Origin of the sequence: Mesorhizobium sp. M0166, from assembly GCF_040322255.1 — a bacterium.
Taxonomy (GTDB): domain Bacteria; phylum Pseudomonadota; class Alphaproteobacteria; order Rhizobiales; family Rhizobiaceae; genus Mesorhizobium.
In genome coordinates this window covers 1-54908 of record NZ_JAMYTD010000036.1, presented here as the reverse complement: position 1 = coordinate 54908, position 54908 = coordinate 1, and the positions used below count along the sequence as shown (strand labels likewise).

The 54908-nt window shown below is 63.1% G+C and carries 58 protein-coding genes, 1 tRNA gene and 2 pseudogenes; 32 read left to right on the top strand and 29 right to left on the bottom strand.

Annotated elements, in window-relative coordinates:
• Window positions 1-415: 415 nt before the first annotated feature.
• Window positions 416-2635 (top strand): mechanosensitive ion channel family protein, encoded by a 2220-nt coding sequence (locus NKJ46_RS27455; protein ID WP_352669114.1) that lies wholly within the window; start codon window positions 416-418, stop codon window positions 2633-2635.
• Between the two features lie 79 nt (window positions 2636-2714).
• Here the strand turns inward: NKJ46_RS27455 and NKJ46_RS27450 are convergent, their stop codons facing one another.
• Window positions 2715-3641 (bottom strand): LysR family transcriptional regulator, encoded by a 927-nt coding sequence (locus NKJ46_RS27450; RefSeq protein WP_352669112.1) that lies wholly within the window; start codon window positions 3639-3641, stop codon window positions 2715-2717.
• A gap of 258 nt (window positions 3642-3899) precedes the next feature.
• On the opposite strand from NKJ46_RS27450, the gene NKJ46_RS27445 reads away from it, so the two are divergent.
• The 4 genes from NKJ46_RS27445 to NKJ46_RS27430 all read left to right on the top strand — a co-directional run bounded on the left by NKJ46_RS27445 (window position 3900) and on the right by NKJ46_RS27430 (window position 6806).
• Window positions 3900-4634: an SDR family NAD(P)-dependent oxidoreductase gene (locus NKJ46_RS27445; RefSeq protein WP_352669110.1), complete on the top strand. Its 735-nt coding sequence runs from the start codon at window positions 3900-3902 to the stop codon at window positions 4632-4634.
• Between the two features lie 154 nt (window positions 4635-4788).
• On the top strand, window positions 4789-5388 hold the full coding sequence (locus NKJ46_RS27440) for an NADPH-dependent F420 reductase (protein WP_352669108.1): 600 nt from the start codon (window positions 4789-4791) through the stop codon (window positions 5386-5388).
• 3 nt (window positions 5389-5391) lie between these two features.
• On the top strand, window positions 5392-5895 hold the full coding sequence (locus tag NKJ46_RS27435) for an SRPBCC domain-containing protein (RefSeq protein ID WP_352669106.1): 504 nt from the start codon (window positions 5392-5394) through the stop codon (window positions 5893-5895).
• A 98-nt stretch (window positions 5896-5993) separates the two neighbouring features.
• The gene (locus tag NKJ46_RS27430) at window positions 5994-6806 is read left to right on the top strand and encodes an SDR family NAD(P)-dependent oxidoreductase (RefSeq protein WP_352669103.1); all 813 of its coding nucleotides are present in this window, start codon (window positions 5994-5996) and stop codon (window positions 6804-6806) included.
• A gap of 117 nt (window positions 6807-6923) precedes the next feature.
• Here the strand turns inward: NKJ46_RS27430 and NKJ46_RS27425 are convergent.
• A pseudogene (locus NKJ46_RS27425) lies at window positions 6924-7088 on the bottom strand (LysR substrate-binding domain-containing protein); the annotation flags it as partial.
• Between the two features lie 240 nt (window positions 7089-7328).
• Between NKJ46_RS27425 and NKJ46_RS27420 the strand changes: the two are divergent.
• From NKJ46_RS27420 to NKJ46_RS27410, 3 genes are read left to right on the top strand one after another with little or no spacing between them, the layout of a single operon-like run.
• On the top strand, window positions 7329-7676 hold the full coding sequence (locus NKJ46_RS27420) for an ArsR/SmtB family transcription factor (protein WP_352669099.1): 348 nt from the start codon (window positions 7329-7331) through the stop codon (window positions 7674-7676).
• A gap of 1 nt (window position 7677) precedes the next feature.
• On the top strand, window positions 7678-8184 hold the full coding sequence (locus NKJ46_RS27415) for an SRPBCC family protein (protein WP_352669097.1): 507 nt from the start codon (window positions 7678-7680) through the stop codon (window positions 8182-8184).
• 7 nt (window positions 8185-8191) lie between these two features.
• Window positions 8192-8644 (top strand): MAPEG family protein, encoded by a 453-nt coding sequence (locus NKJ46_RS27410; RefSeq protein WP_352669094.1) that lies wholly within the window; start codon window positions 8192-8194, stop codon window positions 8642-8644.
• A gap of 365 nt (window positions 8645-9009) precedes the next feature.
• Here the strand turns inward: NKJ46_RS27410 and NKJ46_RS27405 are convergent, their stop codons facing one another.
• The 3 genes from NKJ46_RS27405 to NKJ46_RS27395 are packed head-to-tail and all read right to left on the bottom strand — an operon-like array spanning window position 9010 to window position 11688.
• Entirely contained in the window at window positions 9010-9747 is a 738-nt protein-coding gene (locus NKJ46_RS27405; RefSeq protein WP_352669092.1) for an SGNH/GDSL hydrolase family protein, read from the bottom strand.
• A gap of 36 nt (window positions 9748-9783) precedes the next feature.
• Window positions 9784-10713 carry an RNA polymerase sigma factor gene (locus tag NKJ46_RS27400; RefSeq protein WP_352669090.1) on the bottom strand — a complete coding sequence of 310 codons (930 nt, stop codon included), beginning with the start codon at window positions 10711-10713 and terminating at the stop codon, window positions 9784-9786.
• Between the two features lie 42 nt (window positions 10714-10755).
• Window positions 10756-11688 (bottom strand): alpha/beta hydrolase, encoded by a 933-nt coding sequence (locus NKJ46_RS27395; RefSeq protein ID WP_352669088.1) that lies wholly within the window; start codon window positions 11686-11688, stop codon window positions 10756-10758.
• Window positions 11689-11985: 297 nt separating this feature from the next.
• Between NKJ46_RS27395 and NKJ46_RS27390 the strand changes: the two genes are divergently transcribed.
• Together NKJ46_RS27390 and NKJ46_RS34865 are read left to right on the top strand one after the other, a co-directional pair.
• Window positions 11986-12639: an NAD(P)H-dependent oxidoreductase gene (locus NKJ46_RS27390; RefSeq protein ID WP_352669086.1), complete on the top strand. Its 654-nt coding sequence runs from the start codon at window positions 11986-11988 to the stop codon at window positions 12637-12639.
• Between the two features lie 297 nt (window positions 12640-12936).
• On the top strand, window positions 12937-13446 hold the full coding sequence (locus NKJ46_RS34865) for a GFA family protein (RefSeq protein WP_502903460.1): 510 nt from the start codon (window positions 12937-12939) through the stop codon (window positions 13444-13446).
• Window positions 13447-13592: 146 nt separating this feature from the next.
• Here NKJ46_RS34865 and NKJ46_RS34860 read toward each other — a convergent pair.
• A pseudogene (locus NKJ46_RS34860) lies at window positions 13593-13748 on the bottom strand (GMP synthase (glutamine-hydrolyzing)); the annotation flags it as partial.
• Window positions 13749-13961: 213 nt separating this feature from the next.
• Window positions 13962-14036, bottom strand: a tRNA-Gly gene (locus NKJ46_RS27380).
• Window positions 14037-14268: 232 nt separating this feature from the next.
• Here NKJ46_RS27380 and NKJ46_RS27375 point away from each other — a divergent pair.
• The 4 genes from NKJ46_RS27375 (at window position 14269) to NKJ46_RS27360 (ending at window position 17123) form a co-directional block, all read left to right on the top strand.
• Window positions 14269-14766, top strand: a complete 498-nt coding sequence (locus NKJ46_RS27375) for a prolyl-tRNA synthetase associated domain-containing protein (protein WP_352669083.1) — start codon at window positions 14269-14271, stop codon at window positions 14764-14766.
• A gap of 85 nt (window positions 14767-14851) precedes the next feature.
• A complete protein-coding gene (trxA, locus tag NKJ46_RS27370) occupies window positions 14852-15844 on the top strand; it encodes a thioredoxin (RefSeq protein ID WP_352669081.1) in 993 nt (330 codons plus the stop codon).
• A gap of 163 nt (window positions 15845-16007) precedes the next feature.
• Complete coding sequence (locus NKJ46_RS27365; protein ID WP_352669079.1) at window positions 16008-16679, top strand: LON peptidase substrate-binding domain-containing protein; 672 nt, start codon at window positions 16008-16010, stop codon at window positions 16677-16679.
• A 204-nt stretch (window positions 16680-16883) separates the two neighbouring features.
• Complete coding sequence (locus NKJ46_RS27360; RefSeq protein ID WP_023675986.1) at window positions 16884-17123, top strand: Trm112 family protein; 240 nt, start codon at window positions 16884-16886, stop codon at window positions 17121-17123.
• A 42-nt stretch (window positions 17124-17165) separates the two neighbouring features.
• On the opposite strand, the gene NKJ46_RS27355 is transcribed toward NKJ46_RS27360, so the two are convergent.
• Genes NKJ46_RS27355 through NKJ46_RS27345 form a run of 3 tightly spaced genes read right to left on the bottom strand, consistent with a single transcriptional unit; the run spans window position 17166 to window position 22964 of the window.
• Window positions 17166-20474 carry an error-prone DNA polymerase gene (locus NKJ46_RS27355; protein ID WP_352669077.1) on the bottom strand — a complete coding sequence of 1103 codons (3309 nt, stop codon included), beginning with the start codon at window positions 20472-20474 and terminating at the stop codon, window positions 17166-17168.
• On the bottom strand, window positions 20471-21949 hold the full coding sequence (locus NKJ46_RS27350; RefSeq protein ID WP_352669074.1) for a DUF6504 family protein: 1479 nt from the start codon (window positions 21947-21949) through the stop codon (window positions 20471-20473). The genes NKJ46_RS27355 and NKJ46_RS27350 overlap by 4 nt, the downstream gene beginning before the upstream one ends.
• A complete protein-coding gene (locus tag NKJ46_RS27345; RefSeq protein WP_352669072.1) occupies window positions 21882-22964 on the bottom strand; it encodes an ImuA family protein in 1083 nt (360 codons plus the stop codon). The genes NKJ46_RS27350 and NKJ46_RS27345 overlap by 68 nt, the downstream gene beginning before the upstream one ends.
• Before the next feature lie 182 nt (window positions 22965-23146).
• Between NKJ46_RS27345 and NKJ46_RS27340 the strand changes: the two genes are divergently transcribed.
• Window positions 23147-23569 carry a metallopeptidase family protein gene (locus tag NKJ46_RS27340; protein ID WP_023721935.1) on the top strand — a complete coding sequence of 141 codons (423 nt, stop codon included), beginning with the start codon at window positions 23147-23149 and terminating at the stop codon, window positions 23567-23569.
• Window positions 23570-23666: 97 nt separating this feature from the next.
• Here NKJ46_RS27340 and NKJ46_RS27335 read toward each other — a convergent pair whose 3' ends face one another.
• Window positions 23667-23873 (bottom strand): DUF1737 domain-containing protein, encoded by a 207-nt coding sequence (locus NKJ46_RS27335; protein ID WP_352458330.1) that lies wholly within the window; start codon window positions 23871-23873, stop codon window positions 23667-23669.
• 29 nt (window positions 23874-23902) lie between these two features.
• The gene (locus NKJ46_RS27330; RefSeq protein ID WP_352669069.1) at window positions 23903-24784 is read right to left on the bottom strand and encodes an HpcH/HpaI aldolase/citrate lyase family protein; all 882 of its coding nucleotides are present in this window, start codon (window positions 24782-24784) and stop codon (window positions 23903-23905) included.
• 278 nt (window positions 24785-25062) lie between these two features.
• On the opposite strand from NKJ46_RS27330, the gene NKJ46_RS27325 reads away from it, so the two are divergent.
• Genes NKJ46_RS27325 through NKJ46_RS27310 form a run of 4 tightly spaced genes read left to right on the top strand, consistent with a single transcriptional unit; the run spans window position 25063 to window position 30075 of the window.
• Complete coding sequence (locus tag NKJ46_RS27325; RefSeq protein ID WP_352669067.1) at window positions 25063-26607, top strand: DUF4153 domain-containing protein; 1545 nt, start codon at window positions 25063-25065, stop codon at window positions 26605-26607.
• Between the two features lie 4 nt (window positions 26608-26611).
• Window positions 26612-27304, top strand: a complete 693-nt coding sequence (locus NKJ46_RS27320) for a response regulator transcription factor (protein ID WP_352669064.1) — start codon at window positions 26612-26614, stop codon at window positions 27302-27304.
• Entirely contained in the window at window positions 27292-28878 is a 1587-nt protein-coding gene (locus NKJ46_RS27315; protein WP_352669062.1) for an ATP-binding protein, read from the top strand. The genes NKJ46_RS27320 and NKJ46_RS27315 overlap by 13 nt, the downstream gene beginning before the upstream one ends.
• A gap of 30 nt (window positions 28879-28908) precedes the next feature.
• Window positions 28909-30075: an NAD(P)/FAD-dependent oxidoreductase gene (locus tag NKJ46_RS27310; RefSeq protein ID WP_352669060.1), complete on the top strand. Its 1167-nt coding sequence runs from the start codon at window positions 28909-28911 to the stop codon at window positions 30073-30075.
• On the opposite strand, the gene NKJ46_RS27305 is transcribed toward NKJ46_RS27310, so the two are convergent.
• The 4 genes from NKJ46_RS27305 to NKJ46_RS27290 form a co-directional block, all read right to left on the bottom strand.
• The gene (locus NKJ46_RS27305) at window positions 30072-30560 is read right to left on the bottom strand and encodes an SRPBCC family protein (RefSeq protein ID WP_352669058.1); all 489 of its coding nucleotides are present in this window, start codon (window positions 30558-30560) and stop codon (window positions 30072-30074) included. The two genes, NKJ46_RS27310 and NKJ46_RS27305, sit on opposite strands and share 4 nt — an antisense overlap.
• Before the next feature lie 38 nt (window positions 30561-30598).
• A complete protein-coding gene (locus tag NKJ46_RS27300; RefSeq protein ID WP_352669055.1) occupies window positions 30599-31045 on the bottom strand; it encodes an SRPBCC family protein in 447 nt (148 codons plus the stop codon).
• Window positions 31045-31356, bottom strand: coding sequence for an ArsR/SmtB family transcription factor (locus NKJ46_RS27295; protein WP_031213186.1), 312 nt, complete (start codon window positions 31354-31356; stop codon window positions 31045-31047). Before NKJ46_RS27295 ends, NKJ46_RS27300 begins: the two co-directional genes overlap by 1 nt.
• An 89-nt stretch (window positions 31357-31445) precedes the next feature.
• On the bottom strand, window positions 31446-31871 hold the full coding sequence (locus NKJ46_RS27290; protein ID WP_352669053.1) for a GNAT family N-acetyltransferase: 426 nt from the start codon (window positions 31869-31871) through the stop codon (window positions 31446-31448).
• A 168-nt stretch (window positions 31872-32039) separates the two neighbouring features.
• Between NKJ46_RS27290 and leuD the strand changes: the two genes are divergently transcribed.
• The 6 genes from leuD to NKJ46_RS27260 all read left to right on the top strand — a co-directional run bounded on the left by leuD (window position 32040) and on the right by NKJ46_RS27260 (window position 36303).
• Window positions 32040-32645 carry a 3-isopropylmalate dehydratase small subunit gene (gene leuD, locus NKJ46_RS27285; protein WP_352669051.1) on the top strand — a complete coding sequence of 202 codons (606 nt, stop codon included), beginning with the start codon at window positions 32040-32042 and terminating at the stop codon, window positions 32643-32645.
• Window positions 32646-32705: 60 nt separating this feature from the next.
• Entirely contained in the window at window positions 32706-33635 is a 930-nt protein-coding gene (locus NKJ46_RS27280; protein ID WP_352669048.1) for an Ivy family c-type lysozyme inhibitor, read from the top strand.
• Between the two features lie 124 nt (window positions 33636-33759).
• Entirely contained in the window at window positions 33760-34143 is a 384-nt protein-coding gene (locus NKJ46_RS27275; protein ID WP_352669047.1) for a RidA family protein, read from the top strand.
• A 51-nt stretch (window positions 34144-34194) separates the two neighbouring features.
• Window positions 34195-34545: a VOC family protein gene (locus NKJ46_RS27270; protein WP_352669121.1), complete on the top strand. Its 351-nt coding sequence runs from the start codon at window positions 34195-34197 to the stop codon at window positions 34543-34545.
• Between the two features lie 140 nt (window positions 34546-34685).
• Window positions 34686-35789 carry a 3-isopropylmalate dehydrogenase gene (gene leuB, locus NKJ46_RS27265; protein WP_352669045.1) on the top strand — a complete coding sequence of 368 codons (1104 nt, stop codon included), beginning with the start codon at window positions 34686-34688 and terminating at the stop codon, window positions 35787-35789.
• Window positions 35790-35793: 4 nt separating this feature from the next.
• On the top strand, window positions 35794-36303 hold the full coding sequence (locus NKJ46_RS27260; protein ID WP_352669042.1) for a GNAT family N-acetyltransferase: 510 nt from the start codon (window positions 35794-35796) through the stop codon (window positions 36301-36303).
• A 279-nt stretch (window positions 36304-36582) separates the two neighbouring features.
• On the opposite strand, the gene NKJ46_RS27255 is transcribed toward NKJ46_RS27260, so the two are convergent.
• Both NKJ46_RS27255 and NKJ46_RS27250 read right to left on the bottom strand, forming a co-directional pair.
• Window positions 36583-37290: a DUF805 domain-containing protein gene (locus tag NKJ46_RS27255; RefSeq protein ID WP_352669040.1), complete on the bottom strand. Its 708-nt coding sequence runs from the start codon at window positions 37288-37290 to the stop codon at window positions 36583-36585.
• 87 nt (window positions 37291-37377) lie between these two features.
• A complete protein-coding gene (locus tag NKJ46_RS27250) occupies window positions 37378-39210 on the bottom strand; it encodes a DEAD/DEAH box helicase (RefSeq protein ID WP_352669038.1) in 1833 nt (610 codons plus the stop codon).
• A 201-nt stretch (window positions 39211-39411) separates the two neighbouring features.
• Between NKJ46_RS27250 and NKJ46_RS27245 the strand changes: the two genes are divergently transcribed.
• Entirely contained in the window at window positions 39412-39561 is a 150-nt protein-coding gene (locus NKJ46_RS27245) for a hypothetical protein (protein ID WP_352669036.1), read from the top strand.
• 106 nt (window positions 39562-39667) lie between these two features.
• Complete coding sequence (locus NKJ46_RS27240; RefSeq protein ID WP_023680535.1) at window positions 39668-40702, top strand: aspartate-semialdehyde dehydrogenase; 1035 nt, start codon at window positions 39668-39670, stop codon at window positions 40700-40702.
• A gap of 188 nt (window positions 40703-40890) precedes the next feature.
• On the opposite strand, the gene NKJ46_RS27235 is transcribed toward NKJ46_RS27240, so the two are convergent.
• Window positions 40891-41298, bottom strand: coding sequence for an ACT domain-containing protein (locus NKJ46_RS27235; protein ID WP_352669119.1), 408 nt, complete (start codon window positions 41296-41298; stop codon window positions 40891-40893).
• A gap of 260 nt (window positions 41299-41558) precedes the next feature.
• Here NKJ46_RS27235 and NKJ46_RS27230 point away from each other — a divergent pair, with 260 nt between their 5' ends.
• Entirely contained in the window at window positions 41559-41969 is a 411-nt protein-coding gene (locus tag NKJ46_RS27230; protein WP_352669033.1) for a DoxX family protein, read from the top strand.
• 145 nt (window positions 41970-42114) lie between these two features.
• A complete protein-coding gene (locus NKJ46_RS27225; protein WP_352669031.1) occupies window positions 42115-42378 on the top strand; it encodes a YMGG-like glycine zipper-containing protein in 264 nt (87 codons plus the stop codon).
• 71 nt (window positions 42379-42449) lie between these two features.
• Here NKJ46_RS27225 and rpsP read toward each other — a convergent pair whose 3' ends face one another.
• The 7 genes from rpsP to NKJ46_RS27190 all read right to left on the bottom strand — a co-directional run bounded on the left by rpsP (window position 42450) and on the right by NKJ46_RS27190 (window position 49473).
• Window positions 42450-42851, bottom strand: coding sequence for a 30S ribosomal protein S16 (rpsP, locus tag NKJ46_RS27220; protein WP_352669029.1), 402 nt, complete (start codon window positions 42849-42851; stop codon window positions 42450-42452).
• A gap of 50 nt (window positions 42852-42901) precedes the next feature.
• Window positions 42902-43228 carry a chorismate mutase gene (locus NKJ46_RS27215; protein WP_352491671.1) on the bottom strand — a complete coding sequence of 109 codons (327 nt, stop codon included), beginning with the start codon at window positions 43226-43228 and terminating at the stop codon, window positions 42902-42904.
• 7 nt (window positions 43229-43235) lie between these two features.
• Window positions 43236-44849: a signal recognition particle protein gene (gene ffh, locus NKJ46_RS27210; protein ID WP_352669027.1), complete on the bottom strand. Its 1614-nt coding sequence runs from the start codon at window positions 44847-44849 to the stop codon at window positions 43236-43238.
• Window positions 44850-45258: 409 nt separating this feature from the next.
• The gene (locus tag NKJ46_RS27205) at window positions 45259-46227 is read right to left on the bottom strand and encodes a CPBP family intramembrane glutamic endopeptidase (RefSeq protein WP_352669025.1); all 969 of its coding nucleotides are present in this window, start codon (window positions 46225-46227) and stop codon (window positions 45259-45261) included.
• Between the two features lie 147 nt (window positions 46228-46374).
• Window positions 46375-46977, bottom strand: coding sequence for a DUF1236 domain-containing protein (locus tag NKJ46_RS27200; RefSeq protein ID WP_352669022.1), 603 nt, complete (start codon window positions 46975-46977; stop codon window positions 46375-46377).
• A 63-nt stretch (window positions 46978-47040) separates the two neighbouring features.
• Window positions 47041-48135, bottom strand: coding sequence for a zinc-binding metallopeptidase family protein (locus tag NKJ46_RS27195; RefSeq protein ID WP_352669020.1), 1095 nt, complete (start codon window positions 48133-48135; stop codon window positions 47041-47043).
• Window positions 48136-48225: 90 nt separating this feature from the next.
• On the bottom strand, window positions 48226-49473 hold the full coding sequence (locus tag NKJ46_RS27190) for a flavin monoamine oxidase family protein (protein WP_352669018.1): 1248 nt from the start codon (window positions 49471-49473) through the stop codon (window positions 48226-48228).
• Between the two features lie 185 nt (window positions 49474-49658).
• Between NKJ46_RS27190 and NKJ46_RS27185 the strand changes: the two genes are divergently transcribed.
• Window positions 49659-50459 (top strand): lytic murein transglycosylase, encoded by an 801-nt coding sequence (locus NKJ46_RS27185; RefSeq protein WP_352669117.1) that lies wholly within the window; start codon window positions 49659-49661, stop codon window positions 50457-50459.
• 323 nt (window positions 50460-50782) lie between these two features.
• Here NKJ46_RS27185 and NKJ46_RS27180 read toward each other — a convergent pair whose 3' ends face one another.
• A complete protein-coding gene (locus NKJ46_RS27180; protein WP_352669015.1) occupies window positions 50783-52006 on the bottom strand; it encodes an argininosuccinate synthase in 1224 nt (407 codons plus the stop codon).
• Between the two features lie 169 nt (window positions 52007-52175).
• On the opposite strand from NKJ46_RS27180, the gene NKJ46_RS27175 reads away from it, so the two are divergent.
• Window positions 52176-52817: a LysE family translocator gene (locus NKJ46_RS27175; protein WP_352669013.1), complete on the top strand. Its 642-nt coding sequence runs from the start codon at window positions 52176-52178 to the stop codon at window positions 52815-52817.
• A 57-nt stretch (window positions 52818-52874) separates the two neighbouring features.
• Here NKJ46_RS27175 and NKJ46_RS27170 read toward each other — a convergent pair whose 3' ends face one another.
• Window positions 52875-53327 (bottom strand): hypothetical protein, encoded by a 453-nt coding sequence (locus NKJ46_RS27170; RefSeq protein ID WP_352669011.1) that lies wholly within the window; start codon window positions 53325-53327, stop codon window positions 52875-52877.
• Complete coding sequence (gene rlmN / locus NKJ46_RS27165) at window positions 53324-54556, bottom strand: dual-specificity RNA methyltransferase RlmN (RefSeq protein ID WP_352669009.1); 1233 nt, start codon at window positions 54554-54556, stop codon at window positions 53324-53326. The genes NKJ46_RS27170 and rlmN overlap by 4 nt, the downstream gene beginning before the upstream one ends.
• A 160-nt stretch (window positions 54557-54716) precedes the next feature.
• Between rlmN and NKJ46_RS27160 the strand changes: the two genes are divergently transcribed.
• Entirely contained in the window at window positions 54717-54854 is a 138-nt protein-coding gene (locus tag NKJ46_RS27160; protein WP_352669007.1) for a hypothetical protein, read from the top strand.
• Window positions 54855-54908 lie beyond the last annotated feature (54 nt).

The window sequence follows — 54908 nt, the reverse complement described above, 5'->3', positions numbered from 1 at the left end:
GTCCCCCCCGCCACCCGCGGCCCGCCCCGCCGAGCTCCCCGTCTCCCCCCCCGCCCCCCCCCGCCCGCCGCCCCCCCCCCCCCCCCCCCCCCCGCCCCCCCCCCCGCCCCCGCCGCCCCCCCGCCCCCCCCCCCGATGCCCAGTTCATATAACGGCTGGAGGCTGGGCCTAGGCCGGAATGCCCTCCCCCGGCGGCTAAGTAGACACCGCGAAGTAGCCGGCGTAACGCTCTGGGTCGGAACGATGACGTCTTGCACCGCAACATCGGTTTCTTCAAGGTAGGGCAACAACGGACATCGATGTCGTTGCTCGCCGATCTGACCGGAAGGTTAACAGCACGATGCTACGCATCACTCGACGATTGGGAGCCAGGGCCCTGGCGCGCCCGGCACGGCGTCTCGGAGACCTGACCGCGATGTTTGCCCTGATTGCCAGACCGCTCGTCTTTGGGATCGCCCTTTTGTTGGCTGCTCAGGCGCAGGCGCCAGCGACCGTCCCGCCTGAAAGGGTCAAACAGCTGTTCGAGCTTCTCGACGATCCGTCAGTGAAGGCCTGGGTGGCCGAACAGCGAAATCAGGATGCCGGGTCAACGGGAGCGCCCGCCAAGGAAGGAGCTTCGCCGACCAACGCATCGTCCGGCGCCGTGGCCGCACCCGGCCAGATGAATACGATGGCATCCTCGACGCTCGATGGGATCAGGCATCATATCGAAAGAATCATGCGAACTTTGCCCTTGCTGCCAGGCCAGTTCGCGCGCGTTCGGGCAGAGACGATGGAGGATATGTCCAGCAAGGGGTCTGCCGCCGTATTTGTGCTGATTGCGATGTTCATCGCCGCCGGCCTGGCGCTCACTTGGGCAACGTACAAGTTCACCCGTCCATTTCGTCTTTGGATTATCGCGCAACCGAAGGATACGCCCGTTGGGCGAGCCAAGAAGATTGGTGGTCGCATGCTTTATTCCAGCATGCTGATCGTCTCTTTCGCACTGGGCAGCGCCGGCGCGTTCATGTTGTTCGACTGGCCAATGCTTATCCGCGAGATTGTGCTGACATTTCTGATGGCGGCAGTCGTTACATGGGGTGTGCGCATGTACGTCATGGCCACGCTCGTCCCTTCCTTCATGAACGTCGAGAACGCCGTCGAGGTTCGTGCTCTGCCGATCACCAACGAAGCGGCTGACCATTGGTCCTATTGGCTACCCCGGATCGTCGGCGTCTTCGCCTTCTTCGGCGCCGCGTTTATCCTCTTGCCAGGTCTCGGCATCGATCAGGACGGAATGATGGTCCTGTCACTGGGCGCCGACTTCGTGCTGTTGGTGCTCCTGCTGCTCGCGATTTGGCGTCGGCCAAGAACGCAGCGAGACGGTGCGCGCCACATCGGTCACACGGAAGCGTCATGGCTATTGACTGCTTATTTTGTCGTCCTGTTCCTGCAGCGTATCGCCGGCCTTTATACATACTTCTGGTTCACCTTCGCCGCATTCTTCCTGCCTTTGGCAATCGTGATGACGCAGCGCGGGGTTAATTTCGTTCTGCGGCCAGGTTCGGAAGATGTCGGCCGGCCCACGATCCCGGCGGTGACGATCGCTGTCATCGATCGCGGAATCCGAATGATTTTCATGCTGGCGGCGGCTTACCTTCTCGCACGTATCTGGGGTCTGGACATGCAATCCATGCGGGACAGCGATACGACGACGACGTTCATATTGCGCGGCTTGATCAATGTCGTGGTCATTGCCCTCGCAGCCGATTTCGGCTGGTCGATCATCAAAGCTTTGATCGAACGAAAGCTGGGCATCGAAACGCCGCACCCTGTGATCAGCGACGAGGACGTCCCGATCCTCGATCCGCAGCAGGCGCGGCTGCACACGCTCTTGCCGATCCTTCAGAATATTCTACTCGCATCGATCATCGTGATGGCGGTGCTTATGATGCTCGCCTCGCTGGGTATCCAGATCGGCCCATTGATCGCCGGCGCTGGCGTCGTCGGCGTCGCCGTGGGCTTTGGGGCACAAACCATTGTCAAGGACGTCATTTCAGGCGTGTTTTTTCTGCTCGATGATGCGTTCCGTGTTGGCGAATACATTTCATCGGGCAATTACAAGGGTACTGTTGAAAGCTTTTCGCTGCGCTCGGTGAAGCTGCGCCACCATCGTGGTCCGCTGTTCACGATACCTTTCGGTGAACTCGGGGCAGTCCAGAACCAGAGCCGTGACTGGGTTATCGATAAATTCAACATCACCGTTGGTTATGACACCGATATCGACTTCGCTCGCAAGCTGATCAAGCGGATCGGGCTCGAACTGGCGGAAGATCCCGAGTTCAAACACTGGGTGCTCGACCCGATCAAGATGCAAGGCGTACAGGAGTTCGGCGAATACGGCATCGTATTGAGGGTCAAGGCCACAACCAAGCCGGGAGGCGCCTTCGGTATGAAACGCAAATTCTATGTACGCCTCCGCCAGGTCTTCAAGGAGCAGGGCATCGAACTGCCATTTCCGACCGTCCAGGTTCAGGGGCTACAGAACCCACATGGGGCAGAGAATGCACCGTTGGAGATCACGCCCGAATTGAAAATGGCCGTCGCGCAGTCGCACACTATTCGGCGCAGAAAAAAAGCGAGCACAACGGAGTAGGAAAGCTGCGACACCTGCCGGTCACAACCCGGCTTTCCGCGCATCGCCCATGGGAGGGATACTCTTCTGTCTTCGACCGTTAAGACGAAAAAATATCGTCACGAGCCTCACCGACCCTGATGGGCCACGGCCCCGCGAGAAGCGGAGCGTACGCGGCGAGCCTGCGGGATACGAACTCCGTGAAGAGCCGCACGCGCTTCGTCTTGCGTGTCTCCCCCTGTGTGAGAAGCCAGAGCGTTCCGTACATGTGCAGGTCGGTGCCCGGCACCCTCACCAGTAGGGGGTCGGCATCTCCGACAAAGCACGGCAGTGTCGTGATCCCGAGCCCTTGCCGTACAGCAACGATCTGCGCCTCGGCGTCCGTGGTCCTGAATGGAACCCCCGTGGTGCGAACCTCACCCTCGCTGGCCCATTCCGGAATCCCATGAATGCTTATGACGATCCACCGGATGGGATCAGGCGCGCCCGCACGCCACGCGGCAAGTCGATCGCAGGACATGTAGACGCCGCCGAACAGCTCCGGTCCCTTCAGGCCGTGAAGATTGAGCGGCAGGGTTTTTCGGTCGTAGACGACGCGGATCGCGACGTCGGCCTCTCGGTTGGTCAGATTTGCCAGCTCGCCGGACGACAAGATGTCCATCTCGATGTCGGGATGCAGACGCGCGAAATCGGCGAAGTCCGGCATGAGCAGGTGTGTCGCCAGGGTCGGAGCCAGCGTCACCCGCAGAAGCCCGCGCACGCCCTGGTCGCGCCCGAAGACGCGCGTCTCCAGCTGGTGCGACGACGCTTCCATCTGGTTCGCGAGTTCGAGGACCTCCTCGCCCGCAGCCGTCAGGCGGTAGCCCGAAGGCAGCTTTTCGAACATCTGCGCCCCGAGGCGTTCCTCGAGCTGGGCGATGCGTCGCAGCGCGGTCGAGTGATTCACCCCGAGGCGCTCGGCGGCGGCCCGCACGGAGCCTCCGCGCGCGACGGCAAGAAAGTAGCGAACGTCATCCCAGTCGATCATGGTGCAATCCCGCACCGCGCGGTGCGCCTTCCAAAGCCGGTATCTAACACATCGAACGGCAGTACGGGCGGTCATCGTCGCCTATGTCGACGGCGCGGCGTCCCAGAACGGCGGACACCGATCGTCGCGGCTGGCGTCCAGCCGGAGCGATTTTGCACCACCGATGTGCGCGCTTCCGCACTCAACAACTGACGCCGGCGGACCCATTTCGAGGTTCTCGGACGCAGATACCGTCCCGACAACACTAAAGGAGAAGTCATGGGAAAGCTTGAGGGTAAGATTGCAGTTATCACGGGTGGATCGAGCGGCATGGCGCTGGCGAGCGCCAGGCGGTTCGTTGAAGAAGGCGCCTATGTTTTCATCACGGGCCGGAGACAGGAAGTGCTGGACGAGGCCGTCAAGCTGATCGGCCGGAACGTGACCGGCGTGCGTGGCGACGCGGCCAATCTAGACGACCTCGACCGCCTGTTCGATACAGTCAAGCGGGAAAAGGGCAGGATCGACATCCTGTACGCGAGCGCCGGCACAGGCGAGGCCGCCCCACTGGGCGAGATTACCGAGCAGCACTTCGATGTGGCCTTCAACCTGAATGCGCGCGGCACGCTGTTTACGGTCCAGAAGGCGTTGCCGCTGTTCAACGATGGCGGATCGATCTTCATGACCGGGTCAGTTGCTTCGATCAAAGGTTTTCCGGGTTACAGCGTGTATGCGGCGAGCAAGGCGACGTTGCACGCATTCGCACGCGGCTGGCTCAACGAACTCAAGGGCCGGAATATCCGGGTGAACGTGCTGCACCCGGGGCCGATCGCCACACCGATGCAGGACCAAGTCCTCACCGAGGAGGCGAAGCAGATGTTCGAATCCCTGATCCCGCGGGGAAAGATGGGTCGCCCTGAGGAAATTGCGGCGGCCGCGCTGTTTCTTGCTTCAGACGATTCGAGCTTCGTGAATGGGGTGGAGTTGTCTGTCGACGGCGGCTTCTCGGCCATCTGAATTCACGCCGGATCGCCGGAAGCGGCTGACCGTCCGGCCGCGCCGAAGTCGTTCACGACGGGACGTCTACGCAAAGGACGCCGCACAGCAGAACGGATAACCCAGCGCCGTTGAGGGCCGGGCAATCAATATCAACACGGATCGGAGAAGTGTTATGAGCTACGCGATTGTAGGATTCGGTAAGATAGGCCAGGCCCTCGCCCGGGCCTTCGCCCGTAAAAACGTCGACGTGACCGTCGCGAGCCGCCGGCCGCCCGAGGCGTTGGCGCCGCAGGCTCGGGCGATTGGACCCACGGTCGTCGCCAAGTCGCTGCGGGATGCACTCGAGGCCGACACAATCATCTTGGCGGTCCCGTTCGGGGAGCATCGCGAGGTTGCGAAGGTCCTGCCGAGCTGGAAAGGCAAGACGGTCATCGACGCGATGAACGCGTTTCCAGTCCCTGAAGAGCTGGACGGTCTCCCGTCCTCCGCCTTCGTCGCGAAGGCGTTCACCGGCGCCAAGCTCGTGAAAGGGTTCAATCACCTGATTGCGGCCACCCTGGCTGCCGATCCGATCGTCGAGGGCGGGCACCGGGTCGTCTTTCTGTCGAGCGACGACGAGGACGCGATCGCTCCCGTGGCGGCCTTGGCCAAACAACTCGGGTTCGCACCCGTCAAGCTGGGAAAGCTCAACGAGGGTGGCGCGCTGGTGCACGCACGCGGCCGCACTTGGGGCCAGCTCATCTTCCAGGACCTGTTCAAGAAGGAGCAGTAATCGATGTATGACCATGTGATTTGGCCCGGGCGATATGATCCGAAAACGTCGGCCATCTACGCACTCAACGACATTGACGTGAAGGCGCCGCCTGAAGTGGTCTGGAAGCTGCTCGTCGATGCCGAGAATTGGTCGAGCTACTTTCCCGCCGAAGATCAGGTCAAGATCCTGACCGGCAAGCCGGAACTGGCGCTTGAAACCAGATACAGCCGGGTGACGGTTGGCTTTCCGATGAGTCTGGTCGTGACGGAGTGTGAACCCTTCCGCAGGCTCGCGTGGGCGACGACCGTCGATGGCGACGAGACCGGCTCGAGCGCGTACCACGGCTGGGTCATCACTCCTACGGTCGATGGCTGCCATGTGCTGACCGAAGAAACGCAGCAGGGCCCTTGGTTCCTTGAGGAACTCGGGCGCAAGCATCCCGGTGCACTCTACCGCTATCACCAGGAATGGGTCGAAAGCCTCGCCCGCGCTGCGGAGGCGGAAGTGGTAAGCAAGGCAAGTTGATGCGCCTTCGTCCGAATATTGTCGGTACTCAACAGACGACGGGCGCTTCCAGCCTGGATCGGCAGATGATCACCCACCTACCATTGGAGATAAATGATATGAATATTGAACTCAGCGGCCGCAAGGCGATTGTCACCGGATCCACCGCCGGTATCGGCCGCGCGACGGCGGAGGGGTTGGCCCGTGCCGGCGCATCGGTCGTCGTCAACGGCCGTGGGAATACCCGGGTCGACGAGGCGGTGCGGCAGATGCGGCAGGCCTTTCCCGGAAGCGACATCTCGGGCATCGCCGCCGATCTTGCGACAGCGGAGGGTGCCGAGGCCTTGATCGCGCAGGCGCCGGACGCCGATATCCTTGTGAACAATGTTGGTACGGCTCACATCCGGAGCTACGGTGGCGTCGAGGACATCGCGAAGATCCCCGACGAGGACTGGCTTGGCCTCTTCCAGTTGAACGTAATGAGTGGCGTGCGCGTGACCCGTCATTACCTGCCGCGGATGGTGGCGAAAGGCTGGGGCCGCGTCGTGTTTGTGAGTAGCGAGTCCGCAGTCAACATCCCCAAGGAAATGCTCGACTACGGCATGACCAAGACCGCTCAACTCGCGGTCTCGCGCGGTCTCGCCGAGGCGGTCGCGGGCACGGGTGTCACAATCAACGCCGTCCTGCCGGGACCTACCCGCTCTGAGATCCTGGGCGACTTCATGGCGAAGCAGGCTGACGCAAACGGAATCACGCAGCAGGAGGCCGAACAGGGCTTCTTGAAGGCGATGCGTCCGACCACCCTCATCCAACGCTTCGCGACCACCGATGAGGTGGCCAACATGATCATCTACGCATGCTCGGAGCAGGCTTCGGCGACAACCGGCGCGGCTTTGCGGGTGGATGGCGGCGTGGTCCGCTTCGTCGCGTAGCTGCCGAGACGGTTATGGCGCCAATGGCGCCGACCAGCGGACGGTCGACGCCAGCGGCTGAGCGTCCCCTGAGTTTCACCTGCCCGGTGTCTTCAGGCCGAATGCTGGCCGTGACCTTCACCTGTTTCTCGACACACCCTGCAACAGGTCGAGGAAGGCGCGCACAGCGGGATTGGCGCGCCGGCTTTCCGGCCAGACCGCCGTGATATTGTGCCGCTCGACCGCATGGTTGGAAAGCACCGGCACCAATTCGCTGCGCGCGACATGGGGCGCCGCGATGAAGTTTAGCTCTTGATTTCAAAAGGAAATTTCCGCGATTTTCGAACCAACCGGGTTTCCGGCAACTATCGACATCAATCGGTCGATTTTTCGGAATCTCGCGCAATACGGCGCTCACCGGCTCAGCCGCGAAACACCATCACGGTGGATTTCGGCCAAGCGGAGCATCCCATTTCCGGGTCCACCCGACCGCCTCGTATTTGAAGCCTTGACTCATTAATCGCTATACAGCTATATAGCTTCATGGCAATTTACGAACCCACCCCTGACCGGCTGAACAGGGCCTTCTCGGCCCTCGCCGATCCCACGCGACGAGCGATCCTGGCCCGCCTTGCGACGGGCGAAGCCACGGTGTCGGAACTGCTGGCACCGTTCGAACTCAGTCAACCCACGATCTCCAAGCATCTTAAGGTGCTGGAGGATGCGGGTTTCATCGAACGCGGGCGTGATGCGCAGCGGCGACCGCGCAAGCTGGTGACAACGGCTCTCAAGGATGTTGCCGATTGGGTAGAGCCGTTTCGCAAGCAATGGGAAGACAGGCTCAACAATCTGGATCGCCACCTCGCAAAAATGGGCAAGAAGGAGAAGTAGCATGCTGGCAGGGATCGCGAACACCGATGTCATCCTCGACCGGGACACGCACACGATCATTCTGACGCGCGTGCTTGCTGCGCCCTGTGAACAGGTCTTTGAGGCATGGACGCGGCCCGAGCATGTGGCATGCTGGTGGGACCCATCAGGCGAACCGCTGGCACAATGCGAGATCGACCTGCGTCCGGGAGGAGCCTTCAGGTTCGTCAACGGGCATTCCCCTGGCCCCCACCAGTTCGCGGGCGTCTATCGCGAGATCGCACCGCCGCGTCATCTTATCTTCGAAGCAATGGGGGCGATCGGGCGCGTCATTCTCGAGGAAACTGGCGGCAAGACGCTTCTGACGGTGAGGATCGAATGCGGCTCGGCGGAGCGGTTCGAGCAATATCTGAAAATGGGAATCGACACCGGAACGGCCAAGACACTAGACAACCTCGTCGCATACGTCAGCGCAGTGGCGCAACGGACATCCAGTGCGTGGTCAACTGCTCCAAGCAGCGGCCAGTAATGTTACGATGCAACAATCAATCTGGACCGCGGCACATCCGGTTTTCGTGGCATACGGCATCACCTGCGTTGTTCTGTGCCTCAATCTTGTGATGCTCTGGGCTTCCAGCGGGGCGATCCGCGCCAAGGGTGGCCTGGCAATCAATCCGGAGGATGGCGCTCGCTATGGTGTACCTGTGTCAGAAATTGACCCGCCAACTGTCGCGCGGCTCCTGCGCGCACACCGCAATGCCGAGGCCACGATCTATCCATTTCTGCTGCTGGGCCTGCTCTTTGTTTTCACGGGAGGAAAGGCAGCAATTGCAATTCCCATTTTTGCAATTTTTGTAGTTGCCCGGATCGTACATTCGATCGTCTATCTGAAGGCCATGCAGCCTTGGCGCACGATTGCTTTTGCCGTCTCCCTCGTGGCAATCATTGTCTTGATGGGTGCCGTAGTCCACAATTTGCTTTTTGCCTGACCGGATCTGGCTTGGCACTGGCCAGCTCCGAGCGGCCCTCTCACTCCCACTCGATTCTCTCAACCATGGTAACGTGCTGTTTTAGAAGCACAAAGCTTTTCGGCCTTCGCCAAAAGACCGACTCCTCGATCCGTCAGAAATTTGCAGGGGAATTTCGATGGTTCGAAATCTAGTCGGTTCCAGCGACTACCGGCATGAATCGGTCGATTTCTCGTCTCATCGACCCCATAGCGCAGTTTGGCGTTAGTGAGAGAAGTACCGTCGCTACGCGAGATCAGTTGGGCCGAACCTAAGAAAATGCTGCCAGCCTGCGCGATAAGACAATTCAGATAGGTGCACAAATCGGATACGGCCTTGCCGCAGGTTCAGGCCTCAATGAACTTCTGTATGCGATCCGCCACGATCCGCCCTGCGCGGCTGTTCAAGTGCACGCCGTCAGTGTGAAATAGCCAACCATTTCTGCGGGCGACATCGTCCGGACGCTGCCGCAGCACCAGTATGCGAAATGCATCGCGGTAGAATGGAAGAAAGTTGAACGCCGTAAAGGCCCGGCCAGGCGAGGTGCGAACCGCCTCCGTGATCGCCTCATGGAGCGGGATATAGAAGCAGCGTTCCTCGTGCGCGACGGCCGCCACGATCGCAGAATATTCCTCGATTCGCCGGTTGAGCTCGCTCTGGAACGGATCGTCCGAATCAGGTGCTTCTCCTATCGGAGGGAGCGAGCAAAGGCCGATGTCCGCCGCCGTCTCGCGCTTCAGCCTGTGTGCTATCTCGGCCAGATTCTTGTGGAACCAATCGGGCGAAGGCGTGCGAGGGAGGCGCTTCCATAACGTAAAGAACTGCCGCACTTTGCGTGACACGAGCGCGAGAACGTCGTTACCGCCGACCCAGACGATGACCTTGCCGGGACGACAGGCGAGCACGTCCGGCAGCCGCTGCAACGCGTTATAGGCCAGGTCGCCGCCGACGCCGAAATTCCGGAACTCAAATTGCCCGTTGCCCGGCCGCCGGCTGAGTTCCGCGATCCAATCGAATGCCTGGCCCTTGCCCGCCGTGCTGCTCGATCCGATGCAGGCCACGATTTTTCGTTGAGGACTGACCATTGTAGCTCCGCCAAGCCAGAGCGAAAAATCGTCGCCTTATGCTCTTCCCAGAACGGCTGGCCCAGGCGTGAGCTTCAAGTCGGACTCCGAGGCGCTTCCAACGACCCACGGGCAGGCATAATAGTCTTCGATGCGGTCGATGACGCGACCGGCGACATGGACACGAACCGGCCACGCGACCTGCCACTGGTCGCCTCGCTGGAAAAGCACGAGCACGACAGGCTCTCCGTCGATCGCCCCGACCTCCATGATCCACGTCTCCGGGTTTCGTTCGTACTCGACGAAATAGGGAGAGCTTCTGAGCAAGCCGTCGTAGCAGTCGGCGACCCGCAACCGGGCATCGGCGCTGGTCAGGCCCCGCACGCCATCCCAGTCATGGCGGTTGAAAAGGTCGACATAGCGCTGCAAAAGCCGCGCGGTGTCGGGATCCAGCGGACGGCTCGGTTCACCGGCAGGTTCAGCGGGCAAGCCGGCGAGCTTCGCCCGTCCACGGGAGAGTGCAGATTTGACGCCGCCAATCGTCGAGCCCACGAGTGCTGCGGTCTCTTCCAGCGAATAGTCGAACACATCCTTTAGCAGGATACAGGCGCGCTCCTTGGGCGGCAGGTGGCCAACCAGCCGTTCGATGGCGCGATGTGCATCGGTCGTTGCCGGCTCGGCAGCAACGACGCCTATGTCGTCCGAATAGGTGCTCTCCGCGTGCTCGCGCGCAACCCGCCGCCTCAGAAAGTCGATGCAGCGATTATGAGCGATGCGAAACAACCAGGGTTTTAGCCTGCTGGCATCATCGAGGGTCTCGATCTTCGTATAGGCCTCGAACAGCGTCTCCTGCATGAGATCCTCACCGTCGAGCCGTGAGCCGGTCATGCGCGCGCAATAGCGATGCAGTTGGGCGCGGACGCCTGACACCGTCTCGAGGAAGGCTCGATAACGCGCGTCGAATAGGCCGATCGGTCGCTCGGGCATGTCCTTCACCTGCCACATCTTAGCGTCGTTTCAATTTGCCAGTCATGCGACCTCCTGACCTTTAGCGCGTGTTGCCGCGGTTGCGGTCAGACCGAGCTTGGGGCGAACCCATTGTGCAAACCGCTCGATCGCGTCGTCGGCTTCGGGAGCGCGGCCGGCCATCATCTGGAACGAGTGCAGCATTCCCGGAAATACGTCCAGGCGCACTTCGACGCCGGCGGCCTTCGCCCGGTCGGCGAGCACCCGGCTGTCGTCGACCAGGGTTTCGTCTCCACCCGCTTGCAGATAAATCGGCGGCAGGCCCTTGAGATCGGCAAAGATCGGGCTGGCGAATGGATCTCGAGCATCGACCCCGTCGAGGACTTGCGATGCCAGCATCTCAACGGCCGCCTTCTGGAAAAAGGCGTCCTTCTCGCGGTTGGTTTCGTAGGAGTGCCCACTCGCCGACAGATCATGCCAGCCAGAGATGCTGAGGATGGCGGCCGGCAGCGGCCGTCCGGCATCACGAAGTTTCAGCGCCGCCGCAACGATCAGGCCCGCGCCGGCGGAATCGCCTGCAGCTATGGTGTGCTTCGGCGCGATACCCTGCTCGGCCAGCCACTCGAACGCGGTCACGGCCTGCTCGATCTGGCGCGGGAATTTGCTCTGGAAAAGGTAGTCGTAAGGGGCGAGCAAAGCGTAACAGCCAATCGCCTTGGCAAGGTGTCCGACCATCTTGCGATGGGTCCAGATCGATCCGCCGACATAGCCACCGCCGTGCAGGTAAAGCATGACCCGATCTTTGGCCGCCGTTTTTGGCTGAACCCACAGCGCGGTCTTGTCGCCGAGTTCGGTCTCGATGTAATCGACGCCGCCCGGTTCTGCCGTCAAGGCAGACCACTCGGAGGCTTCTTGCGGCGATTCTCGACCGCTGCGCCAAGCCTCGGCGAGCGTTTCGTAGTGGATCTTGTTGGCCAGGCTCTGCTTGCTGTTCATTGTCACGCTCCAATTCGTTCAGGAGGGCGACGTTCAGGATGACCGCGCCCATCAACAGCTAAGACGGACGATCTGAGCGAAAGGATACGTCGCCGGCAGATGCGTCGATCTGCACCGGCCCGATCCCGGCGGCAATGGCAGCGCTGCCTTTGCCCCTTGCCGTCATTGGCCACAAATGAACATTTACCTTGTCGTTCTCTTCGTGCGGTATCGACAATGTCGGCACGGCAACCAAGGCGAGGCAGTTCGGGTTGCCCGTCCCTCAATTCCTGCGCCTCTCAAGCCGAGGAGTAAACGATGCGCATCTTCTCCATCATAGCCCACCCGCGTGCCAACAGCTTTTGCCACGCAATTTCCGCACGCGTTCGCAACGCGCTGGTCGGCGACGGGCACATTATCGAACATCATGATCTCTATGTGGAAGGCTTCGATCCGTGCCTAACCGCGGAAGAGGCCTACACGGTCGGCGACACACTGGAAAAAGCGCTTTCACGCGCCGAGGATCGCGTCTTGCTCCAGCACCGGACGCAAGTCGCGAATGCGGATGGTCTCCTGGTCGTCCACCCGAACTGGTGGGGGAAGCCGCCTGCAATTCTGGCGGGCTGGCTCGATCGCGTTCTGGTTCCTGGTGTCACCTATCGCCTGAAAACCGCGGACGGGTTGCCCGAAGGCCTGCTATCGATCAAGAAAGCCATTGTTTTCAATACTTCCGATACCGATGCGGCGCGAGAGTTGAACGACCTCGGCGACCCGCTCGGGCTGATCTGGGGACGATGCGTCCTCCCATATTGCGGGGTTCTGGAACACGAACGACATGTGTTCAGGCCGGTTGTCGGCAGTTCCGAGGCGCGACGGGAGAACTGGCTCGAGGAAGCCACTGCCAAATGCCGGACCATGTTCGGGGCAAAGTTGAATGCAAATACGTCCGCTCCGTCGGCAATTCTGTCATGACCGTGCTCGCCCGAATTTCGGCTCCCATCCACTTCGGGCCTATCCAAGCACGCGGCGCAGATCCTAATGCCGGCGACGTATCCTTTCGCTGGATTCGTCCGTCTTAGCTGGTTGATGGGCGATGATCTCCAAGATCAGCCTCCTGAACGAATTGGAACAGGATACACCACGAAAAGCTCGTGGAGGCTTGGCGCAGCTGTCGAGAATTGCCGCCGGAAGTCTCAGAGTGGACGGTTTTGACGGCAGAACCGGGCGGCATCGGGACAGCGAGGACAATCGCATTATGATCACCAGCAGATGACGCACGCACCTATCATGACCGCAACTTGCTCTTGCGGCGGCGTCGAACTCAAAGCGTTTGGCAGGCCGATCGTGAGCAGCGTCTGCTACTGCGACGACTGCCAGAAGGGAGCTGATCAGATCGAATCTTTGCCGGGTGCTGGCGCCATACGCGATCCCGATGGCGGCACCGCATACATCCTCTATCGAAAGGACCGCATCGAGTGCTCCAAGGGGGCCGAATTGCTCAGGAGCTACAAGCTTAAGGAGACATCGGTTACGAATAGGGTTGTCGCCACGTGCTGCTATTCGGCGATGTTCATGAACTTCGATAGAGGCCCGCACTGGGTCTCGGCATACAGAGCGCGGTTTCACGGAGAACTCCCGCCACTGCAATTACGGCTTTGCGCGAAGTTCAAGCCGGACAGCGATGTCCTTCCCGACGACGTGCCGAGCCACCGGGGCTATCCCCGGGGGTTAGTCGTTAAGCTTCTGGCATCGCGCGTGGCGATGTTGCTAGGTCGATAGACCGGACTCGCCTGATCAAGAAGGTCGCCGCATTTTCGGCCCCGAGAACTGATCGTGGGTGGGTTTCGAATCTGTCGAAGACGATCGATGACAAACGTTCGCCGTAGTACGCCGCAATATCCCGTGGCATCCAATGTTACTCCCCTTCACTCCCACTCGATGGTGCCCGGCGGTTTGCTCGTCACGTCGTAGACGACGCGGTTGATGCCGCGCACCTCGTTGATACCTTGATGGCGCTGGCCGGGCGGTTCGAACGTGCCCTCTACTGCGTCAATGCTCCGGCTTGCCACCGCCAAGGCACATCATGGTTTAGAAGCTTGGCTGAGACGCTCGAAAGTGAAGTACCCAACCCATACGTCACTCGTTTCTGGAGTTTGATCGTGGAGGGTAAAGGCCGCCGCTATTCCCGCTTTTTGCGCGCTTGCAACGAGCCTACAATGCCGGTTTGCAACGCCATGTAAGCAAAAGGCGCCCCGAAAGGCGCCTCTTAATCGCTTGATTCCCTTCAAGGAAACTGGAGCGGGTGAAGCGATTCGAACGCTCGACCCCAACCTTGGCAAGGTTGTGCTCTACCCCTGAGCTACACCCGCTCGCGCGGCTTTTTGGGCCGCAAGCCGCGCTTATATGGCTGAAGAGCGCGGCGATTGCAACAGGGAATTCGCAGGCTTTTTGCTTCGCCGGCAATGCGGACAAGCCCTGCCGCGAGACGTCGCAAGGCAATCACCCCCGCCTTGCGCGACGGGCTTGTCTCGGCGGCATCATTGGCCGTAAACGGCGTTAGCCGAACAAGCCGTTGAAAGCGGGCCATCAGAAGAAAGACCGATGCCGAAGACCGAAGCCGAACTTTTCGCCTTTCTCTCAGGACTCGGGATCGAGGTATCGACCCGGCGCCATCCGCCGCTGTTCACGGTCGCCGATTCGCAGGCGCTGCGCGGCGAGATTGCCGGTGGCCACACCAAGAACCTGTTCCTCAAGGACAAGAAGGACAATTTCTTCCTGGTCAGCGTCGACGAGGAGGCGGTGGTCGATCTCAAGCAGATCCACCATCTGATCGGCGCTGCCGGCCGCGTGTCCTTCGGCCGGCCGGAGATGCTGATGGAGCTTCTCGGCGTCGCCCCGGGCGCGGTCACGGTGTTCGGGCTGATCAACGACACCGAGCGAAGGGTCAAGGTCGTTTTGGACGAGGAGCTGATGAGCCATGCGGTGGTCAATGCCCACCCGCTGACCAACGAAGCGACGACTTCCATCGCTGCCGCGGACCTGGTCAAATTCGTCGAGGCAACCGGACATGATGCTGTTATCTTGAAAGTCTCGGCATGATCGCCACATGGGTGACTGAAACCGGGTTCTAAAGAAGGATGTTGCGCCCGTCCCTTGGCCGGCGGCGCGACCGAAAGGCGACGAGATGAGCGATAGCAACCCCTTTGGCGGCCCGTTTGGCAGCAATGGCGGCCAGTATGCCACCACCGTGCAATATGGCGGCACCGATGCCGCGCGTGAGAAGGTCGCACTTGCGGAGGCGCCGGCCGACGTCATCAAGGACACAACGACCGCTGGATTTGCCGCCGACGTCATCCAGGAATCGCGTCGCCAGCCGGTGCTGGTCGATTTCTGGGCGCCGTGGTGCGGCCCCTGCAAGCAATTGACGCCGCTGCTGGAGAAGGCGGTGAAGGCCGCCGGCGGCAAGGTCAAGCTGGTCAAGATGAATATCGACGACCATCCATCGATCGCGGGCCAGCTTGGCATCCAGTCGATACCGGCGGTCATTGCCTTCAAGGACGGCCAGCCGGTCGACGGCTTCATGGGCGCCATTCCCGAGAGCCAGATCACGCAATTCATCCAGAAGGTTGGCGGCAAGAACGGTGGCGCGCCGCAAGTGGCCGAGGCGCTGGCCGCGGCCGCCGAAGCGCGCGACGCCGGTGACGTGCAGACAGCGGCCGACATTTACGATGCCATCCTGGAACAGGCGCCGGAGACGATCGAGGCGATCGCCGGCTTGGGCGACCTGCTGTTCGAGGCCGGCGATGCCGAAGGTGCCGAGGCGGTGCTGGCGCGGGCGCCGGAAGCAAAGAAGGATGCGCCCCAGCTCGCCGCGCTGCGGGCCAAGATGGCGCTCGCCGCGCAAGCCGCGGCACTGGGCAATCCGGCGGAACTGGAACGGCGGCTGGCCGAAAATCCCGGGGATCACCAGGCACGGTTCGAGCTTGCCATGATCCAGAACGCCAAGGGTGATCGCATGGCGGCGGCCGACAATCTGCTGGCGATCATCAAGGCCGACCGCTCGTGGAACGACGACGGCGCCAGAACCCAGTTGCTGCAGCTCTTCGAGGCATGGGGCATGACCGACGAAGCAACGCTGTCGGCACGGCGCAAATTGTCCTCGCTGCTGTTTTCCTGAGCCGGCGCAGACTGTTTTGTCGCGCGGGCTTGCGGTGGGCCGCGGCTGCGCCAGATTAGGTTTTCGGACGGCGTTCGATTTCGGGTTTCCAGTGTTGCGCCTTGTGCCGGCCGGGAGGAGACGGATTTGGTGCGCTTCCTGACAAAGCGATCGGAGGATTGAGGTGCAGGCGGGAAACGCACATTACCGACTCGCTGCGGACTTACCGTCGACCATGCCGATCTTTCCGCTCGAGGGCGCATTGCTGCTGCCTGGAGGCCGCATGCCGCTCAACATCTTCGAGCCGCGCTATCTGCAGATGGTCGACGAAGCGATCGCCGGGCCGCGGCTGATCGGCATGATCCAGCCCAGCCTCGACGGTGCGCTGCGTTCAGACGGCGAGCCGGAGCTCTGCAATGTCGGCTGTGCCGGGCGTATCATTGCGCTGTCCGAGAGCGGCGACGGCCGTTACCTGATTTCGCTGCAGGGCGTGTGCCGGTTCCGCATTGTCCAGGAGCTCACGGTCAAAACACCGTTCCGCCAGTGCCGGCTGACACCTTTTCTCGCCGATCTCGACGAGGAGCAGGCAGACGCCGAGATCGACCGGCCGGCGCTGCTCAAAGCGTTTCGCGCCTATCTGCAGGCCAACGATCTGGAGGCCGACTGGGAAAGCGTCAGCCGCGCCGAAAACGCCATGCTGGTCAACGCACTGTCGATGATGGCGCCCTACGGGCCGGCCGAGAAACAGGCGCTGCTCGAAGCGGCCGATCTGAAGACACGCGCCGAGACGCTGATCGCCATCACCGAAATGGCGCTGGCGCGCGACAATGAGGATTTCGGTTCGAGTTTGCAGTAGGCTCTTGCCTTCTCCCCTTGTGGGAGAAGGTGGATCGGCGCGCAGCGCCGAGACGGTTGGGGGGTGCTGGACGGAGTGCCGCCGGTGCCAAGCTGGAACACCCCTCATCCGACCGAGCTTCGCTCGGTCACCTTCTCCCGCGAGGGGAGAAGGTGGGCCGCGCGCAAAAACCTGAAGCGGTCGCCTTGTGGAAGGATGGATCGGATGGCGGATGGACGTGACGGGAACAGGACTGTCGACCCCAAGCTGCTGGAACTCTTGGCCTGCCCGCTGACCAAGGGGCCGCTTGCCTGGGATCCGGAGCGCGGCGAGCTTATCTCGCGGGTGGCAAAGCTTGCCTATCCGGTGCGGGACGGCATTCCGATCATGCTGCCATCGGAGGCGCGTGTCATCACCATAGACGATGCCATGCCGCCGCCGCCGCGCCTGGGTGGAACGCCCTGAGTGCTGCGGTTCAGAACCGCTCCGTTGCGATCTTTCGCGCCTCTATTGAAAATTGCGCCCTTTGGGCATGACCTTCTCTGCCTTTCCCAATAATTCCGTTTGCGCGATGCTATCGGGCCGAACCTCGTCTGCACGGCTCGACAGTCTGTCCGCAGGCTTTGCCTCTTCCAGCAGAACCGACAGCCACGGCGTCAGATCCTCGACCTTCTCGGCGACGATATGGATGACGTCCGATTCCGATTGCAGTTTGCCGGTGACGCGGATGAGACGCGCGCCCATGACGATGGGGCGGAAGCGGTTGAAGGTCCTTTCCCAGAAAATGATGTTGGCGACCGCATTCTCGTCCTCCAGCGTCAGGAAAATCGCCTTGCCATTGCCCGGCCGCTGCCGCACCAGGACAAGGCCGGCGACCGAAACGCGCCGGCCGTCCCGCACCTGGCCGAGGCGCGCATTGGGCGTAACGCCGGACCGATCCAGCCTTTGACGCAGGAAGGCGACCGGGTGCGCCTTCAGCGACAGGCCGAGCGAGCGGTAATCGTGGACGACGTGCTCGCCGAGCGGCATTGTCGGGAGCCTGGTCTCTGGCTCGAGATCGCGCAAGCGGATCGCCGGCTGGTCGAACAGCGGCAGCTTTTCGGCGGCACTCTTGCCGTCGAGCGCGCGGACCGCCCATAGAGCGTCGCGCCGGTTCAATCCAAGCGAGCGGAAAGCGTCGGCCTGCGCCAGTTTTTCGATCTCGTCGACGTTGAGGCCCGAGCGCAGCCAGACGTCGCGCACGGATGCATAGCCGGCGCCGCGCCTCGACACAAACGCTTCCATGCGCTCCTTCGACAGGCCCTTGACCTGGCGAAAGCCAAGCCGGACGGCATGGCTGGTCCGGATGACGCCGCGCATCTGGGCATGGCGGTCAAGGATACGATCCGGATCGAAAGGCGATTGCTCCAAGGCGCAGTCCCAGCCGGAAAAATTGACGTCGACCTCGCGGATCTCGACGCCGTGGTCATGCGCGTCGCGGACAAGCTGGGCCGGCTGGTAAAACCCCATTGGCTGGGAATTCAGGATCGCGGCGCAGAACACGTCGGGATAGAAGGTCTTGAACCAGCAGGAGGCATAGACCAGCAGGGCGAAGGAGGCGGCGTGGCTTTCGGGAAAGCCGTATTCGCCAAAACCCTCGATCTGCTTGAAGCAGCGCTCGGCGAAGTCTTTTTCGTAGCCCTTGGCGACCATGCCGTCGACCATTCTCTTGCGGTAATTGCCGATCGTGCCGGTGCGCTTGAACGTCGCCATGGCGCGGCGCAGTTCATCGGCCTCGCCCGGCCTGAAGCCGCCGGCGACGATGGCGATCTTCATCGCCTGCTCCTGGAACAGCGGCACGCCCAGCGTCCTGCCGAGTATTTTTTCCAGTTCCGGCTTGGGATATTCGGGTTTTTCCTTGCCTTGCCGCCGGCGCAGATAGGGGTGGACCATGTCGCCCTGGATGGGGCCGGGCCGCACGATCGCCACCTCGATGACGAGGTCGTAGAAGCTTTTCGGCTTGAGCCGCGGCAGCATCGACATCTGCGCGCGCGATTCGATCTGGAAGACGCCGATCGTATCGGCGCGGCAGATCATGTCGTAGACATGTTTGTCCTCGGCCGGCAGAGTGGCCAACACATAGGGCCGGCCGTACGCGTCCCGCGCTTGCGGATAATGCTCCCGGAGCAGGGTGAAGGCGCGCTGCAGGCAGGTCAGCATGCCGAGCGCCAGTACGTCCACTTTAAGGATTTTCACCGCGTCGAGGTCGTCCTTGTCCCACTCGACCATCTTGCGCTCGTCCATCGCCGTCTTGACGATGGGCACGATCTCGTCGAGCCGGTCCCTGGTGATGACGAAACCACCGACATGCTGCGACAAATGACGGGGAAAGCCCATGATCTCGTTGGCGCATTCGATCACATGACTTGTCGATGGATCGGTCTGATCGAGGCCGCCGGCCTTTGTCTCCTTTTCGCCGAGCTCCGAGGTCGACCAGCCCCAGATCGAGCTGGACAGTGCGCCCCGGACGTCGTCCGACAGGCCCATCGCCTTGGCCACTTCGCGCATCGCCGAGCGGCCCCGGTAGCTGACGACGGCGGCGGCCAGCGCGGTACGCTTGGTGCTGTATTTGGAATAGATGTACTGGATGACCTCCTCGCGCTTTTCATGCTCGAAATCGACGTCGATGTCGGGCGGTTCGTTTCTTTCCTCGGAAATGAAGCGCTCGAAAAGCGTGTCGATCTTGTCCGGGCCGACTTCGGTGATGCCAATGCAGAAGCAGACGATCGAGTTGGCGGCGGAGCCGCGCCCCTGGCAGAGAATGTTCTGGCTGCGGGCGAATTTGACGATGTCGTGGACGGTCAGGAAATAGCGCGCGTAGTTCAGGCGTTCGATCAGAGCGAGTTCCTCCTCGATGCGCTGCGTCACAAAAGCGGGTACGCCCGAGGGGTAGCGGATGGCGGCTCCCTCCTTGGCCAGCCTTTCCAGCTCGGCCTGCGGCCCGAGACCCGATTCCGTCGGCTCGTCGGGATAATTGTATTGCAGGTCACTGAGCGAGAAGGTCAGCTCGCCGGCAAAACGCAGCGTTTCCGCCAGCGCTTGCGGATGCCTGCGGAAAAGCCGTGCCATCTCCACCGGCGGCTTTAAGTGACGCTCGGCATTGGCCGCCAACTCCAGCCCCACCTCGGCGACGGGCACATTGAGGCGGATCGCCGTCAGCACGTCCTGCAGCGGGCGCCGTTCCGCCGTATGGTAGAGAACATCGTTGGTCGCCATCAACGGGATGCCGGCCAGCTCGGCCATCGCCGCCGCCTGCTCGATCCGGAAGCGGTCGTTGCCGCGGTAATCCGGCGAAACCGCCAGCCGCAGGTTTTCGCCGAAGCGATCCTTGAGCCGGCTAAGCAGTGCGAGGCTGGTTTCCGCATCCGCCGATAGATCCGGCAGGATGGCCAGCGACAGGAGATCGCCCCATTCGAGAAGATCGCTCTGTTTGAGGAGCGTTGCCCCTTTTTCGTTTTCGTCACGCAGATTGGCCTGCGTCAGCATGCGGCAGAGATGACCCCAGCCCTTGCGGTCTTGCGGATAGGCGAGGATGTCCGGCGTGCCGTCGCAAAAAACCAGGCGGCAGCCGGGATGATAGGAAACACCCTCCACCTTGGCCTGTTGCCAGGCGCGCACCACGCCCGCCACCGTGTTGCGGTCGGCGAGACCGATCGCCGAAAACCCCAGGAATTTTGCCGCGACCACCAGCTCCTCCGGTTTCGAGGCGCCGCGCAAGAACGAGAAGTTCGACTGGATGCCGAATTCGGCATAGGGGATGGCCGTCAGCGCATTCATGCGAAGATCCCATGCATGAACCAGCGCGGCGAAGGCTGCGAGGCGCCGTAGAGGCCCTGGCGATAGAGCCAGTAACGGCGGCCATCGGCATCCTCGATGCGGAAATAATCCCGGGTTGGCTCATCTTCTCGTCCCGCCGCCCCTCGCCACCATTCAGGCGCGATGCGCTCCGGCCCTTCAGCGCGCGCGACCCGGTAGAGCGCGCGCCGCCAGCGGAAGTTCAAAGGCGGGCCTTCCGGCATTTCGGTGGCCGGCACCTCGATCGGCTCGGGCGAACGGAAAAGCCGGATCGGCCGTTCCGGCTGGAAGACGGTCGAGGGAGCGTCCTTCGCCTTGTCGGGCTGCTTCGGCGGCGAGCTTCTCTGCGGCGCCTCCGTAAAGGGAAGGGTGGCGACGGCGCGCTCCGGCAAATGGCTCTCGACGGCGACCGGCTTCAAGACCGCGCCTTCGCCGAGCCGGGCGCGAATGCGGTCGGCAAAAAGCGCGATATCGGCACCGTCGTCGTTCGTCTCGCCGGCAAGGTCGGCCTGCTGCATGTCGAAGGCGGCGACAGTCAGCACCGAAAGGCGCACGAGATCGAAGCCATAGCCGGCGTCGATGTCCTGTTCGAGCGCGGCAAGCCTTTCGTGGAACAATTTCTGGATCAGCCGCGGCTCGCGCAGAGGCCGCGAGGTGCCGACGGCGATGCGGCTGACGCCGCCATCGACGCGGAAGAGCAGCAGCGCCAGCCGCCTTGCGCCCTCGCCGCGACGCTCGAGGTCGCTCTTCAAGGTGGTCGCCAGCATGCCTGTCAGCCGCTCGATGTCCTCGGTCAGCATGATCGGTTCGGCAAGGTGACGCTCGACCGAAAGCGGTGCCACCGGCAGGCGCGGCGACACGGCCTCCTCGAGGCGGCCAAGCGCCTGGTCGAGGCGCAAGAGCAGCGATGCGCCGAAGCGGCGGGCCAGCGGCGCGCGCGGTGCTGCCATGACGGCGCCCGCCGTGCGCAGGCCGACGCTTTCGAGGCTGGCGCGGACCTCCGGGCCGATGCGCAGCGCCGCCAGCGGCAAGGGCGCGAGAAGCGCTTCCTCCTCGCCATCGGGAACGATGCGGTCGCCGGCAAACCGCGCCGCCGCCCAGGCAGCACCAGGCGTGGCGGCAAGCCCGGCGCGGACATCGAAGCCCTGATGGAAAAAACGCGACAGGATATCGTCCAGCATCGAGCGTTCGCCGCCGAAAAGATGGGTGCAGCCGGTGACGTCGAGATAGAGGCCGTCGGTCCCGTCGAGCGCCACCAGCGGGGTATAGCGGTCGCACCAGTCGGCGAGGCCTTCGAGCAGGCGCCGGTCGGCCTCCGGATCGGCCTCCACGATGTCGATCGAGGGATGCATGGCGCGCGCATCGGCTATGCCCATGCCGCGCTTCAGATTAAGCGCCTCGCCCCGCTCGTCGAGGGCGGCGATGCGCTGGGTGTTCCCTTGGCGATGGCTGACCACCAGCGGCAGGTGATCCGACGGCCGGGAACGCCAGGACCGCCCCAGACGCTGCCGCAGGATCCTCTCGGCGGCGAGATGCGGAAACCACAGGGACAGGATTCTTTGGCCGTTCTGGGGTCCATTCCTGAGACCTTCTTTCCTCGCCCCGTCTTTCTTCGAATATGCGTTCATCGGGGTTCCACTCCAGTGTGAATTTTCCGGGCAAGGCAGTGCGGCTCTTGCCGATGGTGACGGTGAAGGCGGGCCGGCCGATCGAGCCGGCGAGCGGGCCGGCAATCGTCTGGCGCGCTGCCGCCGGTGCCGGCGACAGGACGAGGCGGACCGGCGCTGCCGTCGGCTCGGGCTCGCCGGCCTGGCGCAGCAGGAACAGCGGTCGGCCCGCACTCTGCGCCCGGGCGTGCAGCCGCCGCGTCGCGGTGAGGTCAAGCCGCTGCGGGCTGCCGCGGATTTCGAGGATGACAGCGGCCAGCGCCGTCATCCGGGCAGCCTCCTCGGCGATCCACAGCGCATCGAGCAGCCTTGGCGCCTCGGAAAACAGCAATTGCTCCGGCTCGATGCCGAAGAAGGCGTGAAGCCCCCTGGCATAGGGAAAGCCGGCCTCACGGAAAACCTCGGATGTGCCGATCCACAGCACCGGCAGTCGCGGCCCCTGGCTGAGGATCAGGCTGACGAGCGACAAGGCAAAACCGGCGACGGCCCCGGCATCGCGGGTCGCGGCGCCATGAAACTCGCTCAGCGCCGCCTTCGGCAGGCCGCCGCTCAGCGCAGCATCGAGGCGCTCGGCGCCGGTGCGCAAAAACGCATCGGGCGGCGCCACGGCGAGGCCGCGGCGGACAATGGTCAGATTCCGAGCGGGTGCCGGATGCCGAGAGGGTGCCGGACTCTGACGAGGGACATCCGCGTCAAACGACGAACCGGCCGGCGCCTCCAGGCGTTCGGGCAAGGTCCCTTCGATCTTCGCGATCTGGCGGCGCAGGGCAAAAACAGTCTCCCGCGCCACGGCGCTTGTCGCCATGACGGTCAGCTTCCACTCACAATTGTTCCTGTTATGTTCCTATAGATTCCAGAGGCAGCCCGAAGAGTCAAGCGGAGTCATGGGGAATTTATTCCTGTAGTGGGGCATGACACGGGCCCTCCAGTCCGATCATTTGCCGAGTCCGGCCCGAAAGCCTATATGCCGGGATCAAAGGACAAAGCATGGCTCGCATCTACCAAACACGCATCTGGCACGACCAGCTTTCGCCAACGATGGAGGAAATCGAGCTCCTGGCGCTGGAGGCCTATGCCCATCTGCCGGAGGAGTTTCGCAAGCTGACCGGCGAGATCGTCATCCAGATCGCCGAATTCCCGACCGACGAGATCATGGACGACCTTTCGCTGGAAACGCCCTTCGACCTGCTCGGCCTGTTCGAGGGGCGCGGCATCGCCGAGCGCTGGAACCCGCAGACCGGCGAGGGGCCGAACCGCATCACGCTCTATCGCCGCGCCATCCTCGACTACTGGGCCGAGAACGAGGAAACGCTGGGCGACATCGTCACCCACGTGCTGATCCACGAGATCGGCCACCATTTCGGCCTGTCGGATGACGATATGGAGAAGATCGAGGAGGCAGCGGAGTGAGCGACCCCGCTCCTCGTCATCCTAGGGTACTCCGCGACGTCGCTTCGCGACTGCTTCGCCTTAGGATGACGAAGGACGAGCGCTTCAGCGAACCTCCCTACCAGTCGCTGAGCTTGGTGTCGGGGCCGTATTCCTGGCCCTCGATGTCCTTCACCACCGCCTGACCGCAGCGCATGGTCTTGGCCTCCTTGTCATAGGCATAGGTCGGCGAGCCGAACAGGTGCCAGCCCTTGTTCAGCGCCGCCGTCACCTTGTGGCAGAAGCTGGCATCGTCCGGGCCGGACAGAAAGCGGTAGAGTTTCATTCTTCAATCCTGTCGTCAGTTACCATTAGTCATGCGCGAACAACGGCGGCCTTCGCCAGCAGTTTTTCGGCCTGCGCCAGATGCAGCCGCTCGACCATCTTGCCGTTCAGCGCGATCACCGCCTTGCCGGTATTTTCAGCGCGCGCGAAGGCATCCTTGACGGCGCGCGCCTCGGCTATTGCTTCGGGCGACGGTGCAAAGGCGCGGTTCGCGGCCTCGATCTGGGCCGGATGGATCAGCGACTTGCCGTCAAAACCCATGGCGGCCGCTTCCGTGCACTCGCGCGCAAAGCCGTCCATATCGCTAAAATCATTGAAGACGCCATCGAGCAGGTCAAGGCCGCCGGCGCGCGCGGCGAGCACCATCTGCATCAGCCATGGCACGAGATAGCGCCGGTCGGGCGTGGCGAGAATGCCTGTGTCCTTGACCAGATCATTCGTTCCGGCAACGAAACAAACCAGTCTAGAGGCCGGGTCGCGGCCGAGCTCAGCGATCGGCCCGATGTTGAGCAGCGCTTTGGGCGTCTCGATCATCGCCCACAGCTTGACCTCGTCCGGGATAAAATTGTCGTCGAGCACGTCGCCGGCCTCGAGGATGTCGCGCGGCGTATCGACCTTGGGCAGCAAGATGGCGTCGGGCGTGCATTTTGCCGCGGCCAGCAGGTCGGCGCCGCCCCACTCGCTCGACAGCGCGTTGATGCGCACGACCATCTCGCAGCGCCGGTTGGAAAGGCCGGCGAAAATCGCCGCCAGCTTTTCACGCGCGGAAGGCTTGTCGACCGGGGCGACGGCGTCCTCGAGATCGATGACGACGGCATCGCAGGCCAGCGACGGGATTTTTGCCAGCGCCTTGTCGTTCGAGGCCGGGACGTAAAGCACCGAGCGGCGCGGGCGATAGCTTTCGGTGGTCATCTCCGATCTATGCCGCCTGCAGCTGGCCGAGGCAAGCCGTGCATAAAAACTGCACGCAATTTCGGAAAATCTCCTCGTCTCCGCCCCGCTTGCCACCCGACAGAATGCGACAAGGGCGGCATGCAAGAGCAAACGAACTCCCGTTGGTCCCTGCCGTACCGGCTTCGCCGCGAAAGCTGGTGGCTCGTCGATCCGCCCCAGACTTTGGCAGCCCTCCTCCCTTTCGTCCGCAAATCCCTGCCCACCGGCCGCATCAAAGCCGCCGAGAAAGCCCGATCATGACAGTATTCCTCTCGGCGGCGCCGAGCTATTGCAGCCGCTTCGGCGTTGCCGTCCTGCTCGTCGCGCTGGCCGATTTTTTCTTCTATGGCCAGCCGGCCGGCATCACGCTTTTCCTGTTCGGCGTTGCGATTGCAGCGGCGAGCATGGCTCTCCATCCTCTCAGCGTCTTCAACGATGGCAGGTTCTGGTTCAAGCCGGTTGCGCTGCTTATGGCGCTGCTGCCGCTTGTGGAAAATGTCAGCGCACTGTCCGTCTCTATCGCGCTGGCGGCGACGGCCATCTTCGCGCTGTCACTGGCCGGACGGTTGCGGCGCGGCCTAGCCCGCGTCGCCCGCCAACTCTCGCTGTTCCTGCTTGCAACGCCATTTCGGCTCGTCCTGGATTTCCTCCGCTGGCGCAAGGCGACGCGGCGGCTTGGCCGGCGGCGCGTGCGGCTTGCGACGATCGCCGTCTGGGTCATGCCGCTGAGCCTCGGCGCGGTGTTCCTCGCGCTGTTCGGCGCCGCCAATCCGGTCATCGAATACTGGTTCTCGCTGATTGATCTCTTCGCTTTGCTTAACCTCATCCAGCTGCCACGTCTCGCCTTCTGGCTGTTCGTGCTTGCCGGCATCTGGGCCTTTCTGCGGCCGCGGCTGCCGCGCTTTTTCCGCCGCCGCAAAGTGTCGCCAGCCAGCGTACCGGCGACGCCGGCCACCAGGACCACCATCGAAGACACCGTCTTCGGCAAGGCCGCTATCCTCCGCGCGCTCGTCGTCTTCAACGTCCTGTTCGCGGTGCAGAGCGCACTCGACGCCACCTATCTGTGGGGCGGTATCGCGCTTCCCGACGGGCTGACCTATGCCGCCTACGCGCATCGCGGCGCCTACCCGCTGATCGTCACGGCCCTATTGGCCGCCGGCTTCGTGCTGGCAGCGCTGAGGCCGGGAAGTGCGACCTCCGGCGATCCGCTCATCCGCCGGCTGGTTTATGTCTGGGTGGCGCAGAACATCCTCCTGGTGATCTCGTCGATCCTGCGGCTTGATCTCTATGTCGGCATTTATGCGCTGACCTATTGGCGTGTCGCCGCCTTCGTCTGGATGGGGCTGGTGGCGGCGGGCCTTGTCCTGATCATCGCCCGCACCGCGCGCGAAAAGTCCAACGAATGGCTGCTTTCCGCCAATCTTCTGACGCTATCGGCGACGCTCTATGCCTGCTCGTTCATCAACTTTGCCGCGCTGATCGCCAACTACAATGTCGACCATTCCTTCGAAATGACCGGTCAAGGCACCCAGCTCGACGTTTGGTACCTGCGCTCGCTCGGGCCCGGCGCCTTGCCGGCGCTCGATCGCTTCGTCCAGCACCAGAGCAGGACGGTTTCTACGGAGGATGCCTCCATCGGCGAACTCGCCCGCTGGTATGCACAGGACGAAGCACGCTTCCGCGCCAGCCAGGAAAACTGGCGCGGCTGGAGCTTTCGTGACTGGCGGCTCAACCGCGTCCTCGACAGGCGTGGCCCGTTTGTGGTTCCTCCGATGTCCGAACCCTTCATGCCGGGCCGCTGATTTGATGCCGCACCACATACTGGTCGCCGACGACGATCCGCACATTCGCGAAATCATCTGCTTCGCACTGGAAAAGGCCGGCATGAAAACGCTGGCGGTGCCGGACGGCGCGGCTGCCTTGCAGGCGATCGAACGCCGTGCGCCCGATCTCGTCGTGCTCGACATCGGCATGCCGGAAATGGATGGGCTGGAAGTGTGCCGGCGGCTGCGCCACACATCCGATGTGCCGGTGCTGTTCCTGTCCGCGCGGGATGAAGAGATCGACCGCGTCCTGGGGCTGGAGATGGGCGGCGACGATTATGTCACCAAGCCGTTCAGCCCGCGCGAGCTGGTCGCCCGCGTCAACGTCATCCTGCGCCGCGCCCGGCTCGCGCCGGAACCAGCTGACGACCGGCAATTCTCGCATGGCAGACTGTTGCTGGTTCCGGCAAGCCATACAGCCAGCTTCGACGGCAAGCGACTGGCGCTGACCTCGATCGAATTCGCGATCCTGAAAGGATTTCTGTCGCGGCCGGCGCATGTGCTCGGCCGCGACATGGTGATGGCCAACGCCTATGCCGCCAACATCCATGTCGCAGACCGCACCGTCGATAGCCATATCCGCAACATCCGCGCCAAGCTGGCGGCAGTCGGCTGCCTTGATGCAATCGAGACCGTGCACGGCGTCGGCTTCCGGCTGGGTAAATGCGGGAGTTGAGCGCCCAAAAATGGGTTGACAGCAAATGGCGGCCTCGGCTCGCCACGGTCGTCATTGCCATCCTGATCATGGTGATGGCGTTGCCGCTGGCCGGGCTGTTCTTCTTCCGGCTCTACGAGAACCAGCTGATCCGCCAGACCGAGGCCGAGCTGATCGCACAAGGTGCCGCCCTTGCCGCGATCTATGCGCAAGAGGTCCGTGAGGCCGGCCTTGCCCCGGAAAAGCTCGGCACACCCATGCCTCCACCCGATACCGGCGATCGGGCTTCTCGCTACCTGCCGATCGAACCGCGCCTCGATCTCGCGTCGGACAGGATCCTGCCGACCCGGCCCGCGGCCACCGCGGCCAGCGTCGATCCTGCCTTCGTGGCGATCGGCGCGCGGCTGTCGGGCATTCTTGCCGAGACGCAGAAGACCACGCTTGCCGGCTTCCGGCTGCTCGATCCCAGAGGCGTGGTCATCGCCGGCCGTGAAGAGGCCGGCCTGTCGCTCGCGGCTGTCGAAGAAGTTCGCGCAGCGCTTGCCGGCCGCTACGCCAGCGCGCTCAGGCTGCGGGTTCCCGACCAACCGTCGCCGCCGCTCTATTCGGTCAGCCGCGGCACCAAGGTTCGCGTCTTCGTCGCCATGCCGGTTGCCGTCGAAGGCAAGATCGCCGGCGTCGTCTATCTGTCGCGGACGCCGAACAACATCGTCAAGCATCTCTATGGCGAGCGCGGCAAGGTGGCGCTGGCCGCAATCGCCATCATCGGCGGCACGCTGCTGATCGGGCTGGTCTTCCTGCGCACCGTCAGCCGGCCGATTTATGCGCTGATGGAACGCACGAAACGCATCGCCGCCGGCGACCGCGAGGCGATCAGGCCGCTCGATCACCACGGCACGCGCGAAATGGCTGCGCTCTCCGCTGCTTTCCTCGACATGGCCGAAAAGCTGCACGCTCGCTCCGACGGCATCCAGACCTTTGCCACCCACGTCTCGCACGAGCTCAAATCGCCGCTGACGGCGATCCAGGGGGCCGCCGAACTGCTGCGCGATTCGGGCGGCGCGATGGATGAGGCCGAGCGGCAGCGGTTTTCGGACAATATTGTCACCGATGCCGGCCGGCTCAACCTTCTGGTGCGCCGCCTGCTCGACCTGGCGCGCGCCGAAAATCTCGAGCCGAGCGGCGAAAACACGTCGCTCGGTGCGGCACTGGCGCTGCTGCCGGCCGACGACAGGCTGGCGGTGCGCCTCGAGGCGGGCACCGAGATCGGCCTGCGCATCTCGGCCGAAAACGCTGCGATCGTGCTCGCCAACCTCATCGACAATTCGGCGCGGCACGGCGCGACGCTGGTTTCGGTCACGGCAGCAAGCGCGGACGGCAAGGCCACCATTGTGGTGGACGATGACGGCGCCGGCATTTCGCCCAGCAACCGAGGCCGCATCTTCGAGCCGTTCTTCACCACGCGCCGCGATTCCGGTGGCACCGGCATCGGCCTCGGCATCGTGCTGGCCCTCCTGAAACCGCATGATGGCACGATCCGGCTGGTTGACTCGGCGAGCGGCACGCGCTTCGAGATCCTCCTGCCGGCGGCGTGACTCGGCGGTTCAGATCGGAAGGGCGAAAAGGTGCATTACGACATCGTCATCATCGGCGGAGCCATCGTCGGCTCCTCGGTCGCCTATTATCTGCGCGAGGAAGGATTTTCGGGCTCGATCGCGCTTGTCGAGCGCGACCCGCAATTTTCCCATGCGGCGACCACGCTGTCCTGCGCCTCCATTCGCCAGCAGTTCTCGATCCCGGAAAACATCCGGCTGTCGCAGTTCACGCTGAAACTATTCCGGCGGTTGAAGGACGAGTTTGGCGCGGACGCCGATATCGGCTTTCGCGAAGGCGGCTATCTCATCCTTGCCGGCGAGAACAGCCTGTCGATCCTGCGGGCCAATCACGAGGCGCAGATGGCCGAGGGCGCCGACATCGTGCTCGAGGATGCCGAGGCGCTCGTCCGCCGCTTTCCGTGGCTGTCGGTCGAGGGCATCTCCGCTGGCGCCTATGGCCGCAGCGGCGAAGGCTGGTTCGACGCGCATGCGATGCTGATGCTGTTCCGCAAGGCACTGCGAACGAAGAACATCGACTTTATCACGGCGTCGGTGACCGGTATCGAGCGGCAGGGCGAGCGCGTCACCGGCGTGATCCTCGACAATGGCGAACGGCTCGGGGCCGGCACCGTCGTCAACGCCGCCGGGCCGAATGCCGGCAAGGTGGCGGCAATGGCCGGGCTGGCGCTGCCGGTGGAGCCGCGCAAGCGCAACGTCTTCGTCTTCGAGGCGCGCGAAAAATATGACGACATGCCGCTGCTGGTCGACCCGAGCGGCATCTATGTCCGGCCGGAAGGCTCGGTCTACATCACCGGCGGCGCCGAGCCGGAAGATGGCGAAGGACCAGCCGATCCCGCCGACTTCGACCCCGACTGGCCGCTGTTCGAAGAGGTGATCTGGCCGGTATTGGCGACCCGCATTCCAGCCTTCGAGGCGATCAAGCCGACGCGCGCCTGGGTCGGCCATTACGACTACAACACACTCGACCAGAACGCGGTGATCGGCCCGCACCCCGAGGTCGGTAATTTCCTCTTCGCCAACGGTTTTTCCGGTCACGGCCTGCAGCAGGCGCCGGCGGTCGGCAAGGCGCTGGCCGAGTTTCTGGTGCATGGCGGCTATCGCACGGTGGATTGCTCGGCGTTCGGGTATAGCCGTGTCGCTGAGGGGCGGGCGTTCAGGGAGTTGAATGTGATTTAAAGCTGGCGCGAAGGTCTGTTGCTTGGTGGATTAAGCCGCCACCAAGCCGCCCGCACCAAGATACGCCTGAAGCCAGCCCAGCACCCTGCCCCACCCTTCCGCATGCTCGGTTGCGGCGTGACGCGCGTGCCGCCGGCGATTGGCTCCAGCAACCAGGCGACTTTGGTTTCGCGGCGGCCAAGCGTCGGATGATCCCAGTCGTATCTGCGCGTCTGCACGATCCGGCGCGGCTCCTCGATCTCCAGGAATTCACCGCTGGCGGGCAGGTGGCTGCCGGCCGCCGTCTCGACGGTGACGCTCCAGCGGCCGCCGACGCTGAGGTCGGCCGCCCATCCGGTCATCCGGTAGGTCTTGGCGGAGCCCCACCAGCGCTCGACCTCGCGTGTAACGAGCGCGTCAAAGATCCGCTCGGGCGGCGCGCAAACATCGGCGCTCGCCATCACGGTCTCGCCATTTGTCATGCTGTGCACCGCGGAACCGTGCATCACCTGTCCTCCGGAAACGTTTCGCCGCCGAAATGACTTCAAGCCTTCGACGCCGGGCGCGACAGCCCTTTGCCGGTTTCGAGCAGGCTCTTCAGACTGGACAGGATGAGCGGCCAGCCGTTCGCCACATGGCCGAGCAGCTTGTGCGGCCCATCGGCTTCGTGTGTGACGGCGAGTTTCATCATCTCGCCCTCCTGCTCGATGGCGAAGGTGCAGCGTGTGTAGCCGTCCGCCTTGACCTCGGGCATGAACTCGTTGCGCCATTTGAGCACGATGCGCCTGGGTGGATCGATCTCGAGCACCTCGCCGCTGTCGGTGATGCGGCCGTCGGTGTAAACCATCTTCCACGCCGAACCTTGTTTCCAGTCGCTCAGCATCTGGGCGCCGAGGAAATATTGCCGCTGGAACTCCGGCTCGGTCAGTGCTTGCCAGAGTTTTTCGGGCGAAGTGCGGATGTAGGTGACATAAACGAAAATGTTGCTCATCAGTCTTCCCTTTCGAGACGTTTCTTCAAATCGCTGAGGGCGCCCAGTCGCCCCCGCTCGAATTTGCCGATCCAGCGTTCGGCGATCTCGTTGATGGGAACGGGATTCAGATAATGTTGCTTCTCGCGTCCCTTGCGGATGGTGGTGACGAGGTTTGCTTCTTCCAGGATCGCCAGATGCTTGGTCACCGCCTGGCGCGTCATGTCCATCTCACCGCACAGCGCGTTCAGCGTCTGTCCGTTCCTGGCATGAAGGCTGTCCAGCAATCGCCGGCGTGTCGGGTCGGCCAAGGCGCGAAAGACGGCATCCATGCTCATGGCTCTAATATGCAACCATTTGGTTGCATGTCAAGAGGCAGAACCCTAGCCAATGCGCGGGTTGAGGTCGCTGGGAGTGGATTTCAGCGCTTGCGGCCGAACCAGAATGCGTTGGGCATGCGCTCCATGCCGATACGCTTATAGAAGCCGACGGCGTCGGGCATGGAGATCAGGCTGATGGCAACGGAAGGTCCGAGTTGCCGGCGTGCCTCATCCATCAGGCCCTTGCCGATACCCAGCCCTTGCGCCGATGCAGAAACCGCGAGCTCGGAGATATAGCAGACCCAGGAAAAGTCGGTGATGCCGCGAGCGACACCAACCAGCGGCTTGCCCGGTGCATCGATGCGCGCGGTGAGCACCAGGTCGGCACTCGTGAGCATCGCCTTCAAACGGGCATGATCATCGACGGGCCGTGTCTCGCCGAGGCCGGATTCCACCAGCACGCGGCGGAACTCGGCGGTGCCGAGGCCCGGTTCGCTGGCGTAGAGGACCTTGGATCGCGTTGTCATGTCGATAAAAGTGCACCATGGGCCGGTGATTTTGAAGCTGTTTTGTACCGATCTTGTGTTTTCGATCGACGACGGAAGTCCAAAAACAGCCGTCTTTTATTTGCCCGCGGCATTGTGTAAACCGGGCGCCAGCAATTCCCCGCAATGAGAAGAAGACGGGCAAGAACCATGGAAAAATTCACCAAGCTCACCGGTGTCGCCGCGCCGATGCCGATCGTCAATGTCGACACCGACATGATCATCCCCAAGGATTATCTCAAGACGATCAAGCGCACCGGGCTCGGCACCGGCTTGTTCGCCGAAATGCGCTACAAGGACGACGGTTCGGAAAACCCGGACTTCGTGCTCAACAAGCCAGCCTACCGCAAGGCGCAGGTCCTGGTCGCCGGCGACAATTTCGGCTGCGGTTCGAGCCGGGAACACGCGCCGTGGGCGCTGCTCGATTTCGGCATCCGCTGCGTCATCTCGACCTCGTTCGCCGACATTTTCTACAACAACTGCTTCAAGAACGGCATCTTGCCGATCACCGTCAGCCCGGAAGATCTGGAGAAGCTGATGGACGACGCCTCGCGCGGTTCCAACGCGACGCTGTCGGTCGATCTCGAGGCCAAGGAAATCCGCGGGCCGGACGGCGGCGTGGTCAAGTTCGATCTCGACGAGTTCAAGCGCCACTGCCTCTTGAACGGCCTCGACGATATCGGCCTGACCATGGAGAAGGCCGGCGCCATCGCTTCGTTCGAGAAGAAGAACGCCGAGCTGCGGCCCTGGGCCTGAGCGGTACGATGACCCGGCCGCGACAGGCCGGGTTCGTGGAGGCTGAACGGAGGGACAGTCATGACACGTTCGCTTCTTGCCGGCGCCTGCGCGCTGGCGTGGATTCTGATGACGATGGCTGGCGCGCATGCACAGACCGACACGGTGCTCGTGCCGGCTGACGATGCGCCCGGCACGGCCGCCGACCAGGGCGCGTTGAGCAATGCGGCCCTAGCCGACGATGACAAGCAGGCGCCGATCCCGTTCGAGGGCGGCCAGCTGACCATCACCCAGGAGGAAGAGTACGGGGAACGCGTGCTCGCCTTCGACGGCAGGGAACTGGCGCGCAATTACGACGTCTTCTTCGACAAGATCGTCGAGGTCGGCGGCGCCAAGGTGGCGCTGGTCGATGTCGGCGACGGCGGCAACCAGTGCGGTCCGGCCAAGGTGATCGTGTGGAAGCCGGAAGGCGGCACGATCCAGACGGTCACGGTCGAGCAGGACGAATGCGGCGCGCCGCCGGCCGCGATCTCCGACAGCGCCATCTATTTCGTGCCCTATCTGCTGCCGGGTGATTCCAAGCCGGCGCTGCAATGGTCGCCGACGGACGGACTGACGATGTCCGGTAATCTGACCTACATGCCGGAGCCGGGCACCGACTGGAAAGACGTCGATCCGTCGAAATACGACAACATCATCGACGCCTTCCACAATGAAGCGGTCTACAAACTAGCCGAGACGCTGCTCGGCAAGGACATGCCCGACATGGCGACCAGCCTTCTGGTCGGCGGCGGCACCGAGAAAACCGCCTCGGGCGCCTTCTTTGCCAGCGGCTGCGTGCCGCATGATTGCGGCGGCAATGACGGCTTCATGGCCGTCGACCCGGTCAACCATAAGCTCTATTTCGCCAGGCGCGGCGACAAGCCCGAGCCGGACGCGTGGCCAGCGGTGAGTACATGGCCGGCCGACGTCAAGGAAGCGCTGGACAAGGCGCTGGGGTCGCCGAATTAGAAATCGTTCTGCCGCGATCCTTCGCGCCCCCCTCTGTCCTGCCGGACATCTCCCCCACTTGGGGGGAGATCGGCCGTCATCGCCGCTTTCACCAAACGGCCCACGCTGAAAAAAGGAGGACACCATGCGAAAACTGATCTCCACCGGTTCGCCCTTCGAGAAGACCGCCGGCTATTCGCGCGCCGTGGTGCAGGGCGACTGGTGTTTCGTGTCCGGAACGACCGGCTACGATTATGCGACCATGTCGATGCCGGAGACCGTCGAGGCACAAACGCGCAATTGCCTGGCGACGATCGCCAAGGCGTTGCGAGATGGCGGCTTCGAAATGGCTGACGTGGTGCGGGCACATTACTATATCACCGATGCGGCTTTCGTGGATGTGGTGTTCCCGATCCTCGGCGAGGCGTTTGGCGAGATCCGGCCGGCGGCAACGATGATCGTGTGCCAGCTCAACAAGCCGGAAATGAAGATCGAGATCGAGGTGACGGCGCTGCGGCGCACAGCCTGATGCCTGTCACGGTTGCGACAACGACACGGTTAGAACGAGGATCGGCCCATGGTGAAGGTCAGACGCATCGTTGCAAACATAGACACGCAGGATATCGCGGCGGCAAAACCCTTCTATCAGGATGTGCTCGGTCTTGACGTGCTGATGGATCAAGGCTGGATTACGACCTACGGCTCGCAAGAAACAATGACCGTACAGGTCAGCTTCATGGCCCAAGGTGGCTCCGGCACGCCGGTGCCTGACCTGTCGATCGAGGTCGACGATGTCGATGCGGCGCTGGAAGCGATGAAGGCCACCGGCTTCGTCATCGAATACGGGCCGGCGGACGAACCCTGGGGTGTGCGGCGCTTCTTCGTACGCGACCCGTTCGGCAGGCTGGTCAATATCCTCTCGCATCTGTAGGCGATTTGTCTTGAGCACCGGATTTTCCCAAAACCGGTTTCCGCTTTTGGGTCCGATGCTCTGAACCGCAGGCTTGCGCGCCGGCCGCTTGGCGTTTAGCAAGGCCGCGTTCATGCGCTAAAACAATCGGGACGGTTCTCATGGCTTCGAAAAATCTTCTCCTGCTTGCCGGCGACGGCATCGGCCCCGAGGCGATGGCCGAGGTGAAGAAATTGATCGCCGCCATGAACGACAGGTTCGGCAGCGATTTCGTCACCGACGACGGGCTGGTCGGCGGCTGCGCCTATGACGCGCACGGCGCGGCGATCTCCGATGCCGACATGGCCAAGGCGATGGCCGCGGACGCGGTGCTGTTCGGCGCCGTCGGCGGGCCGAAATGGGATGCGGTGCCTTACGAGGTGCGCCCGGAGGCGGGTCTGCTGCGGCTGCGCAAGGACATGGAACTGTTCGCCAATCTTCGACCCGCCATTTGCTACCCGGCGCTGGCGGCGTCCTCCTCGCTCAAGCAGGAGGTGGTCGAGGGGCTCGATATCCTGATCGTGCGCGAGCTCACCGGCGGCGTCTATTTCGGCGAGCCGAAGCAGATCATCGACCTCGGCAACGGCCAGAAGCGCGGCATCGACACCCAAGTCTACGATACGTTCGAGATCGAGCGCATTTCGGGCGTTGCCTTCGAATTGGCGCGCACGCGCAAGAACCATGTCACCTCGATGGAAAAGCGCAATGTGATGAAATCAGGCGTGCTGTGGAATGAGGTCGTCACCCAGACGCACAAGGCCAGGTATGCCGACGTCAAGCTCGATCACATGTTGGCCGATGCCGGCGGCATGCAGCTGGTGCGCTGGCCGAAGCAGTTCGACGTCATCGTCACCGACAATCTGTTCGGCGACATGCTGTCCGACATCGCCGCCATGCTGACCGGCTCGATCGGCATGCTACCGTCGGCCTCGCTCGGCGCGCCGGATGCGAAGACAAAAAAGCGCAAGGCGCTCTACGAGCCGGTGCACGGCTCGGCGCCCGACATTGCCGGCAAGGGCATCGCCAATCCGATCGCCATGATCGCCTCCTTCGCCATGTGCATGCGCTATTCCTTCGGCATGGTCGAAGAGGCCGACCGGCTGGAAGGCGCGATCGCCGCGGTGCTCGACCAGGGCTTGCGCACCAGGGATATTCATTCGCCGGGGATGACCGAGGTCGGCACCACCGAGATGGGCGACGCGATCATCGCCAAGTTCCTGGGCTGATCCTGTGGCGGTCGACGTCCGCTGGGCGGCGACCGGGGATGCCGCGGCACTCGCCGCCATGCTTTGCGAAATGGCGGTGCATTACCGGCAGCCGCCACTCGACGCCAGCCAGGCTTTGTCGGCGGCGCAGAAATGGCTTGGCGACGAAAGCCCGGCCTATCCGCATTTTGCGCTCGCCTTGGTCGATGGTGAAGTTTGCGGGCTGGCCTCAGTTGCGATTGCGCATCCCGGCATCGATCTCGAACGGCTGCTGTTCCTCAAGGACCTATTCGTACGCGATGATGCCCGCAATGGCGGTGTCGGTCGAGCGCTGATGGCATTCCTCGCCGGCCATTGCCTGCGCGCTGGCATCGGCCGCATCGACCTGACCACCGAGGACTGGAACGAGCGTGCGCTGCGCTTCTACGACGGACTCGGCGCCGAGCGGCATGGCCAGAAAGTCTTCCTCAGGCTTTCGAGCGAGGCGCTGAAGGCGGTCGCGGCTGGTTCCTCGACACGATCTTGGAAGCCCTAAATTTGGAGATTGGCCGAAACATCTCCCTCTTCGTCATCCTAGGGCGAAGCAAAGAGCGAAGCGACGCGGCGCAGACCCCAGGATCCATGCCGTTACCCGGCGGCAAGTGCTCGGCCGACCAGACCGAGTGCTTCTTCGTGGTGGATATGAGCGCCATTCTGAACCGCTGCGTTCCTCGGCTTATGTCGCGGCATGGATCCCAGGGTCTGCGCTCCGCTTCGCGTCGCTCCGCCCTAGGATGACGAAGGCGTGGCGGCTGGCGACCCAATCGCGGAGGTACTAAGTCCCGACACCCGCCGGCACCGGACCCCACTGGTTTTCGCGCGGCTGGGTCGGGATCAACGCAAAGATCAGGATGATCACGGTGCCGAAGGTCGGGATCAGGAAAAGCAGGAAGAGCCAGCCGGTCAGGCCGATATCGTGCAGGCGACGCACGTTGAGCCCGAACCACGGCAGGGCTGTCGCCAGCAGGAAGAGGCCGGAGAGGCCGACCGTCACCGCCGGCAGTTCAGCGGTATTGCCCATGGCGTCGTCGATAAAGACACCGATGCCTATGACCACGAGCAGCGCGATCGTCCAGAACAGGCAATAGCCCCAATATTCCTTGCGGCGGGCACGGCCGGCGAAGTTGAAGTAATTCTCGGTCAGACCCAGCCAGAAATAGTTCCACAGGCCGGCGGATTCGGCCGGACCGGTTTCAGCGGAACGGCCGAAATGTTGCGGCTGACCTGCCGCTTGCGTATTGCCGGCCTGAGATGGCGCGGCGGCTGCAGGGGAGGCGTCGGCGGGCGCACTGGCAGGTTGGGCGCGGACCGAAAAAACATTGCGCGCCCGTCCGCCAGCCGGCTGGAATTCGACGGTCGTGCCTCCGGCAACCGATGCTTCGCGGCGCAAATCTTCGCGCGCCAAAATGTAGCGGTTGCCGTCCGCTCCGGTGATGAAACCGAAACCCTGGTCTTCGTCGTAATGAAGAACTTCGCCGCGCATGCCTTGCCCCCGATTGCCCCGACCCAGACTGTGCAAAGTTCCGGCAGACCGCAAGGGGGGCGTGCGGACATGGAGAGTGCCGGCTATCTACCCCGGCCGTTTCTTCGATTTCTTGTGTTTCGCCGGTCCGCCTTCGAACTTCGCCTTGGCCGGTTTCCCGGCCCAGGGCTTTGCCTCGAATGCCGGGCGCTGGTCGGCCGGTGCGCGCTTCTCGAATTTGGGCGCGTTCTGATCGAAGGTGCGCTTGCCGCGGTGCGGCTTCTTGTCGGGCCGTGGTTCCTGATAGCCGGCCCGCGACAGATCCGGTGTGCCGTCCAGCCGCTTGACCGCAATGTTGCCCTGCAGCTTGTGGTCGGGACCGATCGCAGCGAGGAAGCGCTCGGCCCAGTCCGCCGCGATCTGCACGAAGGTTTCCTCCGGCTGCATCTTGATGGCGCCGATCTCGCGCTTGGAAATGCCGGCTGTCCGGCACAGCATCGGGATCAGCCAGCGCGGCTCGGCATTCTGCCGGCGTCCGACCGACAGCGAGAACCAGACGCTGTCGCCGAAATCGTCGCGGCGGCTCGGTGCCTCGTCCCGGCGCGCAAATTTTTCGCCCGACGGCGTGAACGGCGCCACGTCGAGAAGGTCCTCCGGCGCCGAGCGGCTGGAGCGGCACATCCGCACGAAGGCGGCGGCGACCTGTTCGGGTCCGTGCTGATCGAGAAGCGCCTCAACGAAGCCGCGCTCCTCATCCTTCACAGGCTCGCTGAAGACTGGATCAGCGAGAATGCGCTCGTCGTCGCGCCGTATCACGTCGTCGGCCGAGGGCGGGCTTGCCCAGGTCGCCGCAAGGCCGGCACTTTGCAGTAGCCGCTCGGTGCGCTTGCGGGCATTATTGGGCACGATCAGCGCGCTGACGCCCTTGCGTCCCGCCCGTCCCGTTCGTCCGCTTCGGTGCAGGAGCGTCTCCGGGTTGGTCGGCAGGTCAGCGTGGATGACCAGCTCGAGGTTGGGCAGGTCGATGCCGCGCGCCGCGACGTCGGTGGCGATGCAGACCTTGGCGCGGCCGTCACGCATCGCCTGCAGCGCGTGGCTGCGCTCGTTCTGGCTAAGCTCGCCGGACAGCGCCACGACGGAAAAGTTGCGGTTGTTGAAGCGCGCCGTCAAATGGTTGACGGCGGCGCGCGTGTTGCAGAACACCAGCGCGTTCTTGGCTTCGTAAAAGCGCAGCACGTTGATGATGGCGTTTTCGCGGTCCGCCTGAGCGACGCTCAGCGCCCGGTATTCGATGTCGAGATGCTGCTTTTCCTCGCCGGAGGCCGAGATGCGCACAGCATCGTGCTGGTAGCCCTTGGCCAGCGTGGCGATGGAGCGCGGCACAGTGGCGGAAAACATCAGCGTGCGGCGATCGGCGGGTGCCGCGTCGAGGATGAATTCCAGATCCTCGCGAAAGCCGAGATCGAGCATCTCGTCGGCCTCGTCGAGCACCACTGCCTTGAGCGCCGACATGTCGAGCGAATTGCGGGTGATGTGGTCGCGCAGGCGGCCGGGCGTGCCGACGACGATATGGGCGCCACGCTCCAGCGCGCGCCGTTCGGTGCGCATGTCCATGCCGCCGACGCAGGACGCCACCGTGGCGCCGGTCAGTTCGTAGAGCCATTCCAGCTCGCGCGTTACCTGCAGGGCCAGCTCCCGCGTCGGCGCCACGGCCAGCGCCAAAGGTGCCGCGGCATGGGAAAAGCGCTCCGCGCCATCGAGAAGGGTCGGCGCCAAGGCCAGACCGAAGGCGACGGTCTTGCCGGAGCCGGTCTGGGCCGAAACCAGCGCATCGGCCTGGCCAAGCTCGAGAACCGCCTTCTGCACCGGCGTCAGCTCGACATAGCCGCGTTTTTCCAGCGCCTTTGCCAGCGCGGGAACAATAGCTTCGAAATTGGACATCTTGCTCTTTCGAAATTCGGATTCTGAATACCCGGCGACGGGTCAAATGTCGGCAAGCGCCACGGACGGGCGCCACGAGCCAGACGATGCTCGTTCGTACTTCGTTCCGCCGCCATTGTACAGGGCGGGCGGGTCGGCCTGGTTGCGATTGACTCTGGACGCAAACCGCGTAAAAGCCGGCACCGAACGGGATAGTTTTCGATGCGCGGCCTTCTGATGGCGCTCCTTGCATTCGACATCTCCGGCCCCAATGCGAACCATTGGGCCGGGCGCGTCGCTGCGTCTCCTCGTTCCAGCAAAATCACGTTGTTGCTCAAAAAAACCGGCAAAACGACCACCAAAACGGTCTGATTCCCTTGGCCTAACCACCCTCTCCCGGGTCCGGCCCGGGGGTTGAAACCCGCATCGGCCGGCGGGTTTTCTCCAGAAAACGAGCGGAGAGGGACAGGAGATTTCGATGAGTTTCAAGGTTGCGATCGTCGGCGCCACGGGCAATGTGGGCCGGGAAATGCTCAACATACTGGAAGAGCGCGGCTTTCCGGTGAGCGAGGTGGTGGCGCTGGCCTCGCGGCGCAGCCAGGGCACGGAAGTGTCGTTCGGCGACCGCACGCTGAAGGTCAGGGCGCTCGACCAATATGATTTTTCCGACACCGACATCTGCATCATGTCGGCCGGCGGCAACGTCTCCAAGGAATGGTCGCCGAAGATCGGCAAGCAGGGCTGCGTCGTCATCGATAATTCGTCGGCCTTCCGTTACGACCAGGATGTGCCGCTGATCGTTCCGGAAGTGAACCCGGATGCGATCTCGCTGTTCACGCGCAAGAACATCATTGCCAACCCGAACTGCTCGACGGCGCAGCTGGTCGTGGCGCTGAAGCCGCTGCATGACGCGGCCACCATCAAGCGCGTCGTCGTCGCCACCTACCAGTCCGTCTCCGGCGCCGGCAAGGAAGGCATGGACGAATTGTTCACGCAGACGCGCGCGGTGTTCGTCGCCGACCAGGTCGACGTCAAGAAGTTCACCAAGCGTATCGCCTTCAACGTCATCCCGCATATCGACGTCTTCCTCGACGACGGCTTCACCAAGGAAGAGTGGAAGATGGTGGCCGAGACCAAGAAAATGCTCGACCCCAAGATCAAGCTGACGGCGACCTGCGTGCGCGTGCCGGTGTTCATCGGCCATTCGGAAGCGGTCAACATCGAGTTCGAAAAGCCGATCACCGCCGATGAGGCGCGTGAGATCCTGCGCGAGGCGCCGGGCTGCCAGGTCATCGACAAGCGCGAGGACGGCGGCTACATCACGCCGCTGGAATCGGCCGGCGAGGACGCCACCTTCATCTCGCGCATCCGCGAGGACTCGACCATCGACAACGGCCTGTCGATGTGGATCGTCTCCGACAATCTGCGCAAGGGCGCGGCACTCAATGCGGTTCAGATCGCCGAGCTGCTGGTCGAGCGCGGGCTGATCCAGCCGAAGAAGAAGGCGGCATAACTTTTCGCTCACGGGCCGCATCGCCGCTTCGCGGCTGGCCCTCCGCGGGGCGCCGGATAACCGGCGGCCCGCGGTCGCGGGCTCGGCTTTCGGCCGTTCGCGCCCTTCTCCCCGTTCGCGGGGAGAAGGTGCCGGCAGGCGGATGAGGGGCAGCGCCGGCGTCTCAAATAGGCAGCAAGGCGCCGGCGTCACAGCCGGTTCTCCTCCACCAGGTCCAGCAGCAACCCCAGCGCCTCCTCCGCCCGGTCGGCGGGCACGAACAGGTGATCGTGGTAGAAGGCCGAGACCGGATTGACGCCGATGCCGGCCGCGGCCAGTCGCGCGGTGATGGCGGCGAGGAAGCCGACCGCTTCCAGCGACGAATGGACGTTCAGCGTCAGCATCCGGCAGCGGAACACGGTTTTCAGGCCAGCGGCCTTAGCCTGCTCTTCAAGCACGATCAGCGTCATGCCCTCGCGCTCGCGAAATAGCATCACCGGGTGGAGCCTGTCGGGAACGGGCGCATCGGGTGGCAACGTGGTGAAGACATGAACGCCGGCAAGCAATTCCGGCGTCATCGCCGCCAGCAACTGTTTCAGGTCGGTCTCTCCGGCCATCGGTTGCTTTCGTTGTACGATCAGGCGGCGGCTGCCGTCGAGCGCTCGGAAGATTCCCTTGCGGATTTCCAATAACGCTCTCCACCTCACGCCGCAAGGTGGACTTGGCCAGGTTCGTTGCCGGCGGAACTTGCATTTCCGAGGTCGCCGTCCCCCGGAGTGAAAAAGAACTGGAGGCATGTCGGATCGCCGTTATGGGCCGCGTCCTTGGTTCGAGCTGGCGAAGGACCCAGTGCTCACAACGACCGGAGGGAACATCAATGACCATGTCTCAGGCAGCACCCGTCTCACCGCGTGCCCTGTGGGCCGGCCGCGTGCTCAGCGCCGTCATCGTGCTGTTCATGATCTTCGACGGCGTCATCAAGCTGCCGCCGCTCGAAATCGTCACCCAGACCATGATGCAGCTCGGCTGGCCAGCCGATGCCAATGTCTCGCGCATGCTCGGCGTCATTGGATTGGTCTCGACCGTGCTTTACGCGCTGCCGCGCACCTCGGTGCTCGGCGCCATCCTGCTCACCGCCTATCTCGGCGGCGCCGTCGCCACGCATGTGCGTATCGGCAGCCCTTTGTTCTCGCACATACTGTTCGGCGTCTATCTCGGCGCCATCCTCTGGGGTGGCCTGTATCTGCGCGATCCAAGGGTGCGCGCGTTATTCCCGTTCAGCCAATAGCGGCGATTTCGAAAGCCGTTCGATGGTGGCCACGCCGCCAGAGCGGGCGCGATCCGCAGCCGATCTTCTTCTTTGGATCAAATCGCCCGGTTGTGAGTTAGGGGGTGCAGCGGCGAGGACGGCACCCTGTTGGAGAGGAACGACAATGAAAAAGCTGATGATCTTGATGGCCTTGCTGGTGCCGCTCGGTGCCTGCTCCCGTACTGAGCAAGGCGCGGCAGTTGGTGGCCTGGGCGGTGCGGCGATCGGCGCTGCGGTGGCCGGCAACCCAACCAAGGGCGCGGTGATCGGCGGTGCGGCCGGCGCTTTGGCCGGTGCGCTGATCGGCCGTGCCAGCGAAAGCGGCCAGTGCCGTTATCGCGATCGTAATGGTCGTGTGTACGTTGCGAGCTGCCCAGAGGGCTATTGATCGGGCCGCAATCATGCGGATGAACAGCAAAACGGCGGGCAAGGCCCGCCGTTTCGTGTTGTGGAGATGCTTTATTCGGCGCTGGCGGCTTCCGCCTCGGCCGGCGCGGCTGCAGCGGCGGCAACGGCCGCAGCGGCATCTTCCTGCGCCTTCTTCAGCAAGGCTGCGCGCTCCTGCGCCTTCTTGCCGGGCTCGGCCTTCTTCGGGTTGGAGCGGGCGTCGCGCTTGGCGATGCCGGCTTCATCGAGGAAGCGCAGCACGCGGTCGGTCGGCTGAGCGCCATGCGCCAGCCAATGCTTGACGCGCGCGGCGTCGACCTTGACGCGTTCGCCGTCCTTGGGCAGCAGCGGATTCCACGAGCCGAGCGACTCGATGAAACGGCCGTCGCGCGGCGAACGCGCGTCGGCGACGACGACATGGTAATAGGGACGCTTCTTCGAGCCCGCACGGGCCAATCGGATCTTCAGTGGCATTTCTTTTCTCCTAAAAGGTCTAACTTGGTTGATCGGTTGGTGGCTGGTCCTCAGCCGGTTTTTGTCACGCCGTTGGATGCGGCGATCTGCTCGTGATGGCGGATCACTTCGCGGACGACGAAGTTCAGGAATTTCTCCGCGAAATCCGGGTCGAGATGGGCGTCCTTGGCCAGTTGGCGAAGACGGGCGATCTGCTGCTGCTCGCGCGCCGGGTCGGCAGGCGGCAGGCCATGTTCCGCCTTCAGCACGCCGACTGCCTTGGTGCAGCGGAAGCGCTCGGCCAGCATGTGGATCAGCGCAGCGTCGATATTGTCGATCGAGGCGCGATAATTGGCCAGCGCCGCACGCGCATCCGCCATGTCCTTCTCTTCGTTCATGGCGCCCTCACTTCTTCTTGCCGAGGCCAGGCAGCCCGCCACCGCCCGGCAGGCCGGGAAGTTTCATGCCGCCGGGCAGCCCAGGCAGGCCACCGCCACCGGGAAGACCACCGGGCAGGCCCTTCATGCCGCCGAGCCCGGCCGCCTGCGCCTGCTTCTGCAAGGCTTCGAGCTGCTTGGGGTCCATCTTGGAGAGATCCGGCATGCCGCCGCCCATCATGCCGCCTCCGGGACCGCCTGGGCCGCCAGGCATCATGCCGCCGAGCCCCATCTTGGAAGCGAGCCCGCCCATCATGCCGCGCATCAGGCCGCCGCCTTTGCCCTTGCCGCCCATCGCCTTCATCATGTCGGCCATGCCGCGATGCATCTTCAACAGTTTGTTGATTTCGGCAGCGTCGGTGCCCGAGCCGGCGGCGATGCGCTTCTTGCGCGAGTGCTTCAGAATATCGGGGTTGGCGCGCTCGGCCTTGGTCATCGACGAGATGATGGCGAGCTGGCGGCCGAACATCTTGTCGTCGAGACCGGCGGCGGCCATCTGGTCCTTCATCTTGCCCATACCGGGCATCATGCCCATGATGCCGCCCATGCCGCCCATTTTCGACATTTGCTGAAGCTGGCCGGCGAGGTCGTTCAGGTCGAACTTGCCCGATTGCATCTTCCTGGCCATCGCCGCCGCCTGTTCGGCGTCGATGTTCTCGGCTGCTTTTTCGACGAGGCTGACGATGTCGCCCATGCCGAGGATGCGGTCGGCGATGCGCTTGGGGTGGAATTCCTCCAGCGCGTCCATTTTTTCGCCGGTGCCGATCAGCTTGATCGGCTTGCCGGTGACGGCGCGCATCGAGAGCGCCGCACCACCGCGGCCGTCGCCGTCCATGCGGGTCAGCACGAGGCCGGTGATGCCGACGCGCTCGTCGAAGCTTTTTGCCAGATTGACGGCGTCCTGGCCGGTCAGCGAATCGGCGACCAGCAGGATCTCGTGCGGCGACGACATCTTCTTGATGTCGGCCATCTCGACCATCAAGGGCTCGTCGATATGAGTGCGGCCGGCGGTGTCGAGGATGACGACGTCATGGCCGCCAAGCTTGGCCGCCTGCACGGCGCGGCGGGCGATATCGGCCGGCGTCTGGCCGGCGACGATCGGCAATGTCGCGACCTTGACCTGCTCGCCGAGCTGGCGGAGCTGCTCTTGCGCGGCGGGACGCCGCGTGTCGAGCGAGGCCATCAAAACCTTCTTGTTTTGACGATCGGTGAGGCGCCTGGCGATCTTGGCCGAGGTCGTCGTCTTGCCGGAACCTTGCAGGCCGACCATCATGATGACGACCGGCGCCGGTGCATTGAGGTCGATGGCGACGCCCTCGGCGCCGAGCATCTCGACCAGCTCGTCATGGACGATCTTGACGACCATCTGGCCGGGCTTGATCGACTTGACCACGGCGGCGCCGACGGCCTTCTCGCGCACCTTGTCGGTGAACGAACGCACCACTTCCAGCGCCACGTCGGCCTCGAGCAACGCACGGCGGACCTCGCGCAGCGCCGCCGAGACATCAGCCTCCGACAAGGCGCCGCGGCCGGTGAGGCCGTTCAGGATGGAGCCAAGGCGCTCTTGTAGGGACTCAAACATTGGTCAACCCGCCGCGCGACAGCGCCTTGGATTCATTTTGATCCCTGTCGGGCCGATGGCCCTCCACGCCTCTTGTGCGTTCCTGTAGCGATTCAAACATTCTTTTTCCTTTTCCCTGGCACCCGGATGATGCCCGAGAGGTAATGCGTTCGCGCCGACTGTCCAAGCAAAAGCCGGTCCGGGCAAAGCCCAAAGCCAAAAAGCACCCGGGGGCGCACAGCGCTGCCGGGTGTTGGCCTCCGGGATCGATTTACAGCACTTCACCTCAAAGAGGTTTCGGCGTCCCGGTCGGTTTGCTCGGAGGAATACTCGTCGCGGAATTCGCGGCGTGTAGACAGGAAATCGGCCGCAGAGTCAAGCTTTGGTCAGCTTTGCGCCAAATATGCCCAGGACGACCAGGCAAGACGCATCAGCGCACGCCGCCGCCGCGCGCCATATCCGGCTCGACCTTCAGTGGTGAACGCGGATGCAAAAGCAGCAGAACGGTCAACAGGCTGCTGACGATCCCTATCGCAGCGATGAGGGCGGCATCTAAAGTCGTCCAGCCGGCGGCTTCCAGCGGCTTGGCGTTGAACAGGGCGAAGGAATTATAGCTTTGCTGGTGCGAAATCAGCAGGAAGCCGGTCAGATTGTTGCCGAGATGGGCCCCGAAGCCGGCACCGAGATTGCCGGTTGCATAGACCAGAAGCGTCAGCAACAGCGCAAAGGCGGCGATCGAGGCCAGCACGCAGGCATTGATCGCAGCGCTCGAACCTGGGCTCCAGTGCAGGGAGGTGAACAGCAATCCCGGCAGCAGCGCCCAGATGAAAGGGTTCTGGAACCGGCTGGCCAAGCCCCTGAGTAGATAACCGCGAAACAGCATCTCCTCCGACGAGGTCTGAAGAAAGGTCAGGGCGGCGATCGGGATCAGGAACAAAAGCCACGAAGACAAGCCGATCGCGCCGCGCGCGATGTCGGGCTGCAAACCATAAAGCAGGATCTCGGAAAGCAGCGAGGTGATCAGCACCGCGGCCAGCCCTTTCAGGAACCCCGACCACGAAATGCGCCGGCTGACGCCAATCAGGGCGGTCAGCTTCTCGCGATGGATCCAGCGCATGGCAGCCCAAAGACCGAGCCAGATTCCGGCAAATGAAGCCAACGCCGCGAGGATGCCCGCCGGAGAGGCCATGAAATCCTGCACCGCTCCTCCACCTGGCGGGGCGGTGCCAGATGATGCCTGCCAAACGGCAAAGGCATAGGTGCCGCCGAACAGCACGGCGGCAGTGGTTCCGAGCCAGAACAAGATGACGACCGCCGTTCCAAGCAGAAGCCGCGGCAAAGTGGTCTTGTTGTTGGCGGTGTGCCGGTACTGTTGGAAGGCGGTTGGGTCGATCGTCACGCGGGCTCGCTGGCGGGTGCTTCGGCTCGCAAGGTCTAGAACATCGGTCCCAATGTGGAAACCGGTATTGCAGCGGCAACACCGGTCTGTGGCAATGTCGGGAGTGCGAGCGGCCGCCATTACAGGGCGACCGCCCTGTTTGTATCGTCAGCGCACGACGTACACGATACGCCGGCTGCCCGGATCGACCAGTGCCGGCTGGCCGTTCACATAGACGTAGCGGTAATCATAGTCCGGAATCTCGCGCAGCTCGACGGTGTCAGGCAAGGTCGCGCCCGTCACCACCTCGCCCTCGAGATAGACCGGATCGAGCCGATGCGTACGGACATAGGTACGGATCTCGGCCGGCGGTCTCCGGATAGGCTCGATCGCCTCGCCGGCGACGATCGCTCCGGTATAGCTGTCGGAATATTCGACGCTATCGGCGGGCGGCGTCACGATGGCAATGTCGGCGCTGGCCGGACGCTGTGTCAGGACCACACGGCTGCCGCCGAAATCGGCCGTCACATAGTCGGAATAGACCCAGCCCTGGCCGTTGGCCTCGGCGATGGTGCACCATTTGCTGTTGGCGATGCAGCCGTCGAGCGTCGCCGACTGGCCGGCCGCGAGCACGCCGATCACCGGATATTGCGGGCCGGGGCCGGCGCGTACATTGAGATCAGTGATGGCCGAGACGGCGGTGTCGGCCAAAGCAGAGCCCGACATCGCCATGAGCGCTCCGGCCACCGCCGGAAACAATTTGCGTTTCATGGTCTTCTCTCCGTTTCACAGTCCCTTGGGACGGAAAACGAAGCAAAGCCGCATGCGTTCCGGCTAAAAGGCTTCCGCCGGCTCACGATTTGTTCCAGTCGTTTTCGGCAGGTCGGTCAAAAGCTGGTGAACAAAAGCAAGTTTTTGCGCCGCCACGTCCGAGATGACGAAGGGATAGAGATCGGGCAGGCCCATGCAGCGGTTGATCGAGTTGGACGCCTCCGACAGCACCAGCCAGCGGTCGAGAATCCTTTCGAAAGGCTCCGGCCTGGCGGCGGGTTCCGATGGTGCCGGCTGCAGCTTGCCGCCGGTATCGGTGCGCGGCAGCTCGTTGGTTTCAACGGTTTCCAGCCGGCCGAGCGGGAAATTCAGGGCATGCACCATCTCCAGCGTGTCGGTGATGTGCATGTGATGCGCCCATGTCTCGGCCCAGTCCTCCCATGGGTGCGACGTCGCATAGGCCGAGATATGGCGCTGCTGCCAGTCGGGCGGCGCGCCATCGGCATAATAGGTCTTGAGCGCCTGTTCGTAGTCGGCGCGCTCGTCGCCGAACAAGGCGCGAAAACCGGCAAGCTTTTGCGGATCGCCGCGTATCAGGCGGTCCCAATAGTAATGGCCGAGCTCGTGGCGGAAATGGCCGAGCAGCGTGCGGTAGTTCTCGCCCATCTCGACGCGCCGCCGCTCGCGCTCAGCCGAATCCGCCTCGGCGACGTTGAGCGTGATCCGGCCGTTGTCGTGGCCGGTCAGGATACGCTCGCCGCCGGGACCGCCGCCGATCGGATCGGCAAGAAAATCGAAAGCGAGGCCGATCTCGTCGCCAACGTCCTGCTTGGGTGCGATCGGCAGGCCGAAGGCGAGCAGCGAATACACGGCACGCTTCTTTGCCGCCTCGACACGGATCCAGCGGCGGCGGTTGCCGTCGACCGACAGATCCGGGATCAGTTGGTTCAGCGCACAGGCGCGGCAGAAGGCGTGGCCGGGCTCCGCCATCCAGTTGCAGGCGCATTCGTCGGCATTGGTGCAATGGAAGACGTCTGCGCCGGACAGCGCGAAGCGCGCATGCTCGGGATCGTAGAGCACGAGGCTGGCGCAGTTCAGGCATTGCGCGTTCTCGAAATAGAGACGGTGGCCGCAATGCGGGCAGTCGAAAAGCTTCATTGGCGTCTCAAATCATTCGAAATGCGGAGGACGATACGAGCAGGAGAAGGCCAAACGCCTGTCAGCTGCCCACGTTCCTGCCGGCAGATGCTATTTTGCCGCAAGGTGGGCGACGACCTCCTTGGCCACTGCCTCGCCCGACAATCTGGCGCCGCCGCAGGTCTGCATCAGCGGACCGGCCAAATGCTCGCCGGCGAAGAAGATCTTTTCCGCCACCGGCTGCATCAAAGTGGCGCGCGCTTGCGAGCGGCCGGGACGCGCCGCCGCATAGGCGCCGCGCACGAACCGCTCAGCGCCCCAATTGGTCATCATTGCGCGTCCGACATGCTTTCGTATGTCGCCGCCAAAGATGCCGCAGAGCCGGTCGACGACGAAGTCGATGCCGGCCGCCTCGCCCGCCGCCGATATCTCCCAAGCGAAATCGCCGCCGACGAAACCGACCATCAGATCGAGGTCGAAAGGAAAGCAGAGGAAGTAGATGTCGTGCCGGGCCAACCGCTCGATCAGCAAATCGTCGAACGGCTCCAGGCCGAGCCTGGTACCGGATATTTCCACCGGCAGCTTGGTCAGCATGCCCATCGGCAGGTCGAAGAAGGCAGCGAAATGCGCATCGGGGAGTGCAGGCGAGAACGCGATCTCCTCGAAGGCGAGCACTGCCGGCGAGGCGGTGACGATGGCCGCATTGGCGCGGATGGTACCGCGATCGGTGACGCAGGCCACGCCCGGCTCATCCCAGACGATCTTGCGCACAGGCGTCGACAGTTCCACCGGCACATCGGCACCGAAGCGGGCAACCAGCGTACCGAAGCCTTCCCTGGTGAAATAGTTCGGATCGAGATCGGCGGCGGCCTGAAAGTCGCGGATCGATATCTCGTCTCCGTCGGCGCCGAAATCCATCGGCCCGGCGAAGGTTGCGGCGGCGCGCGGCGCCTGTCCCTTGGCGAGCAATGCCGAAAGACGGTCGTCGTCGCCTTCCCTCACCTGATGTGCCGCCACGGGCTCGAACAGCCTTGCGTCGGCCACCTTCATCGCGGCCTCTTCGGCTTCGCTTGCCTTTCGCTCGCGGTAATAGAGATGATCGACATTCATGTCGTGGTGATGAAGCGTCCAGGCGGCGGCCTTCGCCTCGGGAAAGTAGGGATTGCGGTCCGCGGCATGCAGCCAGGCGCAGCCGATGTCGAACGGCACGCCGAAATGCTGGTCGCTGGTCCAGGCGCGGCCGCCAATGCGGTTCATCGCTTCCAACAATTTGAAGGAAAAACCGGCGGCGCGCAGGGTCTTGGCAGCCGAAAGCCCGGCTGAACCGGCGCCGATGATCACGACATCAACGTCTTCCATGCTTATTCTGTCCCCGCCACAATAATTACTTGATCGCAGGCAAATTCCCGGGCGTCCGCCAGTGTGGTGGATTTGAAGTTCCTGCTGTATTGAGTGCATCGGCGCAGCGCCGGGACAGTGACAAGCAGGTGTTTCGCTGGCAAATTCGCAATTGGGAACATGATTCAGGCAACCAGGAGAGCAGCATGGCATTTCTTGCCAAGGGGAAGATGTTTGTAGTGGCCACGGTGGTGGCGGTGCTTGCGCTGGCGACGAGCGCGCAGGCGGCGGCCAGTTGCGGCAAAAACGGCGCCGGCTTCGAGGCGTGGAAACCGGAGTTTGCCGCGGAGGCGAAGGCCGACGGTGTCGGCTCGAAGGGTCTGGCCGCTCTGGCTCGCGCAACCTACGCGACAAAGACGATCTCCGTCGACCGCGCCATCCATAAGGCTTTCAGCGGCTCGGTGGAAGCTTTCATGAAGCGCCGTGGCGCGTCCGCGATCATTGCCAGGGGCCGTGCGCTGAAGAAGGCCAATGCCGCGCTGTTCGACAAGATCGAACAGAATTACGGCGTGTCGCCGGGTGTGTTGCTCGCCATCTGGGGCATGGAGACCGGCTTCGGTTCCGCCATGGGCAACCAGAATACGGTCTCCGCCATTTTAACGCTGGCCTATGACTGCCGCCGTCCGGAATTCTTCTACCCTCATGCCATTGCAGCCCTGAAGCTGGTTGATCGCGGAGCGCTGAGCGCCTCGTCGGTCGGTGCCGCGCATGGCGAGATTGGCCACACGCAGTTCCTGCCCGGAAATGTTTTGACATATGGCGTAGGCAACAAAAATCTGCGCGACAAGGCCACTGCGTTGGCTTCTACCGCCAACTTCCTCAAGGGTCATGGTTGGCGGCCGGGTGCCAGCGCGCAGGCGAATATCGGCGCAATTGCCGGCTGGAATTCGGCGAGCGTCTATCAACAGGCCATCGCCCGCATGGCCACGGCGATCGATGCCGACTGACAGGGACCTCCAGAGCTTTGTCTTAACGCAATTCCGGACGGAAAACCGTTTCACACTTTTCCTGGAATTGCTCTATTCGACAGAAAGCCCGGCCAAGCGCCGGGCTTTCTATTTCACGTGGAGCGCGTAGGAGCAGCCGGCGAGCACCTTGCCGGGACGTGAATCAACGGTTGAGACATTGAGCGTGACGCGCGTGCGCCGCGTCGCTTCGCTCCTTGCTCCGCCCTGGGATGACGAAGTGAGAGGTGGCCTGTGGCTAATCGCCAGCGTGGAGAGGGCGGATGCCAGTCAAAGAGCCAAATCCCTCGGTGCGGAGGAACAGGCTAGCCTTTACGACTACGCGCCGCCAGCGTGCGCAGCCTGAGCGCGTTGAGGCGGATGAAGCCTTCGGCGTCCTTCTGATCGTAGGCGCCGCGGTCGTCCTCGAAAGTGACCAGCGCATCGGAATAGAGCGTCTTCCTCGACTTGCGGCCGGTGACAATTACGTTGCCCTTGTAGAGCTTCAGCCGCACGGTGCCTTCGACGTCTTCCTGGCTCTTGTCGATCATCGCCTGCAGCATCAGCCGCTCGGGCGCGAACCAGAAGCCGTTATAGATCAGCTCGGCGTAGCGCGGCATGAACTCGTCCTTGAGATGGGCGGCTCCGCGGTCGAGCGTGATCGATTCGATCGCCCGGTGGGCTGATATCAGGATGGTGCCGCCGGGGGTCTCGTAGACGCCGCGCGATTTCATGCCGACGAAACGGTTCTCGACCAGATCGAGCCTGCCAATGCCGTTGTCGCGGCCGAGATCGTTCAGCGCCGCCAGCATCGTTGCAGGCGACAGTTTCTTGCCGTTGAGCGCAACCGGGTCGCCCTTGAGGAATTCGATCTCGATCTCGGTGACCTCATCGGGCGCATCCATCGGCGAGATGGTGCGCTGGTGGACGAATTCGGGCGGCTCGCTCCACGGGTCTTCCAGCACCTTGCCCTCGGAGGAGGAGTGCAGCAGGTTGGCATCGACCGAGAAAGGCGCATCGCCCTTCTTGTCCTTCGGCACCGGGATCTGGTGCTGCTCGGCGAAATTGATGAGATCGGTGCGCGACTTGAACGACCAATCGCGCCAGGGCGCGATGACCTTGATGTCGGGATTGAGTGCATAGGCCGACAGCTCGAAACGCACCTGGTCGTTGCCCTTGCCGGTGGCGCCATGGGCGATCGCATCGGCGCCGGTCTCCCTGGCGATCTCGACAAGATGTTTCGAGATCAGTGGCCGGGCGATCGAGGTGCCGAGCAGATACGTGCCTTCATAGACAGCGTTGGCGCGGAACATCGGGAAGACGAAATCGGATACGAACTCCTCGCGGACATCGACGATGCGGATATCCTTGATGCCCATCATCTCGGCCTTGCGCCTGGCCGGCTCCAGTTCGCCACCCTGGCCGAGATCGGCGGTGAAGGTGACGACCTCGGCGCCGAGCTCGGTCTGCAGCCATTTCAGGATGATCGAGGTATCAAGGCCGCCGGAATAGGCGAGCACGACTTTCTTGACGGCTTTTGCTTTCGACATGGTGGGCGGTTCCGCGACAGGGGTTCTTCGCGGGCGAGGTATCACGGCGTTTTAGGCCAGCGCAAGGGACGAACGATGCCTGGACCAGATGCTGTATCGCCCAGAGGCTGGCGAGAATACGGCTCTTGCGGTATGGCTGCGCCGTCTTTTTGCCGCACCGAGACGAGCCATGTCCTTCATCCCCGACAGTACGACGCTTATCCAGTTCTCCATCGCCACCTTCATCCTGGCGATCACGCCTGGGCCTGATATGACGCTGTTCGTGTCGCGCACGCTGAGCCAGGGCCGCGCCACCGGCTTTGCCTCAATGGCCGGCGCCTTGTGCGGCACGCTGATCCACACCACGCTGGTGGTGGTCGGCGTCTCGGCGCTGATCGTCGCCTCGCCGATGGCGTTCTTCGTGCTGAAAATTTTCGGCGCCGGGTACCTGGTCTTCCTGGCATGGCAGGCGATCACAAAAGGGTCGGCGTTTTCGCCGGAGAAGAAGAGCGGGCCGAGAATCTCGCTGTTCCGCAGCTGGGCGGCTGGGCTCGGGGTCAATCTCCTCAACCCGAAGATCATCCTGTTTTTCATGACCTTCCTGCCGCAATTCGTCTCCGCGCATGATCCCAACGCGCCGGGAAAGCTGTTCTTCCTCGGCGCGATGTTCGTCGTGCTGGCGATCCCGGTGACGGCGCCGATGGTGCTGGCGGCGGAAAAGTTCTCGGCCGCGATGAAATCCAGCCCGCGCGTGACGCGCGTCGTCGACTATCTCTTTGCCGGAGTTTTTTCGGCCTTCGCGCTCAAGATCCTGTCGGCCCAGGCGAAATAGGGCGCATTCCTGCTTGACCATGCTCTTTTCCGAAAAACCGGCCTCCACTTTTCGGGATCATGGTCCAATCTGACGCCAGCTTCCGGCCGAGCGCCCGGCGCTCAGCCAGTAGAAAATGCCGCCGACCATGCCGCAGCCGATCACCGCCAGCATGACGCTGGTATTGGTAACCTCGAAATTGGCATCGGCCGTCTGGTGGACGAAGCCGAGGAAGACCGCCGAGACCACAGCACCCGCCAGCGCATAGAACAGCCAGTCACGCCGGCCAAGAATCTCGGAGACGAGGATGGCGATGGCGGCCGGCATGAAGGCGAAATAGGCGACGAACAGCGCGACGAAGGGGATTGAAAACCACAGCGACGCCTGCGCCGCCGGTTGCGCCTCGTCCGTCATCAACCCAAGAGACGCCAGGAACATGATGTTAAGGAAGGCGCTTGCCGCCAGCGAAGCAACGCCATAGCCGACAAGGATGACGGCGAAGCGGATCAGATAGGCGACGACGCGATTCACGCCTCGCCATGCCCTGCGATCATCATCGCTTCCAGCGCCAGCCGGTCGACTTTGCGCATGCGCTCGGAGTCCGACTTGAGCTGGCCGCAGGCGGCGAGGATGTCGCGGCCGCGCGGCGTGCGGATCGGCGAGGCATAGCCGGCATTGTTGATGTAGTCGGCGAATTTCTCGATCGTCTCCCAGTCCGAGCACTGGTAGTTGGTGCCCGGCCACGGATTGAACGGGATCAGATTGATCTTGGCCGGAATGCCCTTGAGCAACTTGACCAGCGCCTTGGCGTCTTCGATGGAATCGTTGACGTCCTTCAGCATCACATATTCGAAGGTGATCCGCTTGGCGTTGGACAGGCCGGGATAGGCACGGCAGGCAGCGATCAGCTCGTTCAGCGGATACTTCTTGTTGATCGGAACCAAAAGGTCGCGCAGATCGTCATTGGTGGCGTGCAGCGAGATCGCCAGCATGACGCCGATCTCCTCGCCGGTGCGGAAGATCTCGGGCACGACGCCCGATGTCGAGAGCGTGATGCGTCTCTTCGAAAGGGAAAGCCCGTCGCCGTCGGATGCGATCAGCAGCGCCTTCTTCACCGCCTCGAAATTGTAGAGCGGCTCGCCCATGCCCATCATGACGACGTTGGACACTTTCCGGCCCTCGGCCGGCACGATGGCCCCGTCGGGCGTATCGCGGTCGGGGAAATCGCCGAGCCGATCGCGGGCGGTCAAAAGCTGGGCAAGGATTTCCTCGGCGGTCAGGTTGCGCACCAGTTTCTGCGTGCCGGTGTGGCAGAAGGAGCAGGTCAGGGTGCAGCCGACCTGCGAAGAGATGCAGAGGGTGCCGCGGCCTTCTTCGGGAATGTAGACGGTCTCGATCTCGACCGGCCGGCCGGCGCCGCGCGGCGGAAAGCGGAACAGCCATTTGCGCGTGCCGTCGGAGGAAATCTGCTCCTCGACGATCTCGGGCCTGACAACGGTGAAATGCCTGTCGAGCGCGGCGCGCAGATCCTTGGAAATGTTGAACATGCCGGCAAAATCGGAAACGCCGCGCACATAGATCCAATGCCAGAGCTGCTGGGCGCGCATTTTCGCCTGGCGCTCCGGCACGATGCCGGCAGCGACAAGGGCGGCCCCAAGTTCGGCGCGCGTCAAGCCGATCAGCGAGGGCTTTTCAGGCGCCGTGCGGGTGCGCAACGCGTCACGCGCGCCTTCGGCGGTAAGATCGAATGAAAGGGTCATTGTTGCACTGATATAAGCGATTTGCGGCCGAATACAGCATCGTGCCCGAAATGAAGCGCGGCGCATAGCACAGGTTAGCGGCGGAGTCATGCCGGGTGCGCAAGCAAGGGCAGGGCTTCAGAAAAGGCTGGCGTCCAATTTTGCGTTGGAGACAACCAAATTGGCGACCTCGGCGCTGCCCTCATCCGGCGGCGACGTCAGCGCCATTCCCGCAGCGCTGGCAATCAGCGAAAACTTCTATGCGGCGCTCTTTCTCCCCGTCACCATACCTATCGGATTCACACATTTTGCAGATTGAGTTTGGTTCCGTACTTGATGGCGTGGAATTCGGCGAGGCCGATGCGCATGACCT

Coding starts and splice junctions, on each gene's coding strand:
- NKJ46_RS27455 (WP_352669114.1), top strand. CDS start 416: ATGTTTGCCCTGATTGCCAGACCGCTCGTCTTTGGGATCGCCCTTTTG.
- NKJ46_RS27450 (WP_352669112.1), bottom strand. CDS start 3,641: ATGATCGACTGGGATGACGTTCGCTACTTTCTTGCCGTCGCGCGCGGA.
- NKJ46_RS27445 (WP_352669110.1), top strand. CDS start 3,900: ATGGGAAAGCTTGAGGGTAAGATTGCAGTTATCACGGGTGGATCGAGC.
- NKJ46_RS27440 (WP_352669108.1), top strand. CDS start 4,789: ATGAGCTACGCGATTGTAGGATTCGGTAAGATAGGCCAGGCCCTCGCC.
- NKJ46_RS27435 (WP_352669106.1), top strand. CDS start 5,392: ATGTATGACCATGTGATTTGGCCCGGGCGATATGATCCGAAAACGTCG.
- NKJ46_RS27430 (WP_352669103.1), top strand. CDS start 5,994: ATGAATATTGAACTCAGCGGCCGCAAGGCGATTGTCACCGGATCCACC.
- NKJ46_RS27420 (WP_352669099.1), top strand. CDS start 7,329: ATGGCAATTTACGAACCCACCCCTGACCGGCTGAACAGGGCCTTCTCG.
- NKJ46_RS27415 (WP_352669097.1), top strand. CDS start 7,678: ATGCTGGCAGGGATCGCGAACACCGATGTCATCCTCGACCGGGACACG.
- NKJ46_RS27410 (WP_352669094.1), top strand. CDS start 8,192: ATGCAACAATCAATCTGGACCGCGGCACATCCGGTTTTCGTGGCATAC.
- NKJ46_RS27405 (WP_352669092.1), bottom strand. CDS start 9,747: ATGGTCAGTCCTCAACGAAAAATCGTGGCCTGCATCGGATCGAGCAGC.
- NKJ46_RS27400 (WP_352669090.1), bottom strand. CDS start 10,713: ATGCCCGAGCGACCGATCGGCCTATTCGACGCGCGTTATCGAGCCTTC.
- NKJ46_RS27395 (WP_352669088.1), bottom strand. CDS start 11,688: ATGAACAGCAAGCAGAGCCTGGCCAACAAGATCCACTACGAAACGCTC.
- NKJ46_RS27390 (WP_352669086.1), top strand. CDS start 11,986: ATGCGCATCTTCTCCATCATAGCCCACCCGCGTGCCAACAGCTTTTGC.
- NKJ46_RS34865 (WP_502903460.1), top strand. CDS start 12,937: ATGACGCACGCACCTATCATGACCGCAACTTGCTCTTGCGGCGGCGTC.
- NKJ46_RS27375 (WP_352669083.1), top strand. CDS start 14,269: ATGCCGAAGACCGAAGCCGAACTTTTCGCCTTTCTCTCAGGACTCGGG.
- trxA (WP_352669081.1), top strand. CDS start 14,852: ATGAGCGATAGCAACCCCTTTGGCGGCCCGTTTGGCAGCAATGGCGGC.
- NKJ46_RS27360 (WP_023675986.1), top strand. CDS start 16,884: ATGGCGGATGGACGTGACGGGAACAGGACTGTCGACCCCAAGCTGCTG.
- NKJ46_RS27355 (WP_352669077.1), bottom strand. CDS start 20,474: ATGAATGCGCTGACGGCCATCCCCTATGCCGAATTCGGCATCCAGTCG.
- NKJ46_RS27345 (WP_352669072.1), bottom strand. CDS start 22,964: ATGGCGACAAGCGCCGTGGCGCGGGAGACTGTTTTTGCCCTGCGCCGC.
- NKJ46_RS27340 (WP_023721935.1), top strand. CDS start 23,147: ATGGCTCGCATCTACCAAACACGCATCTGGCACGACCAGCTTTCGCCA.
- NKJ46_RS27335 (WP_352458330.1), bottom strand. CDS start 23,873: ATGAAACTCTACCGCTTTCTGTCCGGCCCGGACGATGCCAGCTTCTGC.
- NKJ46_RS27330 (WP_352669069.1), bottom strand. CDS start 24,784: ATGACCACCGAAAGCTATCGCCCGCGCCGCTCGGTGCTTTACGTCCCG.
- NKJ46_RS27325 (WP_352669067.1), top strand. CDS start 25,063: ATGACAGTATTCCTCTCGGCGGCGCCGAGCTATTGCAGCCGCTTCGGC.
- NKJ46_RS27320 (WP_352669064.1), top strand. CDS start 26,612: ATGCCGCACCACATACTGGTCGCCGACGACGATCCGCACATTCGCGAA.
- NKJ46_RS27315 (WP_352669062.1), top strand. CDS start 27,292: ATGCGGGAGTTGAGCGCCCAAAAATGGGTTGACAGCAAATGGCGGCCT.
- NKJ46_RS27305 (WP_352669058.1), bottom strand. CDS start 30,560: ATGCACGGTTCCGCGGTGCACAGCATGACAAATGGCGAGACCGTGATG.
- NKJ46_RS27300 (WP_352669055.1), bottom strand. CDS start 31,045: ATGAGCAACATTTTCGTTTATGTCACCTACATCCGCACTTCGCCCGAA.
- NKJ46_RS27295 (WP_031213186.1), bottom strand. CDS start 31,356: ATGGATGCCGTCTTTCGCGCCTTGGCCGACCCGACACGCCGGCGATTG.
- NKJ46_RS27290 (WP_352669053.1), bottom strand. CDS start 31,871: ATGACAACGCGATCCAAGGTCCTCTACGCCAGCGAACCGGGCCTCGGC.
- leuD (WP_352669051.1), top strand. CDS start 32,040: ATGGAAAAATTCACCAAGCTCACCGGTGTCGCCGCGCCGATGCCGATC.
- NKJ46_RS27280 (WP_352669048.1), top strand. CDS start 32,706: ATGACACGTTCGCTTCTTGCCGGCGCCTGCGCGCTGGCGTGGATTCTG.
- NKJ46_RS27275 (WP_352669047.1), top strand. CDS start 33,760: ATGCGAAAACTGATCTCCACCGGTTCGCCCTTCGAGAAGACCGCCGGC.
- leuB (WP_352669045.1), top strand. CDS start 34,686: ATGGCTTCGAAAAATCTTCTCCTGCTTGCCGGCGACGGCATCGGCCCC.
- NKJ46_RS27255 (WP_352669040.1), bottom strand. CDS start 37,290: ATGCGCGGCGAAGTTCTTCATTACGACGAAGACCAGGGTTTCGGTTTC.
- NKJ46_RS27250 (WP_352669038.1), bottom strand. CDS start 39,210: ATGTCCAATTTCGAAGCTATTGTTCCCGCGCTGGCAAAGGCGCTGGAA.
- NKJ46_RS27245 (WP_352669036.1), top strand. CDS start 39,412: ATGCGCGGCCTTCTGATGGCGCTCCTTGCATTCGACATCTCCGGCCCC.
- NKJ46_RS27240 (WP_023680535.1), top strand. CDS start 39,668: ATGAGTTTCAAGGTTGCGATCGTCGGCGCCACGGGCAATGTGGGCCGG.
- NKJ46_RS27235 (WP_352669119.1), bottom strand. CDS start 41,298: ATGGCCGGAGAGACCGACCTGAAACAGTTGCTGGCGGCGATGACGCCG.
- NKJ46_RS27230 (WP_352669033.1), top strand. CDS start 41,559: ATGACCATGTCTCAGGCAGCACCCGTCTCACCGCGTGCCCTGTGGGCC.
- NKJ46_RS27225 (WP_352669031.1), top strand. CDS start 42,115: ATGAAAAAGCTGATGATCTTGATGGCCTTGCTGGTGCCGCTCGGTGCC.
- rpsP (WP_352669029.1), bottom strand. CDS start 42,851: ATGCCACTGAAGATCCGATTGGCCCGTGCGGGCTCGAAGAAGCGTCCC.
- NKJ46_RS27215 (WP_352491671.1), bottom strand. CDS start 43,228: ATGAACGAAGAGAAGGACATGGCGGATGCGCGTGCGGCGCTGGCCAAT.
- ffh (WP_352669027.1), bottom strand. CDS start 44,849: ATGTTTGAGTCCCTACAAGAGCGCCTTGGCTCCATCCTGAACGGCCTC.
- NKJ46_RS27200 (WP_352669022.1), bottom strand. CDS start 46,977: ATGAAACGCAAATTGTTTCCGGCGGTGGCCGGAGCGCTCATGGCGATG.
- NKJ46_RS27195 (WP_352669020.1), bottom strand. CDS start 48,135: ATGAAGCTTTTCGACTGCCCGCATTGCGGCCACCGTCTCTATTTCGAG.
- NKJ46_RS27190 (WP_352669018.1), bottom strand. CDS start 49,473: ATGGAAGACGTTGATGTCGTGATCATCGGCGCCGGTTCAGCCGGGCTT.
- NKJ46_RS27185 (WP_352669117.1), top strand. CDS start 49,659: ATGGCATTTCTTGCCAAGGGGAAGATGTTTGTAGTGGCCACGGTGGTG.
- NKJ46_RS27180 (WP_352669015.1), bottom strand. CDS start 52,006: ATGTCGAAAGCAAAAGCCGTCAAGAAAGTCGTGCTCGCCTATTCCGGC.
- NKJ46_RS27175 (WP_352669013.1), top strand. CDS start 52,176: ATGTCCTTCATCCCCGACAGTACGACGCTTATCCAGTTCTCCATCGCC.
- rlmN (WP_352669009.1), bottom strand. CDS start 54,556: ATGACCCTTTCATTCGATCTTACCGCCGAAGGCGCGCGTGACGCGTTG.